The 57,671-nt window shown below is 57.5% G+C and carries 43 protein-coding genes (2 of these 43 cut by a window edge); 26 read left to right on the forward strand and 17 right to left on the reverse strand.

The window, feature by feature from the left end; all coding sequences use genetic code 11:
• Together P4G45_RS07580 and P4G45_RS07585 are read right to left on the reverse strand one after the other, a co-directional pair.
• Positions 1 to 1,088 carry the 5' portion of a pitrilysin family protein gene (locus tag P4G45_RS07580; protein WP_348269066.1) on the reverse strand. Its footprint begins 409 nt before the window's first position, so only the first 1,088 of its 1,497 coding nucleotides appear in the window; it begins with the start codon at positions 1,086 to 1,088; its stop codon lies off the left edge, out of view.
• The gene (locus tag P4G45_RS07585; RefSeq protein ID WP_348269067.1) at positions 1,085 to 2,656 is read right to left on the reverse strand and encodes a pitrilysin family protein; all 1,572 of its coding nucleotides are present in this window, start codon (positions 2,654 to 2,656) and stop codon (positions 1,085 to 1,087) included. Before P4G45_RS07585 ends, P4G45_RS07580 begins: the two co-directional genes overlap by 4 nt.
• A gap of 150 nt (positions 2,657 to 2,806) precedes the next feature.
• On the opposite strand from P4G45_RS07585, the gene P4G45_RS07590 reads away from it, so the two are divergent.
• The 5 genes from P4G45_RS07590 (at position 2,807) to P4G45_RS07610 (ending at position 12,727) form a co-directional block, all read left to right on the forward strand.
• Positions 2,807 to 3,988, forward strand: a complete 1,182-nt coding sequence (locus P4G45_RS07590; protein WP_348269068.1) for a glycoside hydrolase family 88 protein — start codon at positions 2,807 to 2,809, stop codon at positions 3,986 to 3,988.
• Positions 3,989 to 4,082: 94 nt separating this feature from the next.
• The gene (locus P4G45_RS07595; RefSeq protein WP_348269069.1) at positions 4,083 to 6,560 is read left to right on the forward strand and encodes a 3-hydroxyacyl-CoA dehydrogenase NAD-binding domain-containing protein; all 2,478 of its coding nucleotides are present in this window, start codon (positions 4,083 to 4,085) and stop codon (positions 6,558 to 6,560) included.
• 24 nt (positions 6,561 to 6,584) lie between these two features.
• Positions 6,585 to 7,751, forward strand: coding sequence for an acetyl-CoA C-acyltransferase (locus P4G45_RS07600; RefSeq protein ID WP_348269070.1), 1,167 nt, complete (start codon positions 6,585 to 6,587; stop codon positions 7,749 to 7,751).
• A gap of 26 nt (positions 7,752 to 7,777) precedes the next feature.
• Positions 7,778 to 9,601 (forward strand): acyl-CoA dehydrogenase family protein, encoded by a 1,824-nt coding sequence (locus tag P4G45_RS07605; RefSeq protein WP_348269071.1) that lies wholly within the window; start codon positions 7,778 to 7,780, stop codon positions 9,599 to 9,601.
• A 228-nt stretch (positions 9,602 to 9,829) separates the two neighbouring features.
• Entirely contained in the window at positions 9,830 to 12,727 is a 2,898-nt protein-coding gene (locus P4G45_RS07610; protein ID WP_348269072.1) for a protease pro-enzyme activation domain-containing protein, read from the forward strand.
• Between the two features lie 44 nt (positions 12,728 to 12,771).
• Here the strand turns inward: P4G45_RS07610 and ppk1 are convergent, their stop codons facing one another.
• A complete protein-coding gene (ppk1, locus tag P4G45_RS07615; protein ID WP_348269073.1) occupies positions 12,772 to 14,949 on the reverse strand; it encodes a polyphosphate kinase 1 in 2,178 nt (725 codons plus the stop codon).
• Positions 14,950 to 15,137: 188 nt separating this feature from the next.
• On the opposite strand from ppk1, the gene P4G45_RS07620 reads away from it, so the two are divergent.
• The 5 genes from P4G45_RS07620 (at position 15,138) to P4G45_RS07640 (ending at position 18,518) form a co-directional block, all read left to right on the forward strand.
• The gene (locus P4G45_RS07620; protein ID WP_348269074.1) at positions 15,138 to 15,914 is read left to right on the forward strand and encodes a methyltransferase domain-containing protein; all 777 of its coding nucleotides are present in this window, start codon (positions 15,138 to 15,140) and stop codon (positions 15,912 to 15,914) included.
• A 182-nt stretch (positions 15,915 to 16,096) separates the two neighbouring features.
• Positions 16,097 to 17,356, forward strand: coding sequence for an acetylxylan esterase (locus P4G45_RS07625; RefSeq protein ID WP_348269075.1), 1,260 nt, complete (start codon positions 16,097 to 16,099; stop codon positions 17,354 to 17,356).
• 35 nt (positions 17,357 to 17,391) lie between these two features.
• On the forward strand, positions 17,392 to 17,958 hold the full coding sequence (locus P4G45_RS07630; RefSeq protein WP_348269076.1) for an RNA polymerase sigma factor: 567 nt from the start codon (positions 17,392 to 17,394) through the stop codon (positions 17,956 to 17,958).
• A gap of 9 nt (positions 17,959 to 17,967) precedes the next feature.
• Positions 17,968 to 18,321: a hypothetical protein gene (locus P4G45_RS07635; RefSeq protein WP_348269077.1), complete on the forward strand. Its 354-nt coding sequence runs from the start codon at positions 17,968 to 17,970 to the stop codon at positions 18,319 to 18,321.
• Entirely contained in the window at positions 18,318 to 18,518 is a 201-nt protein-coding gene (locus tag P4G45_RS07640; protein WP_348269078.1) for a hypothetical protein, read from the forward strand. The genes P4G45_RS07635 and P4G45_RS07640 overlap by 4 nt, the downstream gene beginning before the upstream one ends.
• 24 nt (positions 18,519 to 18,542) lie before the next feature.
• On the opposite strand, the gene P4G45_RS07645 is transcribed toward P4G45_RS07640, so the two are convergent.
• Both P4G45_RS07645 and P4G45_RS07650 read right to left on the reverse strand, forming a co-directional pair.
• Positions 18,543 to 19,970: a sigma-54-dependent transcriptional regulator gene (locus tag P4G45_RS07645; protein ID WP_373694191.1), complete on the reverse strand. Its 1,428-nt coding sequence runs from the start codon at positions 19,968 to 19,970 to the stop codon at positions 18,543 to 18,545.
• A 10-nt stretch (positions 19,971 to 19,980) separates the two neighbouring features.
• A complete protein-coding gene (locus P4G45_RS07650; protein WP_348269080.1) occupies positions 19,981 to 22,962 on the reverse strand; it encodes an ATP-binding protein in 2,982 nt (993 codons plus the stop codon).
• Between the two features lie 234 nt (positions 22,963 to 23,196).
• Here P4G45_RS07650 and P4G45_RS07655 point away from each other — a divergent pair, with 234 nt between their 5' ends.
• Positions 23,197 to 24,060, forward strand: a complete 864-nt coding sequence (locus tag P4G45_RS07655; RefSeq protein ID WP_348269081.1) for an alpha/beta fold hydrolase — start codon at positions 23,197 to 23,199, stop codon at positions 24,058 to 24,060.
• Here P4G45_RS07655 and P4G45_RS07660 read toward each other — a convergent pair whose 3' ends face one another.
• Entirely contained in the window at positions 24,061 to 24,747 is a 687-nt protein-coding gene (locus P4G45_RS07660) for an alpha/beta family hydrolase (protein ID WP_348269082.1), read from the reverse strand.
• Positions 24,748 to 24,846: 99 nt separating this feature from the next.
• Here P4G45_RS07660 and P4G45_RS07665 point away from each other — a divergent pair, with 99 nt between their 5' ends.
• Positions 24,847 to 25,881: a M20/M25/M40 family metallo-hydrolase gene (locus P4G45_RS07665; RefSeq protein WP_348269083.1), complete on the forward strand. Its 1,035-nt coding sequence runs from the start codon at positions 24,847 to 24,849 to the stop codon at positions 25,879 to 25,881.
• A 16-nt stretch (positions 25,882 to 25,897) separates the two neighbouring features.
• Here the strand turns inward: P4G45_RS07665 and P4G45_RS07670 are convergent, their stop codons facing one another.
• The gene (locus tag P4G45_RS07670; protein ID WP_348269084.1) at positions 25,898 to 26,272 is read right to left on the reverse strand and encodes a DUF3592 domain-containing protein; all 375 of its coding nucleotides are present in this window, start codon (positions 26,270 to 26,272) and stop codon (positions 25,898 to 25,900) included.
• 76 nt (positions 26,273 to 26,348) lie between these two features.
• Here P4G45_RS07670 and dnaE point away from each other — a divergent pair, with 76 nt between their 5' ends.
• From dnaE to P4G45_RS07700, 6 genes are all read left to right on the forward strand, one after another.
• On the forward strand, positions 26,349 to 29,876 hold the full coding sequence (dnaE, locus tag P4G45_RS07675; protein WP_348269085.1) for a DNA polymerase III subunit alpha: 3,528 nt from the start codon (positions 26,349 to 26,351) through the stop codon (positions 29,874 to 29,876).
• An 80-nt stretch (positions 29,877 to 29,956) separates the two neighbouring features.
• Positions 29,957 to 30,814 carry an acetyl-CoA carboxylase carboxyltransferase subunit alpha gene (locus P4G45_RS07680; protein WP_348269086.1) on the forward strand — a complete coding sequence of 286 codons (858 nt, stop codon included), beginning with the start codon at positions 29,957 to 29,959 and terminating at the stop codon, positions 30,812 to 30,814.
• Between the two features lie 30 nt (positions 30,815 to 30,844).
• Positions 30,845 to 31,867, forward strand: coding sequence for a CPBP family intramembrane glutamic endopeptidase (locus P4G45_RS07685; protein WP_348269087.1), 1,023 nt, complete (start codon positions 30,845 to 30,847; stop codon positions 31,865 to 31,867).
• Positions 31,868 to 31,965: 98 nt separating this feature from the next.
• Positions 31,966 to 33,066 carry a hypothetical protein gene (locus P4G45_RS07690; protein WP_348269088.1) on the forward strand — a complete coding sequence of 367 codons (1,101 nt, stop codon included), beginning with the start codon at positions 31,966 to 31,968 and terminating at the stop codon, positions 33,064 to 33,066.
• Positions 33,067 to 33,221: 155 nt separating this feature from the next.
• Positions 33,222 to 33,401: a hypothetical protein gene (locus tag P4G45_RS07695; protein WP_121469254.1), complete on the forward strand. Its 180-nt coding sequence runs from the start codon at positions 33,222 to 33,224 to the stop codon at positions 33,399 to 33,401.
• Between the two features lie 232 nt (positions 33,402 to 33,633).
• The gene (locus P4G45_RS07700) at positions 33,634 to 34,536 is read left to right on the forward strand and encodes an arginine deiminase-related protein (protein WP_348269089.1); all 903 of its coding nucleotides are present in this window, start codon (positions 33,634 to 33,636) and stop codon (positions 34,534 to 34,536) included.
• Between the two features lie 114 nt (positions 34,537 to 34,650).
• Here P4G45_RS07700 and pyrF read toward each other — a convergent pair whose 3' ends face one another.
• Both pyrF and P4G45_RS07710 read right to left on the reverse strand, forming a co-directional pair.
• On the reverse strand, positions 34,651 to 35,370 hold the full coding sequence (gene pyrF, locus P4G45_RS07705; protein WP_348269090.1) for an orotidine-5'-phosphate decarboxylase: 720 nt from the start codon (positions 35,368 to 35,370) through the stop codon (positions 34,651 to 34,653).
• Between the two features lie 107 nt (positions 35,371 to 35,477).
• Positions 35,478 to 36,011 (reverse strand): septal ring lytic transglycosylase RlpA family protein, encoded by a 534-nt coding sequence (locus P4G45_RS07710; RefSeq protein WP_348269091.1) that lies wholly within the window; start codon positions 36,009 to 36,011, stop codon positions 35,478 to 35,480.
• A 247-nt stretch (positions 36,012 to 36,258) separates the two neighbouring features.
• Between P4G45_RS07710 and thiD the strand changes: the two genes are divergently transcribed.
• The 3 genes from thiD (at position 36,259) to P4G45_RS07725 (ending at position 38,695) form a co-directional block, all read left to right on the forward strand.
• The gene (gene thiD, locus P4G45_RS07715) at positions 36,259 to 37,068 is read left to right on the forward strand and encodes a bifunctional hydroxymethylpyrimidine kinase/phosphomethylpyrimidine kinase (protein ID WP_348269092.1); all 810 of its coding nucleotides are present in this window, start codon (positions 36,259 to 36,261) and stop codon (positions 37,066 to 37,068) included.
• 144 nt (positions 37,069 to 37,212) lie between these two features.
• Positions 37,213 to 37,917: a hypothetical protein gene (locus P4G45_RS07720; protein WP_348269093.1), complete on the forward strand. Its 705-nt coding sequence runs from the start codon at positions 37,213 to 37,215 to the stop codon at positions 37,915 to 37,917.
• Between the two features lie 184 nt (positions 37,918 to 38,101).
• Positions 38,102 to 38,695: a type 1 glutamine amidotransferase domain-containing protein gene (locus tag P4G45_RS07725; RefSeq protein ID WP_348269094.1), complete on the forward strand. Its 594-nt coding sequence runs from the start codon at positions 38,102 to 38,104 to the stop codon at positions 38,693 to 38,695.
• 61 nt (positions 38,696 to 38,756) lie between these two features.
• Here P4G45_RS07725 and P4G45_RS07730 read toward each other — a convergent pair whose 3' ends face one another.
• On the reverse strand, positions 38,757 to 40,313 hold the full coding sequence (locus tag P4G45_RS07730) for a leucyl aminopeptidase (RefSeq protein WP_348269095.1): 1,557 nt from the start codon (positions 40,311 to 40,313) through the stop codon (positions 38,757 to 38,759).
• Between the two features lie 95 nt (positions 40,314 to 40,408).
• A complete protein-coding gene (smpB, locus tag P4G45_RS07735) occupies positions 40,409 to 40,948 on the reverse strand; it encodes an SsrA-binding protein SmpB (RefSeq protein WP_348269096.1) in 540 nt (179 codons plus the stop codon).
• 104 nt (positions 40,949 to 41,052) lie between these two features.
• On the opposite strand from smpB, the gene P4G45_RS07740 reads away from it, so the two are divergent.
• From P4G45_RS07740 to P4G45_RS07750, 3 genes are read left to right on the forward strand one after another with little or no spacing between them, the layout of a single operon-like run.
• Positions 41,053 to 43,602: a cohesin domain-containing protein gene (locus tag P4G45_RS07740; protein WP_348269097.1), complete on the forward strand. Its 2,550-nt coding sequence runs from the start codon at positions 41,053 to 41,055 to the stop codon at positions 43,600 to 43,602.
• A 32-nt stretch (positions 43,603 to 43,634) separates the two neighbouring features.
• The gene (locus P4G45_RS07745; protein ID WP_348269234.1) at positions 43,635 to 44,129 is read left to right on the forward strand and encodes a type II secretion system protein; all 495 of its coding nucleotides are present in this window, start codon (positions 43,635 to 43,637) and stop codon (positions 44,127 to 44,129) included.
• A 2-nt stretch (positions 44,130 to 44,131) separates the two neighbouring features.
• On the forward strand, positions 44,132 to 44,542 hold the full coding sequence (locus P4G45_RS07750; RefSeq protein WP_348269098.1) for a prepilin-type N-terminal cleavage/methylation domain-containing protein: 411 nt from the start codon (positions 44,132 to 44,134) through the stop codon (positions 44,540 to 44,542).
• A gap of 100 nt (positions 44,543 to 44,642) precedes the next feature.
• Here the strand turns inward: P4G45_RS07750 and P4G45_RS07755 are convergent, their stop codons facing one another.
• From P4G45_RS07755 to P4G45_RS07770, 4 genes are all read right to left on the reverse strand, one after another.
• Positions 44,643 to 46,877, reverse strand: coding sequence for a glycoside hydrolase family 3 C-terminal domain-containing protein (locus P4G45_RS07755; protein ID WP_348269099.1), 2,235 nt, complete (start codon positions 46,875 to 46,877; stop codon positions 44,643 to 44,645).
• A 210-nt stretch (positions 46,878 to 47,087) separates the two neighbouring features.
• Entirely contained in the window at positions 47,088 to 47,510 is a 423-nt protein-coding gene (locus P4G45_RS07760; protein WP_348269100.1) for a VOC family protein, read from the reverse strand.
• 88 nt (positions 47,511 to 47,598) lie between these two features.
• The gene (locus P4G45_RS07765; RefSeq protein ID WP_348269101.1) at positions 47,599 to 49,077 is read right to left on the reverse strand and encodes an ATP-binding protein; all 1,479 of its coding nucleotides are present in this window, start codon (positions 49,075 to 49,077) and stop codon (positions 47,599 to 47,601) included.
• Between the two features lie 22 nt (positions 49,078 to 49,099).
• Positions 49,100 to 50,746 (reverse strand): FAD-dependent oxidoreductase, encoded by a 1,647-nt coding sequence (locus P4G45_RS07770; protein WP_348269102.1) that lies wholly within the window; start codon positions 50,744 to 50,746, stop codon positions 49,100 to 49,102.
• Between the two features lie 334 nt (positions 50,747 to 51,080).
• On the opposite strand from P4G45_RS07770, the gene P4G45_RS07775 reads away from it, so the two are divergent.
• The gene (locus P4G45_RS07775) at positions 51,081 to 51,737 is read left to right on the forward strand and encodes a response regulator transcription factor (RefSeq protein ID WP_348269103.1); all 657 of its coding nucleotides are present in this window, start codon (positions 51,081 to 51,083) and stop codon (positions 51,735 to 51,737) included.
• 11 nt (positions 51,738 to 51,748) lie between these two features.
• Here the strand turns inward: P4G45_RS07775 and pruA are convergent, their stop codons facing one another.
• Together pruA and P4G45_RS07785 are read right to left on the reverse strand one after the other, a co-directional pair.
• The gene (gene pruA / locus P4G45_RS07780; protein WP_348269104.1) at positions 51,749 to 53,389 is read right to left on the reverse strand and encodes an L-glutamate gamma-semialdehyde dehydrogenase; all 1,641 of its coding nucleotides are present in this window, start codon (positions 53,387 to 53,389) and stop codon (positions 51,749 to 51,751) included.
• 59 nt (positions 53,390 to 53,448) lie between these two features.
• The gene (locus P4G45_RS07785) at positions 53,449 to 57,000 is read right to left on the reverse strand and encodes a polysaccharide deacetylase family protein (protein WP_348269105.1); all 3,552 of its coding nucleotides are present in this window, start codon (positions 56,998 to 57,000) and stop codon (positions 53,449 to 53,451) included.
• A gap of 103 nt (positions 57,001 to 57,103) precedes the next feature.
• Here P4G45_RS07785 and P4G45_RS07790 point away from each other — a divergent pair, with 103 nt between their 5' ends.
• Positions 57,104 to 57,671 carry the start of a glycosyltransferase family 39 protein gene (locus P4G45_RS07790; protein WP_348269106.1) on the forward strand. It continues 833 nt past the right edge of the window, so the window shows 568 of its 1,401 coding nt (coding positions 1–568); the start codon lies at positions 57,104 to 57,106; its stop codon lies beyond the right edge, outside the window.

Raw genomic sequence — 57,671 nt, forward strand, 5'->3', positions numbered from 1 at the left:
ATGACGTAGAAGATTCCAGGATGATCGTAGGACGCTCCGAAGCTGCCGCCCACGTCGTAGGCGAGACCGAGCTTGGTGCGCACATCCTGCACGACGCGGGAGCCGAAGCCACCGGAGAAGACTTCGTTCATGACGCTGAGGGCGTAGTAGTCAGGGTTACGCCGTTCGGTGCCGAGACCGACGATGAGCACATTGGACTGGTCTACGTCGCCCTTTTCGGCGAAGTAAATGGCGCGGTGGGGATCGGTGAAGTGAATAGGCGGCGTGCTGATGAGCGTGCCACGCGGCATCGATTCAAAGGCCTTGCGAAGCTTGGCTTCCATCACCGTGCTGTCGAAGTCTCCGGAGACGGCGACGATCATGCCGTTGGGTACGACCGTTTTGTCGTGCCAGGCCTTAAGGTCTGCCAACTTAACCGCTTCGACGGTGGCGTACTCTTCCTGGCGAGCGTAGGGATTTGTTGGGCCGTAGACCTGCTTGATCGCTTCGCGGTTGGCGATGCTGCTGGCGTCGTCGTTGCGGCGCGAGATGCCGGTCTCCAACTGCCGCTTGGCTAAAAGGAGCTTGTCAGCCTTGAAGTTGGGGTGCTGCAGCAGGTCCATTGTTGCGGCGAAGACGGTGTCGAAGTCGCCCTTGAGGCTCGACCAGTTCACTGAAGTGGTGGCGGTGCTACCGTTGGTCTCAAGGCTGGCTGCCTTGTTTTCCAGCTCGTCGTCGAGTTTGTCGCCATCGACCGTTGTGGTGCCGCTGGTGCGCCAGGTCTGGCCATAGAGCGATACGAGGCCAATTTTGTCTGCCGGTTCGTCGCGGCTTCCGCCTCGGATGAGAATCGTTCCATTGATGAAGGGAAGCTCGTGATCTTCCTGCAGGAAGATTACGAGGCCATTCGCCAGTTCGATTCGCTTTGGCTGCTTCGGTTTGAAGGCATGGAGGGGTGGAATCGGAATCTGCTTCCACGGCTGTGCGGCTGGCCTGGTGCTGGTTGCCGGCTTGGCTGCCGTCTGAGCAGTGCCGCTCATCGGTGTCATCGTGGTAAGCAAAACCGTCAGTGCTATGCCGGCAAAACGCATCGTCGAGAGTCCCTTCATTTTGCACCTCCGGTTTGCGCCGGAGCAGGTGTTCGAGGAGTGGGCAGTTGGGAAGGCTCGGGATTCTGTTGGGGTGGGACGAAGTCGATCTGCGCGCTGGTGCGATTGCTGGCAACAAAGATCTTATTAGCTACGCGGCGTACGTCCGCCTTGTTGACAGCGTCGATCTTGTCCAACTGGCGAAATAATTCTCGCCAGTCTCCGTAGCGCGTCTGATATTCGGCGAGCTGGTGGGCGAGACCTTCGTTGTCGGCGAGGCCGCGTAATAGATCGGCACGCGCACGGGTCTTGAAGCGGGCAAGCTCTTCATCGGTTACATCTTCATTCTTGAGGCGATCAATTTCTTTGTGGATTGCCGTCCGCATCTCCTCAGGCGAATGGCCGGGGAGGGGAACGGCATACACGGCGAACAGGCCGGGATACTTTTCGCCGGGGAAGCCGCTGAAGCCTTCGGCCTCCGCGGCAATGCGCTGATCGCGTACAAGGCTGCGATAAAGCCGCGCGGTGCGACCATTGGAGAAGATGTCGGTGATGGCGTCATAGACGGCATCGTCAGGATCGCGGTAGTCGGGGCGGTGGTAGCCCTCGATATAGAAAGGCTGGGTTGCCTCTTTGATGACGACGGATTTTTCCGCGAACTGCGGCGGCTCGATGGTCGTCATCGGTTCGGGCTTCGGGCCTGCGGGGATGGGGGCAAAGTAACGTTCAAGAATGGGCATCGCGGTGGATGCCTTCACGTCGCCGACTACCGCAATCACGATATTCGAGGGCACGTAATACTTCTTGTGAAAGGCTTCGGCTTCGGTCGCGGTGACCTGGCTGATCTCGCTCTCCCAGCCGACTCCGCTACGCCCATAGGGATGAGCCACATAGGCTGTGGCCAGAAGCTGCTCGACCATGCGGCCTATCGGGGACGAGTCGATGCGCATCCGGCGTTCTTCCTGTACTACATCTCGCTCTTTATAAAATTCTCGTTCGACGGGATGCCCGATTCGCTGACTCTCTAGATAAGCCCAAAGCTGCAGGCGGTTGGATGGCATACTCCAGAAGTATTCGGTGGAATCCTCGCTGGTGGATGCGTTGACTCCTACGGCACCATTCTGCTCCGCGATCTGCGAGAACTGATTGGGAATGACATATTTCTCAGCGGCAGCCTGGGCGTCCTGGAACACCTTCTTGAGCTGCGCCAGTTTGGCCGGATTCTGACCGACTCGCTTGCGAAACTCGGCATCGTAAGCGGCGTAGGCCACTTCAACCTTTGCCAGAGCGATTTTTTCGGCAGGATAGTTGGTGGTGCCGATCTCAGTGGACCCCTTGAAGGCCATGTGTTCGAACATGTGAGCCAGGCCGCTGTCGCCCTGCGGGTCGTCCGCCGATCCTGCATCGACCAGAGTGTAGAAACTGAAGACGGGCGCTTCGGGCCGCTCGCAGACGATGAGCGTGAGACCGTTTGGAAGCACCTTTACGGTTGTGCGCTTTTCGAAGCTGGCGAGGTCCTGCGCTTTTGCCGTGCAACATAGAGCCATCCCAAGCAGCAGTGTTGCAGCAATCGCACTTCGAACTCGCACAGAACTACCTCCAAAAATGATTATTGCAAGAAGTCTAACTATACCGAAATGGCAGCGTTCGAGGTTGCGGAGCGTAATCGGCAAACGTCTGTTCTAATGGTGTCCATTATGTCTTCTGTCGAAAGATTCTTTCTTCCGTTCACGCGCAAAATGAGTGGTTCAAACTTTCTGGGCGCATTGCTGCTCAGTGCATTTCTGGCGGGCTCTTGCTTCAGCGCGGGGGCACAGACACCTGCTCCGAAGTCGGCGGTCGTCCCTATCAATCGGGATGCGGCAGGCGACGCTCCTGACGATCCCGGTCCGCTCGCGACCGATCTTTCTTCTGCGATCAAACCCAAAGCCATCTCTGCGGTGATGAAGAAGGTCGCCGATTGGGAACTGACGGTTGCCGAGCCCAGCTTCAACCAGCAATGGACGTTTGCCGCGCTCTATGACGGGCTGCTTGCCGCTTCGTCTACGACGCACGATGCGAAGTACCGCAATGCGGTGGTCCATATGGCGGAGGGCTTCAACTGGCAGTTGCTGGATAATCGGTTTCCTCATGCCGACGATCAGGCGCTGGGGCAGGCTTATCTCGATCTCTATCGCGCCGACCGCCAGCCTGTGCGACTGGCCGATACCAAGGCCGTGATGGATCGTCTCGTCGTACGCCCCGATGATCCCAATAAGCTGCTGTGGTGGTGGTGCGATGCTTTGTTCATGTCGCCGCCTGTGCTTGCCCGCACCTATGCGATTACTCACGACAAGAAGTATCTCGACTATATGGACCATGAGTGGTGGCTTACCTCCGCCAGTCTCTATGACCCGCAGGAACATCTATACTTCCGCGATAGCCGCTACCTGACCCAGAAGCAGGCGAATGGCAAGAAGTTGTTCTGGTCGCGCGGCAATGGGTGGGTGATGGGCGGCCTGGTGAACGTGCTTGAGTTCATGCCTGCCGATTATCCGAGCCGTGCGAAATATGTAGAGCAGTTCCGGCAGATGGCGGCAAAGCTCGCAGAGATTCAGAGTCCCGATGGACTCTGGCGTTCCGGCTTGCTCGATCCCGGCGCCTATGAGCTTCCCGAGGTTTCGGGATCTGCGTTTGTAACCTACGGCATCGCTTATGGAATCAACCATCACATTCTCGATCGCGCCAAGTATGAGCCTGTTGTCGAGAAGGCGTGGAAGGGGATGCTGAGCCACGTCTATGCCGATGGCCGACTTGGCTCCATCCAGCCGATCGATGGACAACCTGGAAAGTTCAAGCCGTCGGCCAGCTATGTCTACGGCGTTGGAGGCTTCCTTCTCGCGGGATCGGAGATGCACCGCCTGGCGGAGTCAAAGCACTGAGTTGCAACGAGGTCTTACTGTCATAGCTGCTTGACGTACTGAATGGTCATTCAGTACGCTTCAAGCGTCCGAGGTTTTCTCCGGAGTTCGCCTGATGCCCGAGAGCAGCGTCGCAGCAAGACAGATACGCAAAGCCGCCGTTCTCGGAGCCGGAACCATGGGCTCTCGTATTGCTGCGCACATCGCCAACACAGGCGTTCCCGTGGTCCTCCTCGACATTGTGCCTCCCGGAACGGCTTCGGACGCTCCGAAGCAGGAGCGGAATAAGCTGGTTCTTGCGGCGATCGATGCTCTGAAGAAGTCCAAGCCGGCTGCTTTCTACGTGCCCGACAACGCTCGCTTCATCACGATCGGCAACTTTGAGGACGACCTTCGCCTTATCGCCGACTGCGACTGGATTCTTGAGGCGGTCGCCGAAAACCTCGACATCAAGCGTTCGCTGCTGTTCAAAGTTCAGCAGCATCTCCGCGCGGATGCAATCCTTACGACCAACACCAGCGGTCTGCCCATCGCGGACATTGCAGCCAGTCTTCCCGGCGATCTGAAGCCGCATTTCTTTGGCACGCACTTCTTCAATCCGCCGCGTTATATGCGTCTGCTCGAGATCGTTCCAGGCGCAGAGACGGATCCCGCTGACGTGGCTACGATTACGCGCTTCTGTGATCAACGGCTGGGCAAGACCGTCGTCCGCTCGCACGATACGCCCAACTTCATCGCCAACCGTATTGGAACCTTCAGCATGGGCAACGCTATTCGCCTGATGCAGGCGCAGGGATTGTCCATCGAAGAGGTGGATGCTCTTACCGGCTCCGCGCTGGGCTGGCCAAGGACAGGGACCTTTCGGCTCGGCGATATGGTTGGCATCGACGTGTTTGCCCACGTCGCAAAAAACTTCGAAGCGCAGGCAGCACGAATTAAAGATGAGCGAGCCGATGTTGGGCTGGCACCTTTTATCGACAAGATGATTGAGAAGAGATGGCTCGGCGACAAGACGGGGCAAGGATTTTATAAAAAAGCGAGCGGAGACTCCGGTAAAAGTGGCGGAAAGGACTCGGAAGGTCGCGATCTACGCCTCGTCCTCGACTGGCAGACGCTGGACTACAGGCCCAGCGTGCGGCCTAAGTTCCCCGCGCTCGACATGGCAAAGAACGTCGAATCGACCGCCGCACGTATTCCACAACTTCTTCACGCTGATGCATCGAAATCTAAAGCCGCGGCATTTTACTGGCCGCTGCTCACTGAACTATTCACCTATTCCTCGAACCGGGTTCCTGAGATAACCGACAGCATTGTCGAGGTAGATGAGGCCATGAAGGCGGGTTTCAACTGGGAGCTTGGGCCTTTTGAGATGTTCGATGCCGCCGGAGTCCGCACCACGACGGAAAAGATGCGTGCCGCGGGAGCGCCCATTGCCGCCAGCGTCGAGAAGCTTCTAGCCATAGGCGAAAGCTGGTACAAGGATGACCCGGCTGTTCCCAGCGGACGAGTCTTCTTCGATCCCGTCACTGGCAGCTACAAGCCCGTGCCCATGGTGGAGGGCGTCACGTCGCTTGCCACCATTAAGAAGGCCCGCGGGGTGGTCAGAAAGAATCCCGGAGCTTCCATCATTGATCTGGGTCAGGGCGTTGCCGCCATCGAGCTGCACTCGAAGATGAACGCGCTTGGCGACGATATCGTCTCGCTGATTACACAGACGCTGAAGCCTTCCAGCCAGCAGGTGACGGACTTCGATGCCTTCGTCATTACTGGCGAATCGGCGAATTTCTCTGTGGGCGCTAACCTCATGCAACTTCTTCTCACGATCCAGGACGAGGAGTGGGATGAGGTCGATCTTGCGGTCCGCAACTTCCAGAACATGACCCAGACGATTAAATTTTGTCCGCGTCCTGTCGTTGTGGCGCCGTACGGCATGTGCCTCGGCGGAGGCACGGAGATCTCTCTTCATGCTGCCGCTCGACAGCCCCATGCGGAACTCTATATGGGTCTCGTCGAGGCGGGTGTAGGGCTCATCCCCGGCGGCGGAGGTTGCAAGGAGATGGTTTTGCGCAGTATCGAGGCAGGATCGAGCATTCGGCCGGATGCGCGCGGCGAAGGCGTCGAAATATTTGAGGCACTCAAGAAGAACTTTGAGACGATTGCCAAGGCGACTGTTTCAACCTCTGCGGCAGAGGCTCGCAACCTCGGTTTTCTCCGGCCTTCGGACAACATCACGATCAACCGCGATCGACTCCTTACTGACGCTAGACTTCGTGCCCGTGCTATAGCGGATGCTGGATACGCCACACCCATTCCGCGTACCGATATTCCCGCGCCCGGCGAGAGCGTTCTGGCGACGTTGAAGCTGGCTGTCTGGACGATGCGCGAGGGACAGTACATCTCCGATCATGACACTAAGGTGGCCAATTGGATCGCCTATGCGCTTTGCGGAGGCAATGTCACTCCCGGCACGCTGGTCAGCGAACAGCATCTGCTAGATCTCGAGCGCGAGGCATTTCTTAGCTTGTGCGGAGAGAAGAAGACGCAGGAGCGCATCGCTTTCACCTTGAAGACGGGAAAGCCGTTGAGGAACTAGGAGCAGACCTGGAGTGGTCTTTCTATGAACGAAGTCGTCATCGTGTCCGCAGTACGAACCGCAGTAGGCAAAGCTCCTCGCGGTACGCTTCGCACGACGAGGCCCGACGATCTCGCTGCGTTCGCCATTCAGGGGGCATTGGAGCGGGTGCCTCAGTTGGATAAGAAAGAGATTGAGGACGTGATTCTGGGTTGCGCGATGCCCGAGGCGGAGCAGGGAATGAACATTGCCCGGGTCGCAAGCTTTCGCGCCGGATTGCCCATTGAGACCGCTGCAATGACGATCAACCGTTACTGCGCCTCTGGCCTGCAAAGTATCGCTCTTGCTGCGGACCGCATTCGCGGTGGAAGCGCGGAGGTGATCCTCGCCGGAGGTGTCGAGAGCATGTCTTATGTTCCCTTTGGTGGCAATAAGATCTCCGTCAATCCATGGCTGGTGGAGAATTATCCCGGCTCGTATATGTCGATGGGACTCACCGCCGAACGAGTGGCGGCCCATTATGGCATCACACGCGAGGCGATGGATCAGTTCTCCTATAACTCGCACCAGAAGGCCCTCGCTGCAATTGCTGCTGGAAGGTTCGACGATGAGATTGTTTCGGTTACGGTTACGAATACATCTGCCAACGGCAAGTCCGTCGAAACCGTCTTCAAGACCGATGAAGGTCCTCGCTCGGATACTTCTCTTGAAGCGCTTGCCAAGCTGAAGCCTGTCTTTCATGCCAAGGGGACAGTTACGGCAGGAAACTCTTCGCAGACCTCCGACGGAGCTGCCGCTGCCGTAGTCATGTCCGCTAGCCGCGCTGCCGCACTCGGCATCAAGCCGCTGGCGAAGTTCATCGCGTTTGCGTATGCCGGATGTGATCCCGAAGAGATGGGCATCGGGCCGATCTACGCTATTCCCAAGGTCCTCAAGATGGCAGGGTTATCGTTGGACGACATTGCCGTCATTGAACTCAATGAAGCCTTCGCGGCGCAGTCGCTCGCAGTCCTCAAGGTGCTCGGCATTGATCCTGCGAAGGTCAATGTTAATGGAGGAGCCATCGCCCTCGGCCATCCCCTGGGCTGCACCGGAGCTAAACTCACTGCCACTCTTCTCCGCGAGATGCCGCGCCGCAATGCAAGGTACGGCATGGTAACAATGTGTGTAGGCGGAGGCATGGGCGCCGCCGGAATTTTCGAGGCTGCATAACTGCTGTTAGATGTAAGGAGCTTGATATGGCCACGATGATCGTCCCCTCCGCGACTGCCGACACGAAGATCGTTCCAGGCGGTTCATTCCTTATCTCCGATCCCTCCCCGCAAGACTGTTTCTTCCCCGAAGACTTTTCCGAAGAGCAGCGCCAGATCGCTCAGACGACAACCGAGTTTGCCACTAACGAGATCGTTCCCGTCTCTGATCAGATCGAAGCCAAAGATTTCTCCATCATCCGCCGCCTCCTCAAAGAAGCCTCCGAGCTTGGCCTGACCTCCGTGGATATCCCAGAAGAATACGGCGGTCTGGAGATGGACAAAGCCACCGCCGCTATCATCGCCGACAACATCGCCCGGCAGGGAAGCTTCTCGGTCATCTTCTCCGCGCACGTCGGTATTGGGACGCTGCCCATCGTCTGGTACGGCACCGCCGAGCAAAAAAAGAAGTATCTGCCTAAACTTGCCAGCGGCGAGTTCATCGGAGCCTACGCTCTCTCGGAGTCCACCAGCGGCTCCGACGCCGTCAGTGCCCGCAGCCGGGCCGTTCTATCCCAAGATAAGCAGACCTATACGCTGAATGGCGAAAAGATGTGGATCACCAACGCGGGATTCGCCGACCTTTTCACCGTCTTCGCGCAGTGCGCCATGCCCGATGGCCCCAAGGCAGGCGAAGAAAAGCTCACCGCGTTTCTCGTAGAACGCGGAACGCCTGGACTTACCATCGGCAAAGAAGAACACAAGCTGGGCATACGCGGCAGTTCGACCTGCCCGCTCATCCTGGCAGACTGCAAGATCCCCGCAGCTAATCTGTTGGGCGAGGTGGGCAAAGGTACTCACATTGCCTTCAATATCCTCAACGTTGGCCGGTACAAGCTCGGTAATGCCGCTGTCGGGGCTGCGCGTATGGCGCTCGGCAACGGCATTCGCTACGCCAAGGAGCGCAAAGCCTTCGGCAAATCTATCTCTGAATTCGGCCTCATTCAGGAAAAGCTTGCAGACTGCGCGGTCGGCGTCTTCGTCGGCGAAGCGCTCTCCTACCGTACGGTAGGGATGATCGACGCGGCCCTCTCCAATGTCGATAAACACGACACGTCCGCCATCCAAAAGGCAATTGAGGACTACGCCGTCGAGTGCAGCATCGTCAAGATCTGGGACTCGGAGATGCTCGACCACGTCGTCGATGAAGTGTTGCAGATTTATGGGGGCTACGGCTATGTCGAGGAATATCCGGCCGAACGTGCTTACCGTGATTCGCGCATCAATCGGATTTTTGAAGGCACCAACGAGATCAATCGTCTCATCATCACGGGATGGCTGATGAAGTCGGCGATGTCCGGAAGGCTGGCGTTGATGCCCGCAATCAAGCGGCTTATGGACGAGGTGATGGCTGGTCCGGTCTCAAAGGAAGAGGTGGAAGGCCCGCTCAGCGAGGAATTCAATCTTCTGGCAAGCGCAAAGAAGCTGACCCTCTTTGCGACCGGAGCCGCCGCCCAGAGATACATGGCCAAAATCTCCGACGAGCAGGAGGTCATGGGGGCTATCGCCGAGATGGTTATCGAGGTCTACGCGATGGAGTCGGCCATCCTGCGTGCGGAGAAAATTACTGCCTCGAAGAGAAGCGCCGGTGCCGAAATTCCTGTAGCCATGGCACGTATCTACGCGGTGGGGGCCATGGAGAAGATTGAACTCTGTGCTCGCAAGGTTGTTGCCGCCGTAGCCGAAGGCGACATGGTCCGAACCCAGTTCACGATCCTCCGCCGCCTCGCTAAATATGATCCGGCAGACACTGTTGCTCTGCGTCGCCAGGTAGCCCAGCACATCATCAAGGCAGGGAAGTATGCGATCTGAATCCCACGCATGTGGGATGTACTCGACGCGCAACATTTTTCTAGAATGGATGTTTAAGTGGGTGTGACGGTCAGGCACCGGGTTATAGTCCGCAAATCAATCAGTTGGCTGTCTACGATGCTGGAGTCTGCTCTCTTGACGCTGAAGTCCATCACCGTCGCAAGACGAAACTTGCGGTCGGCACGGGGCAATTGCAGTTGCTAAACCATTACGCAGGAAAGACCATTTATGCAGAGCCCTTCGCTTTTTAGGAATATCCTCCCAGTCCTCGGCCTCGTTTTCGCTCTTTCGCCCCTGGGACAAGCAGCGTCTCCCAATCGGATCGCAGCCGTCGCCGCGGAAAGCCGCGCCGCTGTACCGCATACTGTCTCGCCGCGGGTAAAAAATGCGGCTGATCTCGGCTCGGCGCCTTCAGATCGTGTTCTGGATAGCCTCACCCTCCGCTTCAATATGACTGCCGCGCAGCAGGCGACGCTCACCCAGCTTCTTAACGACCAGCAGAACCCCAGCTCGCCGCGCTACCACCAATGGCTCACGCCGGAACAGTTCGGCGCGCAATTCGGTCTCAGCAGCGCCGACTTGGCCAAGGTCTCTTCGTGGCTGACCAGCCAAGGGTTCACCATCACCGGAGTGGCGCGCAGCTCTACATTCATCACCTTCACGGGAACTGTTGACCAGGCGCAGAAGGCCTTCCATACCACCATTCACAATTTGAACCTCAACGGCGAACAGCACTTCGCCAATACCACTGATGCAGTGTTACCTGCATCGATTGCTGGCGTTGTCTCGACTATCACCGGCCTGAATAACTTCAGGCTTAAATCGCGCGCCGTGCCTCGCGTCGTCAAGACCGATGTATTGGACCCGAAGTACACATCGTCTGTCTCCGGCGGTCACTTTATTGCTCCGGGCGACTTCTACACGATCTATGACAGCAAGGCTCTTATCAGCAGCGGCATCGATGGCACCGGGGTCGGAGCAGGGACAGGTGGCGGATACAGTATCGCCGTGATGGGCCAGGTTGATCTCAGCCTGGCCGATGTTGCCGCGTTTCGGGCCGCATCCGGGCTTCCCGCCAATGTGCCTACGGTTAAGACCTATGGTCCCGATCCTGGAGCTGCCACAACGAGCACCAGCACCCCAAACACGGGCGACTTGGCCGAGGCCCAACTTGATGTCGAATGGTCAGGGGCCAGTGCACCTTCCGCAAAAATTGTTTACGTCAACTCGAAAGACGTGATTAATACCTCGATGCCGGCCGCGATCGACAATAATCTTGCGCCCATTATCTCGATCAGCTATGGCAATTGCGAGGCCGCAGCGGGAATCAGCGACATGGATTCCTTCAATCAGCTCTTTCAACAGGCCAATGCGGAAGGCATCACAATCGTCGGTCCGGCCGGCGACTCCGGCGCCACTGATTGCGACTCCAATACAGCTATAGCCACGCAGGGCCTCGGCGTCGATTTTCCCGGCAGTTCACCCTTTGTAACCTCCGCCGGTGGCACCATGTTCAACGACGGGAGTAGCACCGGCGCAACCACATACTGGAGCGCCACCAACGGAGCTAACTCGAGCTCGGCTGTCTCCTATATTCCCGAGACGGCTTGGAACGAGACCAGCGCAAGCGGCCTCAGCGCGGGAGGGGGAGGGGCCAGTGCTTTCTTCTCCAAACCCTCGTGGCAATCCGGAACCGGAGTTCCGAACGACTACGCTCGGGATGTTCCTGACATCTCCCTCGATTCGGCCTCCAATCACGATGGCTATCTGTTCTGCGCACAGGGATCATGCGTCAATGGCTATCGCGACGCATCCGGCAATCTGAACGTGGTAGGTGGAACATCGGTAGTGGCGCCGTCCTTTGCGGGCATTCTTGCGCTGGTCGAACAGGAACAGCAGAAATTATCTCCTAATATCAGTCCGCGCATCGGCAACGCCAATCCGACTCTCTACGGCCTGGGGTTGGGAAATAGCTCGTACTATAACGACGTCTTCCATGACATCACCGGCGGCAACAACTCCAGCCCATGCGAGACCGGTACGCCCAATTGTCCCAGCACCGGCAGCATCGGCTACACTGCCGGTACCGGCTACGACCAGGCCACCGGCCTGGGAACCATCGACGCATATAATCTCGCGACCAAATGGAGCCTTTCCACTCCGACCGGCGTTAACAGCGCAGCTACCATCTCCGCTACGTCACTCACGACTACGGCTTCCATCTGTGGGATCTCCAGCGGCAGTCTTCCCCTTTCTGTCAACGTCATTAATGGCACCTTTGATAGCAGTGGGAATCCCATCACCGGTAGTTTCCCAACAGGCACCGTACAGTTCTTCGTCGATAGCGCGGCCGTTGGTTCGCCTGTGGCCCTGGTCAGCGGCCATGCAGCGTATACCCTCAACACATCGGCGATTTCGTCGGGTGCACACACAATTAGCGCCGTATATTCCGGCGACAATACCTATGCTGGATCGAGAGGAACACTGCTCGCGTCCGACGGTTCACCGTCGCCCATTGACGTCGTCTCTACGACGAGCCCGGATTTTTCGATCACGCCTTGTAATGCCAATGTAACTGTGAAAGCTGGCGGTGTCGGTCCCGGTATTGTTTTTACGCTTACCCCGTTCCAAGGATTTACCGGACCCATCACCCTGACGACCAATACCAATCAGACTGTGGCAGCCAGCTACAGTTTTTCTCCTGCTCTTTCTTCGACAAATACCATCACGATCAACTCGACGGCCAGCGTGCCGGTGACGCTTACGCTGTCGGCTTTTCAAAGCAATGCAAAGACGGCAACAGCCCAACTTAAACTGGCCTCAAATCATCCTCCTGCGATGAAGCTGCCCTGGTATGTCGCCGGGTCCGGCGCAACTCTGGCATGCATGTTTCTTCTCGTTCTTCCGCGCCGTCGTCGCTGGGGCGCGCTCCTTGCCGTAATCATCTCCGTTGGTATTATTGGCGCTGGCGGTTGCGGAGGAAGCAGCAGCAGCACGCCCACATCTACGACAACACCTACCCCCACTCCCGTTACCAACGCAACACCGGGAACGTATACCATCACGATCACGGCGGTAGCAGGGAATGTCTCTCATTCCGCAACTATCCTGTTTACCGTTCAATAGCGCCGATGAATTGATAGAGGCCGCGCTTTCGAGTGCGGCCTCTATCATTGATTGGAGTGTCCCGGCGGCGGCGATGACATCCCTTCGGCTGTCCCTTCCGCTATGCGCATCAAGTAATCCTGAGCGTTGAAGGCTACACCCGTGCGCGGCGCCCGAATATACTCGCCATCCGGCTGTAGCAACCGGGCCTTCGTGTTGTCCCTCAAGTAGGCTGCAAGAATCTCTTCGCGCAGACGCCTCACCAGGTCCAGCTGTATCACTGGAAAGAGGACCTCGCAACGCTCGAACAGATTTCGCGGCATCCAGTCCGCACTGCCGCAGTAGATCTCTTCCTTGCCACCGTTTGCAAAGCTGAAGATCCGACTGTGTTCGAGAAATCGCCCGACAATGCTTCGCACGCGGATTCGCTCACTCAAGCCCTTCACTCCGGGTCGTAGCGAGCACATCCCCCGCACAATCAAGTCAATTTCGACGCCGGCCTTCGATGCGGCATACAGTGCTTCGACGGTTGCGCGGTCGAGCAGGGCATTCATCTTCGCAACAATCGCTGCTGGACGCCCCGCCTTTGCATGGATTGCTTCCCGGCTAATCAGCGTAATCAGGCTATCTGCCAGGGTCAGCGGGGCGACCATTAATGGTGCATAGGTGATGGCCTCCGTCTCTGCGGTCAGATAGTTGAACACCTTCTGCACTGCCTCGGTCATCTCCGGCCGCGAGGTCAGCAGGCTGATGTCGGTATAAAACCGCGCGGTCACCGGATTGTAATTTCCCGTTCCCAAGTGGGCATACCGACGTACCACGCCATCGGGATCGCGCCGCACCAGAAGGGCCAGCTTGCAATGAGTCTTCCGACCGAAGATTCCGTGAAAAACTCCTACACCGGCATCTTCGAGCTCTCTCGCCCAGCGAATGTTCGAGTCCTCGTCGAACCTCGCCATCAGTTCCACGACGACAGTGACGTCCTTATTCTGTGCTGCTTCAATCAGCGCACGGAAGATCGGCGAATCCTTGCTCGTCCGGTAAAGCGTCTGCTTCATCGAGATGACGCCGGAATCTTCCGCCGCTGCCTCGATAAAATGCTCCACGGTCTTGTAGGAGTCGAAAGGATGGTGCAACATGATGTCCCGTCCGCGTAACTCCTCGAACAAGTCGACAGCTTTTTGTCCGAGCCTGAACTCTTGACCTGTAAAGGGAGGATATTTAAGCTCAGGCCGCTTGGTCTCCGAATAAAGATTCATGAGACGCGAAAGGTTGACTGGCCCTTCCGTCCGGAAGACCTGCCATGGATCGAGCTCAAAAGTAATTCGTAGACGCTCGACGATCTCTTCCGCGGCGAAGCCGTCAATTTCCAACCGGACTGCATCGCCCTTGCGTCGGTTGTGCAGTTCGGCGCGCACACTCTCGAGCACCGACCTTGACTCTTCCTCCTGCAGGTAGAGGTTACTGTTCCGTGTCACCCGGAACGCCGAGCGCGACAGTACCTCATATCCGCGAAACATACGTTCCGCTTGTGACCCGATTAACTCGTGCAGCAGAATAAAATCGCAGTTGCCTTCCGTCCCTGGCAGCGACACCAGCCGAGGCAGGGAACGGGGCACCGTCACTACGCCCAGGGTGGCGGGCCGAGCTTCGCCATTTCCTTTACGCTTGTTCCTGAGCAATAGCGCAAGGCAAAGCGCCTTATTCAGCACTCTCGGGAAGGGATGCGAGGGATCGATCGTTACCGGTGTCAGCAGAGGATCGACCTCTTTCTCATAGAACTCCAGCGCATAGCTTCGCGCCTCATCGCTCAACTGCTCCCATCGCAGAACATGAATTCTTTCTTCCTGCATTGCTGGCAGCAATCGCTCATTCCAGCACTGGTATTGCGCCTCGACGAAATTCTTCAGTCTTTCGCGCAGTCGTTCAAGGCGTTCCTGTGGCCGCAGTCCGCCTTCGTCGAGCGGCTGGGCCAGGTCATATCCATCCTCAATCCGCTGCAAGATACCAGCCACGCGTATCTCCACAAACTCATCCAGGTTGCTGGCCGTAATGGCGAGAAACTTCACCCGCTCCAGCAGCGGATTCGTAGCGTCCTCCGCCTCTTCCAGTACTCGCTGGTTGAACCGCAGCCACGACTCATCGCGGCTGAAGAAAAGATTCTCAACAGCCTTTGCGGGAGCGGCTTTTGTAACTCTTGTACTCCGTTGTTTGGCAGTAGCTACTCGCTTTTTAACAGTCATAGAGGTATACGAGCTTACCGTACTTCTGTCAGCTATTTGCAACTCTGAGGCAATATCCACATTGGCGACGTTATAGTCATGGCCACAAAAGCGGTAAATATTGTTCAAAGTTGCTGATAATATAGCTCAACTAAACGGGCCCCAGTTAAGCCGCACCACAATTTGAAGCGACAGGAGACCTGTGAGCCATGCTGAATGCGTTGCAGTATCGAATCCTGAGGAGCCTCTATCCGCGAAGTCCAGACCTGCTTGTCGAAGCCGGAGATAGATCAAAACTCGATCTCCTGGGAAGCAATTTTTTGAGCAAGATTCCAGGTAAGTCCGTCATCGACTTCGGATGCGGAATCGGCACCGAGGCAATCGAGATGGCACAACGGGGCGCCGTCAGGGTCATAGGAATCGATATTCGGGAAGAATGTCTTCAGATCGCCAGGGAGGCAGCAGCCAGAGCAGGTGTTCAGGATCGTTGCACCTTTACGACTTCGACCTCGGAAACGAGTGACATTATCGTGTCCATCGATGCCTTTGAGCACTTCAAGGACCCTGCTGAAATATTGCGAATCATGAATACTCTGCTCAAGCCGGACGGAGAGATTCTCTTAAGCTTCGGTCCGACCTGGTACCACCCACTTGGCGGTCATCTATTTTCAGTTTGTCCATGGGCACATCTTATGTTCAGCGAAGACGCTCTCATACGATGGAGATCGACGTTCAAGACGGACGGAGCGACCCGGTTCAGCGAGGTTGCCGGTGGGTTGAACCAAATAACGATAAAGAAGTTCGAGAAGCTTGTTGCCGAGAGCGACTTCTGGCTTCTCAATATGGAACGCGTCCCTATCGGCAGACTGAAGCGGGTTCATAACCGCCTTACGTCGGAGTTCACGACGGCGCTCGTGCGCGGAGAACTAGTCAAACGTGAAAGTTCACTGGCGTCTTCGGGTATCTATTCGAAGGCGCTACCGTAAACGACGTCATTTAGTAGGTTGACATTAGTTTCAGTGGCACCAAGGAGAAAATCCTGCATACTCTAAAGTCTCTTCCAAAAGCCACCTTTCTGGCCGCCGCTCTCCTACTTCTGCCTGCCGCACTTGTTGCACAGATATCGCCTCCCGTTCACCTGACTGCGGAGCAGGACCATCAACGACTGATGGATCTCCTCCACATCACCTCTCTGCGTCAGGGAGTCGATAGCCATGCGGGCGCTCCCAACGCCGTCAACTACGAGGAGTCCAAGGCCAACCCGTATCCCAACCTTCCCGACCCCCTCATTTTGAACAACGGCAAGAAGGTTACGTCGGCGGACATGTGGTGGACGCAGCGACGGCCCCAGATTGTCGAATACTTCGACCGCGAAATCTACGGACGCGTGCCTGCTCATACGCCCAGGGTGAACTGGGAGGTCGTCACTACAACCAAGGGAAACGTAGGGGATTTCCCGGTTGTTACCAAGCAGCTCGTCGGTCACGTCGACAACTCTTCCTACCCGCTCATCGCCGTTAATATCGAGCTCAGCCTCACCACCCCGGCGAATGCCGGTGGCCCCGTCCCAATCATCATGGAGTTCAGCTTCGAGGGTTACCCCGGTTTCAAGATGCCGCCTCCACCCGCTCCTGTCCCCGGCACGACGCTCATGCCCGACTGGAAGCAGCAGCTTCTCGCCAAGGGCTGGGGCTATGCCATCCTTCACCCCACCACCATTCAGGCGGACAACGGCGCAGGTCTCACAGAAGGCATCATCGGTCTGGTTAACAAGGGCCAGCCACGCAAGCTCGACGACTGGGGCGCCATCCGCGCGTGGGCCTGGGGTGGCAGCCGCGCTATGGACTACTTCGAAACCGACAAGTCCGTCGACGCCAGGCAGGTAGGCATTGAGGGCCACTCCCGCTTTGGCAAGACCGCGCTGGTCGCGATGGCCTACGATCCTCGGTTCGCTATCGCCTACGTCAGTTCCTCAGGCGCGGGGGGTGCCCAGCTCTACCGCCGCAATTGGGGCGAGCGGCTCGAAAACGTGGCGGCTCCCCGCGAATACCATTGGATGGCCGGCAACTTCCTGAAATATGCTGGTCCGCTCACCGCCAACGATCTGCCCATCGATTCGCACGAGCTGATTGCCCTCTGCGCTCCCTGCCCGGTCTTCATCGGCGGTGGCGCAACCGAAGGCGACGGCTGGGCCGATGCCAAGGGGATGTTCATGGCCGCTGCTGCGGCCAGCCCGGTCTACCAATTACTCGGGAAAAAGGGCTTGGGTACCACCACCTTCCCGCCCATCGAAACGCCGTTGGTCGAAGGAGATATCGCCTTCCGCCAGCACACCGGAGGCCACACCCCGGCGCCAAACTGGCCTACCTTTATTACTTTTGCCAGCCGTTATATCCAAATTAAATCGCCTTCGCCGCCTACGCCCTAAAATATCCGTACCCTCTCATCCGTCTACACCAGTAGATGAACGAACTCACGATCATCGAGCAGGACCAGCTCATCTCCGAGGCCATGGAGCGGGATGAGCCGCGACTGCGCAGTTTTATCCGCAAGCGAGTTGCGGACAGCGCTGAAGCCGAAGATATTCTGCAGGATGTCTTCTACGAGTTGATCGAGGCATATCGCCTCATGAAACCCATCGAGCAGGTCACCGCCTGGCTCTTCCGTGTCGCTCGAAATCGGATGATCGACGTCTTTCGCAAGAGCAAGCCCGGCTCACTCAACGAGCCAATATCTTCGGAAGAAGACACTGGAGACACGCTCGAAGATCTGCTGCCCTCGCCTGACCAAGGGCCGGAGGCGGCTTATGCCCGGGGTCTTCTCCTCGACGCGCTCGACGAGGCACTGGAAGAGCTTCCCGCCGAGCAGCGCGAGGTCTTCGTCGCCCATGAGCTGCTGGGCCGCAGCTTCAAAGAGATCTCAGCCGAGACCGGCATCGCCGTCAACACGCTGCTCTCGCGCAAACGCTACGCCGTGCTGCATCTGCGGCGCACGCTCCAATCCATCTACGACACCATCGCAAAGCCATAAGGAGAAACCATGCAACATCGACTTGTTAAAGGACTTAAAATCATTCTCTTCGTCATTGTCGCCGGAGCTGTCTTCGGCTTCATCACGATGGAGCTTTGGAACGCCCTGTTGCCGCAGATATTCGGATGGACGCGCATCACGTTCTGGCAGGCACTCGGCCTCATCATCCTTAGCAGAATCCTCTTTGGCGGTTTCCACCGTCACTCCGGCCATCGTGACCAGTGGAACCGGCGCATGAAACATCGCATGAAAGAGCGCTGGGAGCAGATGTCTCCGGACGAACGCGAGAAGTTTCGCAAAGGCATGCGATGCAATCCCTTCGCTAAAGCAGGAGAAGAACAACCTGCGGAGCCGCGCATATGAACGAACTCGGAGAGATCATAACCGCCGGATCGGAGCGAGAGCTGGGCCAATCCAATCCGTCACCGCCCAACGGTCACGCTTCGCCCAGTTCTTCCGATTTCCGCATTATCGAGCTGGAGATAGAAAACTTGCGCCTGCAAAGACTCATCGCCGAACTGCTTTTCAAAAATCAGCAGCTAAGAAGGGCCGCCGAGTAACCCACTCGAGCCGTTCCCTCGAAGCTAGTCGCGCGTGCGCTTCTTGATTTCAACGTTAAGCCGTTTGATCTTCTGATTGAGTGTGGAGAGAGGAATTTTGAAGTATTCCGCCGCTTCTGTCTGATTCCAATGACAGCGCTCCAGCCGGTCCGAGATGATACGGCGTTCGATCTCTTCCATCAGGTCGAAGAGCGATGCGTCAGGCTTATGGTCGAGCAGACTGGCGGAGTAGGTGCTCCCGGTCAACTGCGCGGGCAACAGGTCGGGAGTGATCACGCTTGAGGTGGCAAGCACAACACCGCGCTCCATCGCGTTTTCCAGCTCACGAACATTTCCAGGCCACTCGTGGTCCATCATGATGCGCAGTGTCTCCTGCGCAAGCGACGGCACCTGTGTCCCATTTTCCTCTGCGTAGAACTTGAGAAAGTGTCCGGCGAGCAGGGGGATGTCCTCGCGGCGCAGACGCAGCGGAGGTAGTTCCAGCGTAATGACGTTGAGCCGATAGAAGAGGTCTTCGCGGAAGCGACCTTCGCGCACAGCCTGCTGCAGGTTGACATTGGTGGCGGCGATGATGCGGACATCGACCTGGATCTCTTGCACGCCGCCGAGATGCATGAAGCGGCGGTCCTGCAGAACGCGCAGGATCTTCGCCTGCATGTCCATGTTCATGGTGCCGATTTCGTCCAGGAAGAGCGTGCCCCCGTTCGCAATTTCGAAGAGACCCTTTTTGGCACTGATGGCAGAGGTAAACGCGCCTTTGACATGGCCGAACAGCGTCGACTCCAGCAGATCGGAGGGGACAGCGCCGGTATTGACAGGAACAAAGGGATGGTCGCGCCGCGGCGAGTTGGCATGGAGCGCCTTCGCTATCAACTCCTTGCCGGTTCCGCTTTCGCCCTGCAATAACACGGTCGAGCGGCTCGGCGCGACCTGGGCGATGAGGTCGAAGAGGCGCAGCATGGGCTCGCTCTTGCCGACGATGTTCTCGAAGTTGTAGCGCTGCTTGAGCGTTCGCTTGAGTTGAACGACCTCTTCTTCGGCCCGGTGTTTGGCGATGGCCGTGCGGATATCGGCGAGCAGCTTTTCGTTGTCCCACGGCTTCTGGACGAAGTTCTCCGCGCCCGCGCGGATGGCATCGACGACGTTGCCCACGGTTCCGTAGGCTGTAATCATGATGACCGGAAGGTTCGGTTGCATCTCGACGATGCGCGGCAACAGGTCGATGCCGCTTTCGCCCGGGAGGGCAAGGTCAAGCAGCAGCAGGTCGTATTCATTACGCGACAACAGTTCGAGCCCGGAGACGCCATCGGCGGCGAGAGTCACGGTGAATCCTTCGAGCGTCAGCAACGTCTCGAGCGACTCTCGAATCGCATTTTCATCATCAATGATAAGAATGCGGGGTGTTCCAACAATTCGGGCAGTGCGTTGCAGATGGAGAGACTCGGCTGCCATCTCGGTTGCCTCAGACATGGATCGTCTTCCTCTCGGCGTCGCGGCGGCCATTCGTGTAGGTTTCGGCAGAGATCGCAGACCGGCTGCCGGAAGCAGGGAATTCAAGCTGGAAGGCAGTTCCTACACCTCGTTCGCTCTCGACGTGGATCTTGCCGGCATGCTCCTGGATGATTCCATAGCTGACGGCAAGCCCCAGGCCGGTGCCCTTATGCTCGCCTTCCTGCGGCCTGGTCTTGGTAGTAAAGAAGGGATCGTAGATGCGATGAAGATGTTCGCGTTCGATTCCGCCACCGGAGTCCTGAATGCGCACGAAGACGCTTCCTGAGCTATTGAAGGTTGCAATTTTCAGGGTCGCATTCGACATTCCGAACATTGCATCTTTTGCGTTCAACATGAGATTGAGGATTACCTGTTGCAGCTTGCCCTGATTTCCGTGAATACGTGCGAGTTGCGGATCGAGATTGGTTTCTGTGCGAATCTGCGCGGTCTTGAACTGATGGTCCAGCAAGGTCAGCGTATCGCGGAGGAGTTCGTTGAGATCGATGCTGGTGAACTCAGCACCACTGGTGCGGGAGAAGTTGAGCAGGCCGTTGACGATCTCCGATGCGCGGAAGGTTTGCTGCGTGATCTTTTCGAGCACTGGCGCCAGGCGCTCGTCGCCACGCATATGCTTTGTAAGCATCTGCGTATAGCTGGAGATGACGGCAAGCGGTGTATTGACCTCGTGCGCGACGCCCGCGGCAAGCAGGCCGATGGAGGAGAGCTTTTCGGACTGGGTCAACTGGGCTTCGAGCTGGATGCGGTCGGTGATGTCGTCCACAAGAATGATGCGGCCAACGGCGATGAAATCGCGCGTAACCAGAGGCGCAATGGCGATGTTGGCAGTTCGCACATTGCCGTCGGGCAGGGCGAGGCGAAACTTGTAGAGCGTGTGGGTGCCCTGCTCCTCGCGGACACTGTTGAATCTCGCGACGAAGTCCGCCGGAAAGACAGCGGATACGGGTTGACGAAGCACTTCTTTGCGAGACTTCGAGTACATGCTCTCCATCTGGGTGTTCCAGCTCTCGATACGATCTTCAAGGTCGACGGCAAAGACGCCGACATTGATGGATTCGACGATGTTCTCGTGGAACTCCTTGAGCCGCTCGAATTCGCCGATCTTCTGTTCGAGCCGCTGATAGAGCTGTGCATTCTGGATGGCGATGCCGATATAGCCTGCGAGCGATTCGAGCAACTCCATGTCTTCACTGGAGAGAAAGTCGCCGTCGTCGGTGCGGCCAAGGCCGATAATGGCGACGGTACGCGTCCCAGATCCTTCCCGATTTGCGACACGGCAAGGGAGATAGTAGTTCAAATCGAGGTTGCGTGCGCTGCTGCGTTGCGCTTCGGGCAGACGAAGAACCTGCTGCGGCGTTTCAAGAAATATATGGCTGTTGGCGCCCGGGCGGTCGAAGTCGAGGAAGCGGACATCGAGGGTTTGTAGATCATCGGCCTGAAGATTGGTGAGACCGTGCGAAGCTGCGAGTTCGAAGTTTGGATTGCCGGGAGAACGATTAGGTTCCGTCGCCAGAAAAACAGCCACCCGGGTTACAAGCAAGGTCTGAGGCAGGCGCTCAACAATCGAGTCGAGAAGAGCGCGGAGATCGGTCTGCGAGTTCAGACCTCGACCAAATTCAACCAGGGTCTCTCGGTAGTCGAAGCGCTTTTGGTCGAAGAGGCGATCTACGCGCCCCTGAATCGCTTTCTTTAGCGGTTCAAAGAGAATACCGGTGAAGATGATCGCAGCCAGCAAGCCCCAAACATGCAGGCTCGGCAGGCGGGCGCGAACCATCTCTGCCGTGACGGCGACGACAACAAAATAGAGTCCGACCAGCGAGGCGGTCGCAAGCGTATAGGTGACGCCGCGCTTGAAGATCAGATCGACGTCCATCAGCCGGTAACGCACAATCGCCCAACTGAAGGTAAGGGGAAGAAAGATCAACGAGAGTCCGGCGATCTTTGTCAGTAGGGAAGGAACGGATGTGCCCGAGAAATAAAGGTACGGGATGACGTAGAGAAGCGTGAAGGGCGTGATGGTGAGCAGGGTGCCACGAGTGAGCCACTTCAACTGTTGCCGCTCAAGGCCGGACTCGGCTCGCTGATACCGGAAGCGGAAGACGATTGCAGCAATGACGTAATAAATAGCGAGATAGGCAACCGCAATCTGATCGAGGCGATGCCGCAACATCTCGGTGGCCGACCAGAATTGAATGGCGGAGTATTGCAGCGCTATCAGGCAGACTGCAGGCGTGTAGATGATCGTGCTGAGGAGACGGCGCTTGAGCTTGTTTGGGCGATTTGAGGCAAAGACATCGGAGAAGCTGACTGCGAAATGGACGAAGAGCGCGGGTTGCAGCGCTTCCGCGATGATGTTGCACCAGTAGATGACCTGGTCGAAGGTGTCGAATTCTGTCGTGTATTTGAAGGAGTACAACACGAAAGAGACAAGGCAGAAAACATAAAAGTGCGTCGACTTCGGCGCCGTCCATCGCCGGAACAAGACATAAATTCCTATGGCCAGGTAGACGAGCGCTATAAACCGCAGCCACTGGTTGCTGGAACGGTCCTGCGGGACCAGGATGACCTGAATGTCGAGCCGGGCCGATCCTTTGAGATCGATGGAATTTGGAACCGGCCGCTGGATGGAATAGGTTGCGTGAGACCAGATGCCGCTGCGAAACATCTCTCGTACAAGCGGAGCCAGGCGGTTCGTTGGACGATCATTAATTGCGACAAGGATGTCGCCGGTACGAATTCCGGCCCGATAGCCGGGAGATTCCGCAGGAACTCGCTGAGCTCGCAATCCACCCGGCGCTTCAATCCATGAGATGCCGTCAGTAGGCACATCGAAATGGTTCTCGTGCTGGAGATTTACTCCTGCGAGCACGCACGCAGCCAGCGTCGCAAGAGCGAGCGCGATCGCCAGGATCCGCGTTTGGAAGCCATTTTTCATAAGGCTACGACAACTTCATTAAGCACATTGTGTACCAAATGAGTATATGACTAGAAAGCTGAACTTACTGAGTCCATGGGCAGTTAGAGCTACGGAAAATCATATCCCATTCCGTAATCCTGATAGTAGGGTTTACTTGTCTCCTCAGCCATCTCAAGGGAATTCGCTGGCTTCTCCTAATGTCTCGCCTCGCAAATTCATCTTCCTGTAACATTTGAAAAGAGAGTAGATGCGATGCAACGAGACGAAGAGATTAACGAGGCAGTTGTATCGATATCGGGCGTGAAGGTCCACTATCAATACGCCGGCTCGGGCCATCCCCTTCTATTGCTGCATGGTTTGGTCGGATCGGCCAGAAACTGGAATAGAAATATTAGCTTTCTGGCCCGAGATGCCAGCGTTTTTGCGATCGATCTAGCCAATATGGGAGAGTCGGAGCGCATTCCCGGGCTGGATGCCGGATTGGAAGCGACCGCGGACCGTATTGCAGCGTTTATGCAGAAGTTGGGTTTGGATGAAGCAGATATTGGCGCCCATTCTCATGGAGGAGCTGTGGCGATGATGCTGGCTGCGCGCCACCCGGGTCGCGTGCGCAGTCTCATCCTGTTTGCGCCCGCAAACCCGTTTTGCGATCTTGGGAAGCAGTTGATCTACTTCTATCAGACGAAGTTTGGGTGCTGGTTTGCGCGACAGATTCCTCATCTGCCAAGAATGCTGAAGGCCACCGCGCTGAGCCGCATGTACGGAGACCCTTCAAGGGTTGCCGATGGTGTCCTGGAGGGCTATATTGCCGGATTGCATGTTCCCGGCACAATGGATCATGTCTTGCAGATTATTCGGCGTTGGTCGGCTGATATGAGCGTTTTGCGTTCGGCCCTCGCAAAGTTAAGTAAGCCGACGCTGCTGATCTGGGGTGACCGTGATCGCGCTGTGGGGCTTTCGTCGGGTCGTCAATTGGAGAGGGTGTTGCCGCAGTCGAGCCTGGTTGTGATTCATGGCGCGGGACATATCGCGTTCGAGGAGATGCCGGAGGTTTGCAACCAGGCGATGCGCGACTGGCTCTTGCGCAGGCTTCCCGAGGCGACGAGCGCCGCTTAATTATCCCAGACTGAATTCTTCGCGTAGCCAGAGTGCGATCTCGTGTTGCATCACGCCGAGTTTTGGCGTGGGAGAGTCTGCTGTTCCCTGAAAAAAATGCTCTGCTCCTTCGATCCAGACCAGGCGCTTTGGTTCTGAAGCCGAGGCGAACGCTTCTTCTACCAGCGGTCGCGGGCCGTATTCGTCGTGGTCTCCGCTGAGGAAGAGTTTGGGCTGGCCGCATTGCGCCAGGAAATCATAGGTATAGTCGCGGCCTTCGGCATGGACCGGCAGTCCCAGCGCCAGCAAGCCTTTCACCCGAGCTTCGCCACAGCAGGCGCGAAGGCCCACATAGGAGCCGAAAGAGAAACCGGCGAAGATGATGGGTCGTTTGAGGTTAGCTTCGAGCCAGTCAAGCGCGGCGCGGACATCTTCCTGCTCTCCGCGGCCTTCGTCGAAGGTCCCTTCGCTTAGTCCAACACTGCGAAAGTTGAAGCGGAGGACCGGTAAACCAAAGGAATTAAAGGCCTTCATGGCGTGATAGACGACTTTATTGTGCATGGTGCCGCCGCCTAGGGGGTGGGGATGACAGAGGAGCACGGAGTAAGGCGCGTCGGGACGGCCGGTGTTCAGTACGGCTTCGAGGCGACCGGCGGGACTGTGAAGGTCCTCGATAGAGATAATTTGCGACGGATGTTTTTGCGTCATTTTTTATGATTTTATGCTTGTTCTCCAGGATGGTTCGTCCACGATTCTGCTTCCATGGGAACTATTTTTGACGCAAAAAACATATCGTATGCTGGAAGGATGGCGATTGATCCTATTCAACTTACGAAGAAGCTCGTCGATATTGATTCGACCACCTACCATGAGGGTCTTGCAGGAGCCTTTTTGTATGAATTTCTGGCTTCAGAGCGCTATGCCGTTGAAAAGATGACGGTGGAACAGCCGGAACTGAAGCTGACTCCGGGAGCCGGGACTGGGGAGCGGTTCAATGTCTATGCCGCGCTCCCGGGGGTTACGCCGGATATCGTTCTTTCGACCCATATGGATACCGTACCTCCGTTCTTTGGCTGCACGGAGGATGACGAGTTCCTCTATGGTCGTGGAACCTGCGACGCGAAGGGGATTATCGCTGCTCAGATTGCGGCGGCGGACAGGCTGCGGGATGCGGGCGTGAAGGTTGGGCTGCTATTTGTTGTGGGGGAGGAGCGCGACTCGGCGGGGGCCAAGGTGGCCAATCAGTTCCCCAAGGGATCGAAGTTTCTGATCAATGGAGAGCCGACGGACAACCGCATGGCGCTCGCGACAAAAGGCGCGCTGCGCGTCGAGCTACGCAGCCATGGACGCATGGCGCACTCGGCGTACCCCGAGCTGGGAGAGTCGGCTATCGACAAGTTGGTGGAGGCGCTCCACGATGTGAACGCGTTGTCACTTCCGGTTGAGCCGGAGATTGGGCCTTCCACGCTGAACATCGGGCTGATCGAGGGTGGGCGCGCGCCGAATGTCATTGCGGACAAGGCAGAGGCTCATCTGCTGATCCGCACGGTAGGACCTTCGCAAGAGGTGAAAGACCTCATTTTGAAGACAGTGGGCGACCGAGCCAAGGTTACTTTCTCGCTCGATCTGAGCTATGTGCGGATGCGTAAAGTGGGGAACCGGCCTACGATGGTCGCCAAGTTCGCTACCGATATCCCGACGCTGACCAACTGGGGCGAGCCGTTTCTGCTGGGTCCGGGAAGCATTCATGTGGCGCATACGTCGAATGAGAAGATCTCAAAAAAAGAGCTGTTGGAGTGCGTAGATCTCTATGTCGAGCTGGCGACGAGTTTAGTGAGTTAGGCTCCGCCTTCCCTGATTAGCTGGAAAAGATTTGGAAGGGGAGATTCTTCTTATTGTCCTCAGCGAGGACAGCGACGGAATCTGGATTGCTCGGGTCGTAGCGGATGTTGACGGAAAGATCCCCCTTTGCAAGTCTTTCCGCTTCACCTCCGGCCAAAGCTACGCTGCGAAAGTAGCCGCCGTAGTATTCGCCGTTGAGCTTGAAGTGGAAGCCTGCTTCGATCTGAAAAGGAACTCCAAAGGCATTGGCTTCTTCGTCCGCCGGGACTACCGCCCAATGATTGACCTCGGCCACGGTCGTCGGCCAGGTGGCGGCAAGGCGCAGTTTTTTCTCGCGGCTTCTGCGGCGCAGCCATAAGCGAATTGAATCGATCAGGAAGATGCCGCCCATTTGCCCACGATTCTAATACGAACCCTCGAATTAGGTCGACGTTTTCCTCTGCGGCTGCGGGTTCTAAACTAGAGGTATGGCCGCAGAGTTCACCCACCTCCATCTTCACTCCGATTATTCGCTCCTCGATGGAGCCTGCGACGTCGATAAGCTGGCCGCGCATGTCAGCAAGATTGGGCAGAAGGCTGCCGCCATCACTGACCACGGCAATATCTATGGAGCGGTGCACTTCTTCGACGCCATGCAGAAGAAGGGGGTCAAGCCGATCCTTGGTTGCGAGCTTTATCTCTCAAAGACGGCTGACCACCGCGAGAGGGCGGATGGCTACAACCACTTCCTGGTACTGGCGGAGAATGAGACGGGTTACCGCAACCTTGTCCGCCTGACCAGCGAAGCTGCTCTGCATGGCTTCTATCGCAAGCCGCGGGTGTCCAAGGAATTTCTGTCGAAGCACACGGAGGGCTTGATTGGATTCTCGGGCTGTCTGGCCGGCGAAATCAATCAACACCTGATGGCGGGTAAGTACGAAGAGGCGAAGCAGAGCGCGGGATACTTTCAGGACATATTCGGCAAAAACAACTTCTTCCTTGAGATTCAGGACCATGGGCTGGAGCCGGACAAGGGTGTCTGCGATGCGCTCTTCAAGATGGAGCGCGAGCTTGGCATTCCCCTGATCGCGACCAACGACAGTCATTATGTCGCCAGCGACGACAGCCGCGCTCACGAGATTCTGCTGTGCGTGCAGACGGCCGGGAGCATGAATGACCCGAACCGCTTCAAGTTCGACACGCAGGAGTTCTACATCAAGACTGCGGAGGAGATGCACCGGACCTTCGCTCAGAATCCCGAGGTCTGCAATCGCACAATGCAGTTTGTGGACCGCTGCAACCTGAAAATGTCGAAGGTAAAAGATCCGTTTCCGAAGTTCGATGTTCCTGAAGGCCATACGCTGGACAGCTACTTTGAGAGCGTGTGCCGCGAAGGATTGAAGAAGCGGCTGGAGACTTCGGTGGCTCATCTCCGCGAGCGTGGGTTGCTGCGCAAATCGATTGCGGACTACGAGGCCAGGTTGAACCGCGAGCTTGATTGCATCAAGCAGATGCAGTTTCCCGGCTACTTCATGATTGTGTGGGACTTCATTCGCTACGCGAAGGAGCAGGATATTCCGGTGGGGCCGGGGCGTGGTTCGGCGGCGGGGTCGCTGGTCGCGTATGTGATGGAGATTACCGACGTCGATCCGCTGCAGAATGAGCTGCTGTTCGAGCGGTTTCTCAACCCCGAGCGCGTCTCCATGCCCGATATCGATATCGACTTCTGCATGAATCGCCGTGGCGAGGTCATCGAGTACGTCAAGCGCAAGTATGGCAACGACCAGGTGGCGCAGATCATCACGTTCAACACGATGGCCGCGAAGGCTGCCATCAAGGACGTTGGACGCGCTCTCGACATGCCTTATGGCGAAGTGGACCGCATCGCAAAGATGATTCCGCCGACGATCGGCATCACCATCGAGCAGGCGATGAAGGACTCGCCGACGCTGGCCACCGCCTATGAGGGCGATGCGCGCATCAAGGAAGTGATCGACGCTGCGATTCGTCTCGAGGGCCTGATTCGCGGGGCTGGCGTCCACGCCGCCGGTGTCGTGATCGCGCCGCAGCCGCTGACCGAGCTGGTGCCGGTGACGCTGACCAAGGACGAGTCGCTGGTCACGGCGTATGACATGAAGGCGGTCGAGAAGATGGGGCTGCTCAAGATGGACTTTCTTGGGCTGACTACGCTGACTGTTATTGACGACTGCCTTAAGCTCATCAAGCTGAACCGCGGCGAGACGGTGGAGATGGCGACGATACCGCTCGATGATGCGAAGACCTATGAGCAGGTATTTCATCGTGCGCTGACTTCAGGTGTGTTTCAGTTTGAATCGGGCGGAATGCGCGATGTGCTGCGACGCTACAAGCCGACCACCGTCGAAGACCTTACCGCTTTGAATGCGCTCTATCGCCCCGGCCCGATTCAGGGTGGCATGATCGACGACTTCATCGAGCGCAAGTGGGGACGCAGGCCGGTTGAGTATCTGCTGCCTGAGCTTGAAACGCTGCTGCACGAGACGCTGGGCGTCATTGTGTATCAGGAGCAGGTGATGCAGATTTCGAACGTCGTTGCTGGCTATTCGCTGGGCGACGCCGACCTGCTGCGCCGCGCGATGGGTAAGAAAGACGCTGCCGAGATGGACAAGCAGCGCGAGCGTTTTATGGCAGGCGCTGCTGCGAACAAACATCCAAAGGACACCGCTGGAAAGCTGTTTGACTTGATGGCGCAGTTCGCAGGGTATGGTTTCAATAAGTCGCACTCGGCTGCTTATGCACTGCTGGCGTATCACACTGCGTGGCTCAAGACGCATTATCCAGTGGAGTTTATGGCTGCGCTGCTGACGAGTGAAACCTCGAAGCCGGAGAACGTCGTGAAGTACATCTCGGAGTGCCGCGAGATCAATATCTCCGTTGTGCCGCCGAATGTGCAGGCTTCCTATGCCAACTTCACCCCTGTGGGGGATGAGATTGGCTTTGGCCTGGCCGCGATTAAGAATGTTGGGCACAACGCGATTGATTCCATCATTAAAGCGCGCGAGGAATTGAAGGAAGCGGGAAAGACCGGCTTCAGCAGCCTTTGGGAGTTCTGCGAGAAGGTCGATCTTCGGTTGCTGAATAAGCGTGTCCTGGAATCGCTGATTAAAGCTGGCGCGATGGACGCGTTTGGTGGGCGCGCTCAGGTGATGGCCGCACTAGATAAAGCGATGGAGCAGGCACAGAAGTCGCAGCGCGATGAGGCAGCGGGGCAGCATGGACTGTTTGGGATATTCGATTCGGATATCCCCGCAGAGGGCGGCGGTCGCGAAGATGCTTTGCCCAATGTGCCTGAGTGGGATGAACATACCCGATTGCAGTATGAGAAGGAGGTTCTGGGATTTTTTGTCTCGGGGCATCCGATGGACAAGTATCGCGAGAAGCTGCGCAACATGAAGGTGGTAGATACGGCGACTGCGATTGAGATGAAGCCGGAGCCGCAAACCTTTCGGCGCGGGCGCAGTGAAGAGCCACAGAATGAAATTGCCATCGCTGGCGTGATTACCGGGCTGAAGGTGGCGAAGTCGAAGCGTTCGGGCGAGATGTACGCGCAGGCTTCGCTCGAAGATACGGTGGGAAAGATTGAGCTGATCGCGTTTCCGCAGTCTTATGAGAAGCTGGCGGAGAAGTTGAAGATCGACGTCCCGGTGCTGGTGCGCGGCGTGCTCCGTGGGGAGGAAGACTCTGCGCCCAAGCTGGCGATTTCGAGTATTCAGGCGCTCGAGGATGTGAAGCTGAAGTTGCCGGAGTCGCTGCGGATCAGGGTTCCGCTGCATAATCCCGACGCGGCGTTGCTGGAAAAGCTTCATGCGGTATTTCTTGGTGCGCCGGGGAAGGGCAAGCTACTGCTGGATCTCGAAGAACCGGGGGAGTTCTGCGCCGTGCTGGAGCCGCATAACGTGATGGTGGCGGCGGATCGTCTCTTCATCGACCAGGTGGAAGAGCTGGTCGGGCGGGGCGGTGTTCGGGTGATTGATTGATCTTCTGACGTTCCATCCGAGATCGCTACGCTCTGATTCTCGGCTATCGCATACAATCAAAAGGGAAGCACAGACGACTTATGGCTGAACACGAAGCAAGCAGAGCAGCGCACGCTCATCCTGTAGCCGCACCGGTTCCGGAAGCGTGGATCAAAACGGAGCTGGCCCGGCACGCCCAGCGCCCTTATCCGATGGACTTCATCGAAGCACTCTTTACCGACTTCAGCGAGATCCACGGCGACCGAGCCTTCGGCGACGACGCAGCGATGAGTTGCGGAATGGCGTACTTTCATGGCGAACCGGTGCTGGTTGTCGGTAACCTGAAGGGCAGGACGCTCAAGGAACGGGTGGCGCGGAAGTTCGGCAGCCCTGATCCTGAAGGCTATCGCAAGGCGCTTCGTGCGATGAAGATTGCGGAGAAATTCGGTCATCCTGTCTTTACCTTTATCGACTTGGCAGGGGCGAATCCTGGCATCGGCGCGGAAGAGCGTGGTCAGGGCGAGGCTATTGCACGCAACCTGCTTGAGATGTCGCGGCTGAGGGTGCCGACCATTGCCACGATTACGGGCGAAGGAGGTTCGGGCGGCGCCTTGGCGCTGGCAGTCGCTGACCGGGTCTTGATGCTCGAAAATGCGATTTATTCGGTCATCTCCCCCGAGGGTTGTGCCTCGATCATGTGGAAGGACGCCGGCAAGAAACAGCAGGCAGCCGATGCTCTCAAATACACGGCCATTGACGTCCAACGCTTAGGCTGTGTCGATGACGTACTGTCGGAGCCTGAGGGCGGTACGCAGAACGATCCGGCTGCGGCCATGGCGATGGTCGATGAAAAGCTTCAGTATCATCTTGCGGCGCTCCGAGGGTTGCCTATCGAGGAACTGCTCGAGCAGCGCTACCGCAAGTTCCGCAATATCGCGCAGTTCTACACCACCGTTTAGCAGCCGATGCAGCACATGGAGTAACTATCGTTGAAGGCGTTTGATTCGACACCGTCAACCCGTTCGGACCGTGCGCTGCAAATCGCGCTCTTCATCACTTCTGCTGCGTGGTTTTTTGCTTCGCAGACGCTGGCGGGTCGCGCAGCCATGGGTCTTTCGGTGCGCTTTAACCTGAGCGACGAGCGGCCTCTGCTTGGCGTGGTGTTTCTGCTGTTTTTGCTGGCCATCGGCTTCTGCTTTCTGCAGATGGTTGCTCATCAGAGTGCGTCCATGCGCGAGGCGCTTGGCCTGCCCCGACGAGCAACCGCTGGGCGTGAGTGGGGTATCGGTGCGGCGATTGGATGGGGATTGGTTGTTCTCGCCGTGCTGCCGATGGCGCTTGGCCGCACGCTGCACATCGAGTTCTGGACGGCGCCGAGAGCCTTCTGGCTCGTCGTCCTTAATCTGGTGATGCTTGCGATCAGTGCGCTGGTTGAGGAAGTAGCCTTTCGCGGGTATCCATTCCGCCGCCTGATCGAGGCTGTCGGACCGACTGCGGCGACTGTTCTGATATCGCTGTTCTTCGGCTTACTTCACGCCTTCAATCCTGACGCGACTTGGATCAGCGTCCTTATCACCATGTTCGCTGGAATCCTGCTTTCGATTGCATGGCTGCGCACTCATGGATTGTGGCTGGGGTGGGGACTACACTTCGCCTGGAACGCGAGCATGGGCGTACTGTTTGGCCTGCCCGTGAGTGGAATCATCAATTTTTCCAGCGTGGTTCAGACCCGCGCTATCGGCCCCACCTGGCTTACTGGCGGAGACTATGGACCGGAAGGGGCCTTGTTTACGTTGGTAGTCCTAACGATTGGCGTTGTCGTGGTCGTCTTCGCGACCCGCGACTACGCATGGGACTACACGCGCAAGCCCATCATCGCGGCGGGGTACCCCATGGATGTACCACCGCCCGAAGCACATACGGCCATGGAGCAGGGAGCCAAGCCGGTATCGCTGGTTCAGATATTGCCTACAACGCCTCAAGAGCGCTCTGCGAATGAACCTCCCCGGTAGCTCTCCGGGGTTTGTTTTGATGAGATACAAAAAGCAGAGTCGACCCCTTGCAAAAGGGGAAGAGAAGGCGCAGACTGCTATCCATCTGAGGTGCTGCCATGACAATGCGCAAGCACGGATGGGCTCTCGTGGTAAGTTGCGTGGTTCTGTTGACCGGGACGGTGCGCAGCCAGGTCTTTGTAGTCGGTCAGAAGACTGCCACGGACGAAATCTCCACTCATTTCACCCCTACAAATCTTTCTCTTCCAGCAACTCGCATGGGCGAGCGCGGCCAGCGCGAACTGGTACGGATGCTGGTAGCCGAGCAAGGCTTTGCGCACTGCGCGCTGCCAATGGGTGCGGGGCTGACGCTTCATGCCAATGGGTCGTTGGAAACCAGCCCTGCGGCCTATAAAGAAATGATTTACAAAAAAGGGCAAGCGGCAGGCGTGGGCGACCGGGTCGTGGTCACTGCGCTGACCGTCAAAGGCAATCGTATTGCTCTGGATCTCAACGGCGGTCCCTATGTTAAGCACCGTTTCCTGCGGCATGTCCAGTTCAATGACAATCCCGTCGTAGCGGATCAGGGGGAAGAAGCGACCGGCTCCCGCATCAATTTGGTTTTCGATGGACCTGTACCAGACCTCTCGGCCCCGGAGGTGAAAGCACTGCTTGCGCCCGTCATCGATTTTGGAGTCAAGACGACGGAACAGGCCTATGCGAACACCCTTCCTCCATTGGTGAAACAGGCAGTCGATGTGCATCAGGTATTGGTGGGCATGAACCATCGCATGGTGCTTGCAGCGATGGGAGAGCCGGAGAGCAAGATTCGCGAGAAGCAGAGCGGCGACGCCAGCGGTGGGGCCTACGAAGAATGGATCTATGGTCATGAGCCGCAGACGATCCACTTTATAAAATTCGTTGGCGATCGGGTTACCGTCGTCGAGATCGCCGAATTGGGTAAGCCCCTTGAGATCCACGACAAGGATGAGATGGGCGGATATAACCCGCCTGCGCCTACGCGGGAGGTCGCGATGGGCGATCAGGCGCCCGGAACGAGCGCCAGCGGGCAAGCGCAGCCGCCTACGTTGCGCAAGCCGGGTGAGCCAGTGCCGTCGGGAGGGTCAGGTAAAGTGCAGTTTCCAACTGCTAAACAGCCCGTTGCTCCAATCCCCCCGGTTCCCACGATGGGTTCTCCCACCGATCCGCATCTCCGTTAGAGCTTCAGTCGTGTAAACTCTTGAGAGAGCCTCAATCGCAGTCCTTCTCCTCCGATTCCTGCCGTGGCCTGTCCCGGACAATCTTTACGAGAAGTTCCGGATGAATGTCATCCAGCGCGCGAGCCGAAACATTCGCACCAGGGAGAGCAAGAATTATGGCGAAGATTGCCAAGACCGGCGACCGTAAAAAGGTCATGGACACCAACAAGAGCACGGATTGTCCGAAGTGCTCCAAACCAACCCGTATCGTTAAGCGCGTGAAGGATCGGGAGCGTGGAATCCCCGGCGGAGTCTATATCTCCTGTTCGGCGTGTGAGTTCTTCGAGAAGCTGTAGTTCTTAGCGGATCTGATTGTAAACAAAGGGCCCCAATTCGGGCTCTTTGTTGCGTCTGGAGGAGTTTATTTTCCCGCGGATTATTTATTTTTATGGAACCGCGATAGATACCTCCTTTTCAAGGGTGAGATACGTCGAACCAAAGTCGTACAAAAAAATGCTGTTGCAGCCCTTGACGATCGTCTGCCGCAACGGGCAGACTCTACAACTGGAAAGTAGGAAAACCAGGATTATGACACCCTCCTCCGTAGCATCTTCCCCAGCCTCGACGTTTGCTTCTTTGCCCCATTTCGATCGCCCCACCTTCCTGATGTGTGCGCCCGAATGGTATGACGTGAATTACGTCATCAATCCATGGATGGCAGGCAATCTCCATCAATCTTCGCGGGATACAGCGTTCACCCAATGGAAGGCGCTGCATCAGCAGCTGCAGCGGCTTGCCGATGTGCGGCTCCTTCATCCCCGGCAAGGTTCGCCGGATATGGTTTTTGTGGGTCACTCCGCGCTGGTCCAGCACGGCGTAGCTGCCGTCTCCAGCTTTGCGCATCCGCAACGCCAGACCGAAGAAGCGCATCTACGGCGCTGGTTTCAGGACGCCGGATTCCTGGTATGGGAGACGCCCCGTGAGACGGCGTTTGAGGGAGAAGGTGACGTTGTTTTTAGCGCAGCGGGCGATAAGCTCTGGGCTGCGCATGGATCGAGAACCTGCAAGCAAAGTCATAAACATCTTGCGGACGCCTGGCATACAACTGTCACCTCGCTCCACCTCGTCGATCCACGCTTTTACCACCTGGATCTTTGCTTCGCTCCACTGAGCGGCGGGGAACTGATTTATTTTCCAGAGGCGTTCGATGCGGTCTCGCTGGCGAAGATCGAAGCCGCCTACAGTGCCGATAAGCGCATTGTGGTCAGCGAGATGGAAGCTACTCAGTTTGCTTGCAACGTCATCAATATTGGCAAGCATATCCTGATGGGCAAGGTTGAGACTGATTTGGCGCAACGGCTTCGGGCCCGAGGCTATGAGGTCGAAGAGCTAAATTTGAGCGAGTTCATTCGCGGCGGCGGATCGGCAAAATCGCTGGTTCTGCGTTTGAGCGATATGGATGTCACTCATGGTTCTGCTGTGAAGGCTTGATTCGAAAGGAACTACCGGTCCCTGATCTTCGTTCTCCGGCGAAGGTCAGGGGCCTTTTTGTTTCCTGGGTCGGAATGTCGGAAAGTAGTTGAGGCGATAGATAGTTGCCTTGAACTATCTGTCAGTCCCGGAGGCCCGTTCGATCTCTTTGAGGATAGATTCTGCAGTCTCGGCTGGATTGGCGGCGCGGGTTATGGGTCTCCCGACGACCAGCATAGAGGCTCCGCGCTCGATGGCGATGGTCGGGGTGGCGATACGCTTCTGATCGCCGACGTCGCTGCCGGCGGGACGGATCCCGGGAATGACCAGGAGAGGACCGCTGCCCAACTCTGAGCGGAGGATGCCTGCTTCTTCAGGGGAGCAGACCATTCCGTTGATACCGGACTTCTGAGCGAGCTTTGCGAGGCGCAGCACCTGGTCGGCGGGAGAAGAGGTTACGCCTATGGCGGCGAGTTGGGCGGCGTCCATGCTGGTGAGCACAGTGACGGCGAGAAGCCGGGGGGAATCGGGCGCCTGAGCTGCTTCTGTTGCTGCAGCCATCATCGCTGGGCCGCCGGAGGCATGGATCGTCAGCAGTGAGGCTCCAGCCTGGGTGGCGGAACGAATGGCTCCCGCAACGGTGTTGGGGATGTCGTGGAGCTTGAGGTCGAGGAAGACGTTGAAGCCGCGGTTGCGGAGAGTCTCGACGAAGGCGTTACCGGTGGCGTAATAGAGCTCCATGCCGACCTTGAACCATTGGCAGGTGCCGGAGAGCTGGTCGACAAGGTCAAGAGCGGATTTGGCGGAAGGGAAGTCGAGGGCTACGGCGAGGCGGTCTTTTGGGGTGAGTTCCACATTAGCAGTGTAATTGGTCGTCGTTTGTATAACTACGACCCAATGGCTCGGCTAAGTGTTTCCAAACCCACACTTCGCCGGCACCGGGTATTTCGGATTACGAGAGGCTATTCGCCGGTGTGGGCGTTGGGGAGAACAGGGATCTGAAGCTGGGCCAGTAGTTCTTGTGCCAGCTTGGGATCGCCTCCGCGTACAGGTTCCAACTTGACCTTGGCCAAGCCGTGAATACCTACGGCGCGAGCCGCTGCGTAGGAGAGGTCGACGACACGATCCTCAGGTACTGGGCCACGGTCGTTGACACGAACGAAGATGGACTTGTGGTTGCGAAGGTTGGTGACTCTGATCCAACTGCCTAGAGGGAGGCTGCGGTGCGCGCAGGTGAGGGCATTCATGTCGAAGGCCTCGCCCGTGGCGGTCTTGTGCCCCTGAAAGCGAATGCCGTACCAGGAGGCTTCGCCAATCTGGTACCAGTGATGGGCCTTTGCTTTTTGTGCCGTGTGGTTTGCAGAATCTTTTGCGGCTGGTGCGGGATCGCTTGCCGATGCCGCAGCGCCGAACGCCAACATCAGCGTTACGACGACCACTCCGCCTTTCATCATAGTGACCTTGCGGTCGCGTATTGTGGAAGGAATCAGTTTCATGCAATCTCCACTACTTATTGTCTTGAGTTGAACCAACTAAGTCAAACGCCGAGAATGATTTAAGTGGCTAACGGCATTGCCTGATCCAAGCGTCTGTGCTATAGGAATCTGAAAGAAGGATGGCCGTTATTCGGACGGATTAGCGGCTTTTAATGCTGAATTCATCCCTTTTCGGGATGAATCGGCGATATGCTGTTTTTTTCGCAGAATTGCAAATAAAGACGATTTTTCGGGTTTTGCCTCCAAAATGCAGACTGTGTTGACGATTGCCGGGTTCGATCCCTCTTCGGGCGCTGGAGTGACGGCGGATCTGATGGTGTTTGCGGCGCACGACTTATTTGGAACTTCCTGCATTACCAGCTTGACGGTGCAGTCCACGATGGGGGTCAAAGCGGCATATCCGATACGGCCGGAGACGGTGCGGGCGACGCTCGATTGCCTTGAGGAAGATCTTCCGAGTTCGGGCATCAAGATTGGGATGCTTGCCATGGAAGAGACTGTTGCCACTGTGGCTGATTTTCTGAGCGTTTTACGGAGCCGTGGGAGCCGGATCCCGGTGGTGCTGGACCCGGTCTTGCGATCGAGTTCGGGCAGGGAACTGCTGGAAGAGGATGGAGTGGAGGTCCTGCGCAAGCGGCTGCTGCCGCTGGTGGACTGGGTGACTCCCAATATTGATGAGCTGGGAATTTTGACTGGAAGGCGAGTGTCGGGGCGCGGAGATGTCCCGGATGCGGCGCGAGCGCTTCAGGCTGCAGGCCAAGGGTTGAATGTCTTTGCTACTGGAGGTCATCTGACGCCCCCCGACGATTTTCTGCTGACAGCGGCGGGCGGGACGTGGTGGCTCCCGGGAGCGCGGATCGATTCGACTTCGACGCATGGAACGGGGTGTGCGCTTTCGAGCGCGCTTTTATGCGGGCTGGTGACGGGGAAGGGTTCACATGAGGCTGCGGTAGGGGCGAAGCTATATGTGGCCGAGGCAATACGGACGGCGGCAGGGTTGGGAAAAGGGAAAGGGCCGCTGAATCATCTTTGGACGCTGGGGCGGTTTTCAGAATGAGACCCGAGGGAGAAACCCTATTCCGGAAATTAGGAGATAGGAAGCTCGGAGCGGTGGACGTGAAAAGATTCTTGCGGCGGCGAAGGGGGAAGCTCCTATAATTTCGAACTGCCAGTGACTTCTTCTTTGAGAGGGATTTTCTTTATGCGACTTGTTCATGGATCTACGCTTGCCATTGCTCTTGCTCTTCTTGTTCCTGCGTTTGTGGGTGCACAGGGGCAGGGGGATTCTTCCCGCGCTGTGGCCGGTGGCGGCATCTCGGCTGCCGGGTGGACGGGGAAGATTGATGCCAACGCGGCAAAGGCTGGCCAGACGATCAAGGATGCGAAGCTGTCCGAAGAGGGCAACGTGCTGCATGTGACGACCGGGCCGGCAGTGACGTATTGGAATCCTGCGAACAAGGCAGCGGGCGACTATACCGTGAGCGCGACGTTCACTGAGCCGAAGTACATGAACCTGAACGACCATCCGCATCCTTACGGCGTTTTTATTGCTGGCAACGATATGGGGACTGATCAGCAGAGCGACCTTTACTGCGCGGCGTATGGGAATGGCACCTTCATTGTGCGCGGATTTGGGCCAGAGCCGTTTCGCATGAATGGACGGAGCGGAGAATCGGACGCTGTGCACAAGGCCGCAGGGCCGGGACAGCCTGTGACGCAGACGATCGCGCTTTCGGTGAAGGGCGACAAGGTGGAGTGCGCGATCAATGGCACGGTCGTGGCGAGCTACAACAAATCGGAGCTGGTGACGGCGGGAAAGCTGAAGTCGACCGACGGGGTTTATGGGATTCGTTTTTCGCACAACACCGAGGGAACGGTGGCGGATTTGAAACTGACGAAGCCATAAAAACCCGTCTAAAAACGATGGACAACAAGGAACGGCGATGTTGGGCGGCTGGGCAGCCAAGTGGCTTAACGGTGGTAAGTCGCCTGTCCGCGAAGTGTTATTTGTGCCTCCAACGGACATCCTGCCCGCGGACAACGGTCGTGTGCCCAATCGAATCTGACCTATTTAAGAGGAAAGGTGGAATATGAGCATTCTCGGCAAAGAAGAGAGCGGAAAGCTAAAAGGCAAACGCGTGGCGATTGTGGCCACAGAGGGTTTCGAGCAGGTTGAGCTAACCAAACCGAAAAAGGCTTTGGAGGACGCTGGAGCACAGGTCGACGTCATTGCTCCAAAGGCCGGAATCAAATCGGGCAAGATCAAAGGGTGGGACATGACCGACTGGGGTGAGTCCGTCAAAGTTGACGTAGAGCTTTCCGAGGCGAAGGAAGGGAGCTACGACGCGCTTCTGCTCCCTGGAGGAGTGATGAGCCCGGATAAGCTTCGGATGGATCCACAGGCCGTCGCTTTCATCAAGAGCTTCTTCACGGCGAATAAACCGGTTGCGGCGATCTGTCACGGCTCGTGGACACTGATCGAGGCGGACGTGGTGCGCGGAAAGACGCTTACTTCGTGGCCGTCGTTGCAGACCGACCTTCGCAATGCAGGCGCCAAATGGGTTGATCAGGAGGTCGTCGAAGACAACGGTCTAGTGACGAGCCGCAAGCCGGACGATCTTCCTGCCTTCAATAAGACGGTAATAGAACTTTTCAGCCGGGCAACTCAACACGCTGCCGCATGATCCCATTTGTTCGCTTTGACCAGCAGATAAATAGTGCCTCGTTTATCTGCTGGTCAGAATCCTATGCTGAATAGCTGCGCACCCACTCCAAAATTGAACGCACCGCAATTCCGGTCGGGCCCTTAGCAATTGCGGGCTTGACCTCTTCGTTCCATGCGCATCCGGCGATGTCGAGATGCACCCAAGGTGTGTCTCCTACGAACTCCTTCAGAAACAGCGCCGCCGTAATCGCTCCACCCCAGCGCGTTCCGCCGGTGTTCCGGATGTCTGCAATCTGGCTGTTGATCTGTTCGCGATAATCATCGGTGCAGGGAAGCCGCCAGAATTTTTCGCCCGAGGTCTTCAGCGAGTTTTGGAATCTTTCGCAGGCCTCCTCGTTGTTCGAGAACAATCCGGCATTCAACATTCCCAGCGCAACCACGCATGCGCCGGTCAAGGTCGCTGCGTCGATAAGGTGGGTGCACCCCAGGGTCTTTGCGTAGTGCAGACCGTCGGCAAGCACCAGGCGGCCCTCGGCGTCGGTGTTTACAATTTCGATGGTCTTGCCGGACATGGCGGTTACCACGTCGCCGGGCTTGAATGACTTGCCGTCGGGCATGTTCTCCGCCGAGCAGATGACGCTGATGACCTTCACCTTCGGTTTCAACTGGGCGATGGCGCGCATGGCGCCGATCATGGCAGCGGCCCCGGCCATGTCGTACTTCATCTTCTCCATGCCGTCGGCAGGTTTGATGGAGATTCCGCCTGTATCGAACGTGATGCCCTTGCCCACCAGCCCCATTACTGGAGCGTCTTTGACGGGAGACTTGCCCTTTTCGAGCTTAGGTTCATACGTCATGACGATGAGCGCCGGAGGCTCGGCCGATCCTTGCGCTACCGCCCAGAAGGCACCCATCTTCAACTCATGCAGCTTCTCTGTCGAGAAGACCTCGCACTTCAATCCCATCTCGGCGCACATCGCCGCCGCACGCTGGCCGAGCACGGTCGGCGTCAGCACATTGCCCGGTTCATTGACCAGCGACCGGGTAAAATTCTGCGCCGCAGCCACGATCAGGCCTTCATCGAAGCCCTGCTGAATCTCCGCACGGGTTGATTTCTCTGTCTCCTTGGCAAGAATCGAGAGCGTCTGCAAGGCGGTATCTTTACGGTCGCTCTTATAGGTGTCGTAGTCAGGGTCGGCCAGCGATGCGCCCTCAATCAAGGCCCGCGACATCAACATGCACGGCAGCTCGTCGAGATGCTCGTCAGACAAGGCGTGGTCCTCGGGGAAGACGATCGCAATCTGGCGCAGGCCGCGTGGCTTGGCTGCGCGCACTGCGGCACCGCCCGCTTTGCGGACCTCATCGACAGAGAGCGATTTGGCCTTGCCCATGCCTACGAGCAGCAGTCGCTCGGCTTTCAGTCCATTTGGAGCGTGGAGCAGCAGAGTCTCGCCCAAACCGGCCTTGAACTCGCCCGATGCCATGACCTTCTCGGCGGCATCCGTCACCGCGTCCGACGTGGATAGCAGAGCCGGCAGTGGTTCTGCATCATTCGCCGTGGCAATATCTACAGCAAATACCGCAAGCATGGGTGTAGCAAACCCGGCCGCATCCTGAAAGAGAAGCTTCGCATCCATAGCAACTATCGTAACCCGATTTTCAGGCATTGGGTCGAGACAAAGCTGCACGACATTTTTGCGCTCATTATGGAAAATCAGGCCTGATGGAAGAGCTAGCGCCGCTGACTCCGCGCGACGGCGGCTTTGGCTTCGTTGTCGGCCTCGCGCTTGCGCTCGGTCGCACGCTTGTCCCATTCCTGCTTACCCTTGGCGAGGGCGAGTTCGCACTTGACCCGGCCATTGCGAAAGTAGAGTCGTGTCGGAATCAAGGTAAAGCCCTTCTGCCTGGTCATGGCTTCGAGCTTCCGCACCTCGGCTTTGTGCAGCAATAACTTTCGGGTGCGGAGTGAATCATGGTTCATCGCATTGCCGTGAGAGAAGGGGCCGATGTGGGCATTGAGCAGGAAGCATTCCCCGTCCTTCAGTAGCCCGTAGGCATCTTTCAGATTCGCCTTGCCCTCGCGGATGGATTTGACCTCGGTCCCGCGCAGAGCGACGCCGGCCTCGACTTTGTCCGAGAGGAAATAGTTGAAGCTTGCCGAGCGATTGAACGCGGCGTCCCTCATGCCGGCTGCCACCGGATCGCGGTCCTTCGCCTTCACTACGGGCTTGGGCTGATGGGCGACGGTAGGGTTGGAAAGTGAGCGAGGCATGGAATCTCTTACTTTAACACGCCGCCAACTCAAATCTCACCAGCGGACGCCTGCCGCGTCTAACCTTCAAAGCCTTTACAAGCATGAGGTCGACCGCACCGCGAATGGTATACTCACCCGAGCGCAATAGCCTGGCTGGCACGGCCTTCACAGGCAGCGCCCTTCACTCGGCCCTCATGGAGACAGGCGTGTACTCCGGCAGACGCCGCACTCTTCACGGTGTAAAGGACGCAAACGGAAGCAGCATGGGTCGCGGCAAAAGTTCAACTATCAAAGTACCGGCATTCGCGTTCCAGGCATACCTTTTTCTCTTTTTGGTGTCTGGATTCGTTTTTTTCAGCCCGGCCTCGGCGCAGGCGCAGTCCGCCAAGAAGTGGGAGAAGCGCGGACAGGACGCGGAGGTGCGCCAGGACTACGACACCGCCTACGAAGACTACCGTCAAGCCACCCTCAAAGATCCCAAGGACCTTACCTATAAGGCGCACTTTGAGCGGATGAGGTTTCAGGCTGGAGTAAGCCATATCGATCGTGGGCGTGTGCTGCATCAGAGCGGCGATCTCGCCGGAGCCCTGAATGAGTTTCTTCGTGCCCGCGAGATCGATCCCTCCAACGAGACGGCCCAGCAGGAGATCGATCTATTGCAGCATCCCGAGGCCGCCAGTCACACTCCACCAGTGCCTTCTCCTTCAGGCGCTGTTTCCGGCACGCCTGATACGAGGCAATCGGAGATCGTCAATGAACTGAACTCGGTAGCCGGTCCTATCCAACTGAAACCCGTCTCCGACGATCCGATTACTCTTCATGCGGTGGAAGACGTCAAGGTCATCTACCAGGCCATTGGGAAATTGGCTGGCCTGAATGTCATTTTCGACCCTGACTACACATCCAAGCGTATTCCCATTGACCTCACCAACGTCACGCTGTCCGATGCACTGCGCATCGTTGGAACCGAAGCCGGGACGTTCTATAAGCCGGTTACCACCAATACGATCTTCGTTGCCGCGAACACCCGCACCAAGCGTGCCGAGTTGGACGAGGAAGCTGTCCAGACTTTCTATCTCACCAACGCCAGCCAGCAGAGCGATGCCAACGAAGTTCTTACGGCGATTCGCAATCTGCTGGATCCGACCACCAAGGTTAATCTGGTGCCCAGCCAGAATGCCATCGTCATTCGTTCCACTCCGGACCAGCTTCTGCTGGCCCAAAAGCTCATCAACGACCTCGATCGCGCTCGTCCTGAAGTGGTGGTTGACGTTGCCATCCTTGAAGTCAACCGCGACAAGGTCCGCCAGTTGGGACTCGCCCTGCCTCAGCAGGTGACCATCACTCCACAGGCTTCGCCGACCACTACTAGCAGTAGTACAAGTACCGGCACTGGCACTGGGACCGGTACAACATCTTCGAACTTCACACTCAACTCGCTCGCCCATCTGAACGCCACGAACTTTGCGGTGGGCATCAGCGGCGCCACGCTCGATGCTCTCCTAAATGATGCCGACACTCGTGTCCTGCAGAATCCAAGTATTCGAGCGACCGATGGTCAGCGGGCCCAACTCAAAATAGGCCAACGAATCCCTATCGCAACCGGTTCCTATAACGCCGGAGTCTCCACCGGAATTGCGAGCATCGGCGTGCAGACGCAGTTCACCTTCATTGATGTCGGCGTCAACATCGACATGACGCCAACGGTCCACTACGACAACGAGATAAGCCTCAAGATGAAGGTCGAGGTCTCGTCGCAGCAAAGTTCGGTCACTATCTCGGGCGTCACCGAACCGATCATTGGGCAGCGTGTCATTGATCAGGTGATTCAGCTTAAGGAGGGTGAGCCCAGCATTCTCGCCGGGATTCTCACCACACAGAACAATCTCACGGTCAATGGCACCCCGGGTATCGGCGAGCTACCCATCTTCAAGTACTTCTTCTCCTCTCGCAGAACAGAGAAGCAGCAGGACGAGGTCGTCTTTCTGCTCATTCCTCACATCGTCCGTGAGTCCGTTCTTAGCCGCCTGAACACCCGTGCCATCGATACCGGCACAGGTCAGTCCATCGAACTGCGGCACACCGATGCGGCGGAGCAGGCTGCCATGGACATAGGCAATCCGGGATTCGTGAACCCGAAGTCTCCCTCCACTGGTCCGGCGACCAGCGCCGCCAATGCGGCGGCGGCCATGGTGCAGCAGATGCAGAAGCAGGCGCAGCCTCTGACGCCGCCAGCTTCAGCCATTGCTCCAGGCGGTCCTCCTGTCAGCCTCAGCGTGGTTGCGCCGGTTTCGGCACAGACGGTTGGAAGCACCTTCCAGGTAGCGGTGATGCTCGGCAACGGGCGCGATGTTTATTCCGTTCCTTTGCAGATGCAGTTCAACCCGAAGGTTCTTCAACTGGTCAACGTCGATACGGGCAACTTCCTCGGACGTGACGGTCAGGCCGTGGCGCTGGTGCATCGGGACGACGGCAACGGACTCGTCACCATCTCCAGCTCTCGTCCCCCGAATGTCTCCGGTGTAAGCGGGCAGGGAAGCCTGTGCACGCTGACCTTCAAGGCCGTTGCGGCAGGAGACTCCAACCTCGCGCTGGTAAAGGTTGGGGCACGCAATAGCGCGCAGGCCAATCTTCCGGCCGTCGGTTCGCAGGCCGTGGTGCATGTGAAGTGATTGTGCGTAACAACCCGGCCCTGATAAAAGATCTGGGTGTCCCGCGTCCGGTCGGTGAGGATGTGTGTCCTCGCCGGTGGAGCAACTCACAATCCGGGCTTACGCTCGTCGAACTGATCATCACCGTGGCGATCGTTGCCATCCTCGCGTCCGCCGCCATTCCCATTGCACGGTTTCAGGTCAAACGTGAAAAGGAGCGCGAACTGCGCCGCGATCTTTGGGAGATGCGTGACGCCATCGACCACTATTACGATGCAGCCGTCAAAGGGGGCATCCAGACCAAGGTCGATAGCATGAACTACCCGCCCGATCTCCAAACCCTTGTCGATGGCGTCGATATTCAGGACAAGAAGGTCAAGTTCCTCCGCCGCATTCCCATCGATCCTATGACGAACTCGACCGACTGGGGCTTGCGCTCGAACCAGGACGATCCTGATTCGACTTCCTTCGGAGGCCAGAATGTCTTCGATGTCTATACGAAGAGTGACGGCACCGCACTGGACGGTACAAAATACAACACATGGTAGCGATGCATCCAATCCGCGCAACACGTCGCTCCGAGCAAGGCTTCACGCTGCTCGAACTCATGATCGTTATGGTGGTGATTGGACTACTGGCGGCCATCGCTATTCCTTCGTATACGAACAATATCCGCAATGCGAGGGAGGCGGTGCTGAAGGAAGACCTGCACACGATGCGCACGGCGATTGATTCCTATACCGTCGACAAGCAAAAAGCTCCGCAGTCGCTGGACGACCTGGTTCAGGCGGGTTATCTCAAGACCATGCCGGTCGATCCCTTCACTCACCGGAGCGATACCTGGGTTCCCGTCGAAGGCAGCGATATGTCGACTACTGACCAGACCGACTCGGGCATAGACGACGTGCACAGTGGGGCTCCGGGGGCGGGTTCAGACGGCACCTCCTACTCCACCTGGTAGGTCGTTTCTCTTCGACTAGAGATGACGGGCGTTACGCAAAAAGAAGCACAGCGGTAAACCATATCCGGTTGCGCTGTGCTTCTCTCATTTGCGAGTTGCTCTACGGCTGAACGTGGAGTGTGGCGTTCAGCGGTGTGTCGCTGGATGACGCTCCGGCCATCACCTTGTAGTCGCCCGGCAGTAGCTGCCATGCATCTTTGGCGGTGTCGAAGATGGAGAGGTAGAGCGGGTTCAGGGTGAGGCTCACGGTCTTCGATTCGCCCGGCGCAAGCTCGACACGCTGCCATCCTGCGAGCCGCTTGAAGTGCTCCTTCGCAGCGGGAGGAAGAGCGACGTAAAGCTGCGCGATCTCCGTGCCCTCACGCTGGCCGGTGTTTTTGACGGTGAAGTGTGCGGTGCGCGTGGCGTCATCGACCGTCAGGCTGGAGTAGGCAAAGGTGGTGTACGAGAGCCCGAAGCCGAACGGGAAGAGCGGCTGCTTGTGGGTCTCCTCGAACCACTTGTAGCCCACCGCCGCTCCTGCGGTGTACTTGAGATCGAATGGAGCGACCTCGTGGTGCTGATCGTCACCGGTCGTTTTTACCTTTGCTTCGAGACCCGGAACGGTGGGGTGCGGTAGCTGAGCGTCGCTTTTTGCGAAGGTAACGGCGAGTTTGCCCGAAGGGTTTACATCGCCGAAGAGAATGTTGGAGAGAGCTTGTGCCCCTCCGATGCCGGGATACCACATCTCGACGATTCCTTTGACCTGCTGCGCCCACGGCATGGTGACCGGGCCGCCAGTCTCAAGCACGACGATGGTGTTGGGGTTGGCTGCAGCCACCGCCTCGACCAGAGCGTCCTGGTTGTCGGGCAGGGACAGGGTTGGCGCGTCCACACCTTCGCGCATGGGTTGCGTAACGAAGACGATAGCGAGGCTGGAGGATTTGGCTAGGCGGGCTGCTGCGGTGTTGTCCTTGCCGTCGATGTACTGGACGTTACTCTGCGGAGATTTCGCGCGGATGTAGCGGAGAGGAGACGAAGGGAAGTAGATAGTCTGACCCCAAGGCGATGGGCCGGGTTTCGGATCGATCACGTTGCCGCCGGGTGCGTCGACCTGCGCGGAGCCGCCGCCGGAGACGACGCCTACGTCGGCGTGTGAGCCGATGATTGCAATTGAAGTAGAAGGATCAGCCTTCAGAGGTAGAATGTCGCCGGAGTTCTTGAGCAGGACGATGCTCTCTTCGGCGATGTGCTGAGCGTCGTCGCGGCCACGGAAGGGATCGACTACGCTGCGCACCGGCGGGTTATCGATGACGCCGGCATCGAACATGCTGCGCAGGATGCGGTGCACCATGTTATCGAGACGGGCAGCGGGAACCTGGCCGTCTTCAACGGCCTTCTTGAGCGGGTCGCTGAAGTAGTTGTCGTCGCCGGGCATGTCCTGATCGAGCCCGTTCAGCGCTGCTTTGACCGTGCTGTGGGTCGCGCTCCAGTCGGAGACGACAAAGCCCTTGAAGCCCCAATCCTTCTTCAAAACCTGATTGAGCAGATAGTCGTTTTCGCAGGCGTGGTCGCCATCGACGAGGTTGTACGAGCACATCACGGCTGACGGCTTCGCTATTCCGATGGCAATCTCGAAGGCGAGCAGATCGGACTCGCGCATGGAACGCTTGTCGAGCAGAACGTTCACGACGGTTCGTCCTGTCTCCTGATCATTGAGCGCGTAGTGCTTGATGTCGCTCATCACATGCTCGGATTTGACGCCGCGCGCGAGTTCTCCGGTCATGACGCCGGCGAGAACCGGATCTTCGCCGGCATACTCGAAGTTGCGTCCGTTGCGTGGTTCACGGGTGATGTCGAGACCACCGCCAATGGACATATTGAATCCCTGGGCGCGGGCCTCACGGCCAATGACCGATCCATAGAGGAAGCCTGCATCGGGATCCCAGCTTGCGGCAGCTCCGAGGGTGGAGGGCAGTAGCGTGGCGTAGCGGCTCTGAATAGCGGCCATGCGGATGCCGACGGCGGAGTCGGCCATGTTGATGCCGGGAATTCCGAGGCGCTCGATGCCTAGCATATAGCCTGCGCCGAAGTTCGAGCCTGGAGCGATGGGATCGCCCGCCCGCAGAACTCCCCAGCCGGTGCCGTGCACCATCTGAATCTTTTCGTCCAGCGTCATCTGACTAAGCACCATATCGGCCCGCTGGTCGGGGGACAGCGCTTTATTCATCCATGGCATCTTTGCAGTGTCTGGCTGTTTTTGACCTTGCGCCTGCTGAGGCCCAAAGGACGCGAGAGCCAGTACAGCGGAGAGGGAAGAGATCGTTAGACCCTTGAAAAAGGCGGAAAATTCCATCGGTGCTCCTTCATATCTGGACGCAGCCGTCTGTCTGGTTTGATTGCGATCGCCAAAACGTCTCTTGCTGGTCGATAAAAAGTCTAAATGAACTAAATCGAATTAGCTATGGGTTTTTCGCGGCGTTTATGGGGATGGCCGCAAACGCAAAGGTCTGACCTCAATCAGTGGTCAGCCTATTTGCGGTGCTTGCTTCGTGCGCAAAGAGGACTATTTTGCAAAAAGCTGTTTGAGGTCGGCAAAGGCCTTGAACTCCAGCGCATTGCCGGCGGGGTCAAGGAAGAACATGGTGGCCTGTTCGCCGACCTCGCCCTTGAACCGAATATATGGTTCGATGATGAAGCGGATGCCTGCATTGCGGAGTCGGTCGGCCAGCGCCTGCCACTGGTCCATCGAGAGGACAACGCCGAAGTGAGGAATGGGCACCTCGTGTCCGTCCACAGGGTTGGAATGTCGATTGCGATTGCTAGATTCAGGCTTCAGGTGAGCGACGATCTGATGGCCGAAGAGATCGAAGTCGATCCACTGAGTTAAACTACGGCCCTCGGCACAGCCCAGCGTCGTTCCGTAGAACAGACGGGCGGCATCGAGGTCGTCTACGGGGAAGGCGATATGAAATGGAGTCAAAGGCACTTTGTTCTCCTCGCCTTCATCTTACGATGCGGCGCAAGGAGCCATCGCGACTGCCGACGGCAGAAGCTCTGGCCGTATACGCGTAGCTTTAGCTAGCCTGCTCTGGTGGCTGAATGTTGTCAATGGGAAGCCGAACAACGAACTCAGTGTTGCCGGGTTCGGATGCGAAGCGAATCGTCCCGCCATTCTGCTCCACGATGCGATGAACGATGCCGAGGCCGATGCCTGTACCGACGCCCATGGGTTTGGTTGTATAGAAGGGATCGAAGATGTGCGCCTGGCATTCAGCAGGGATTCCGCTGCCGTTGTCGCTGATGCTGATGCAGATTTCGGGGCGTCCATCATTAAGCGTTTTCTCAATCCACGTACGCACCTTGATCCGGCCATGCGGAGATGCCGCATCAATTGCGTTGTCGAGCAGGTTGGTCCAGATTTGATTGAGACCGGAGCAAATCGCTTGAAACACCGGGAGATCGGCGGCCAGGTTTTTCTCGACCGTAATCTCCTTCTCACGAAACTTGTGGCCAAGGATTACGAGAGTCGCATGGATACTGTTGTTGATGTCGATGGTCTGACGCGGCCCTTTCCCTTCGTAGGCGTAGGACTTCACGGCAAGGACAAGATCGGTGACGCGACCAATGCTCTCTTCGATCGTATTGACGAGTTGCATGCTGGAGACAAGCGCGGCCAGCCAACTTAGAGCGTCGGTGAAAGTGGCGCCGGGAAACTCCTGGCGCGCGCATTTCAACTCCTCAGCATCGATGCCGATCGACACGAGGGTCGGTGCCATCTTCCAGGCGTTCTCGATATTGGCTTGCTCCATCCATTCGGCCAGTGCCTCTTCCGCATCGCTCTGTTCGAGCGAATTCATATGCAGGGGCTGCTTGGATCGAAGCGCGTGTTCCTGCAGATCGAACATACACTGTTTCTGCTGGTGGCTTAGTTCGATACGGCTGAACTTTGCGGTGAGTTCGTGTATGCGCATCAGGTTTTCCCGGAGTTGGGAGGCGGCCCGGCGAGCAGCAGCTCCAGGGTTGTTCAACTCGTGCATCAGGCCCGCGGCGAGGGTGCCGAGCGACGCCATCTTCTCCTGCTGAACAGCAATGCTCTGCAACTTCTGAATCCGCAACGCCATGTTTCCCAGGATGGACTTGCGTACACCCGGGCAGGTCGTCATCAACTTCCAGAAGGCCTCCTCATCGAATTGCAGCAGACGGGATGGCTCCAATGCGCGAACGCTTACGAGATTAGGCGTATTTGAAAGCAACGGCACTTCACCAAATGCTGTTCCGGCCGGAATGGGCGCAAGGCTCATTTCCTTTCCGTCGGCGACTGTTTGCAGCACGCGCAGTTCACCTTCCAGCAAGATCCAGAAGTAATGGGCAACTTCGCCCTGTTTTGCGAGCAGATCGTCTTTTTGTAGAGTGATCTCTTCCGCGCCTTCAAGGCAGCGCAACTCTTCGTCGTTCAAGGTCGAGAGAATGGAGACCGTGCGCAATTTGGCGAAGAGGGCATCGCTTATTGTGGCGGCTGGTGTTGCCTGAACGGATTGGATTAGGTCGCTCATTGTTTGACTGGGAAGTTGCCTTTCAAAGTGTCGCAAGATACTGATGCACAAACTGGATTGCTATCGAACCTTCGCCAACGGCCGAGGCGCATCGCTTGACGGAGTTGTATCGAACATCGCCGGCGACAAAGATACCGGGAATGCTTGTCTCCAGCAAATAAGGTTCGCGGTCGAGCCTCCACGCTCCCGCCGATTTTGCTTTCAGTTCAGGTCCGGCCAGGATGAAGCCCTTACTGTCGCAGGCAAGCTCCTTCGGCAGCCAGTCCGTCTTGGGCGCGGCGCCGATAAAGATGAACAGCGAACTGGCGGCCCGGGCCTCTTCGCCTTGAGGCGTCCTGAGCATGAGGCACTCCAGATGCTCTTCTCCCGACATCGCGATGACCTCGGTCTGAGTCTCGACGATGATGTTGGGCGTGGCCTTGATCTGGTCGATGAGGTACTTCGACATGCTCTTTTCAAGAGAGCCGGCGCGTATCAGCATGTGTACCTTCGAGGCATAGCGGGAAAAGTGCATCGCCGCCTGTCCTGCGGAGTTTGCGCCTCCGATGATGTAGACCTCTTCATCTGCGCAGGACATCGCTTCGGTAAGTGCCGCGCCGTAGTAGACGCCTGCTCCGCTGAGTCTGTCTGAACCCGGGATCTCGAGCTTGCGATAAGACACACCGGTGGCGATGAGACACACATGACAGGTGACCTCGTGGCCATCCTTCATCTGGACGATGTGGTACTGGTTCTCCGAGCGGATGCAGGTGACCTGCTGCAGAAGGAACTCGGCTCCAAGACGGCCTGCCTGCAGAAATGCCCGCTTGGCCAGTTCATCGCCGCTGATGCCGGAAGGGAAGCCGAGATAGTTTTCAATCTTGGAGCTGGAGCCAGCCTGTCCGCCAACCGCATTGGGCTCGACGATCAGGGTGCGCAGACCTTCGGAAGCTCCGTAGACGCCCGCCGCAAGCCCGGCCGGCCCCGCGCCTACGACAACAACATCGTAGAACTCCTGCTGCGCCTGGGTGGGAATGCCGAGCTTCTGTGCCAGGTCGCTCGATGAGGGCTGCACCAACGCAGTTCCATCTCCGAACAGGACGACTGGCAGCTTACCGTCGTCAATCCCTTTTTCCTTGAGCAGAGTAAGGGCATCGGGATGCTGTTCCGGATTGATCCACTGGTAGGGAATACGGTTGCGTGAAAGAAAATCGCGGACAGCGTGGTCCGTCGGTGACCAACGTACACCGATTACACGGATACCTTCAAACGGTGGCTTGTACCCCTGCTTCCAGGCTTCGAGCAAGTCGTCCAATATAGGATAAAGCTTCTCTTCAGGCGGATCCCACGGCTTATTGAGGTAATAATGGATCTTTGCGGCGTTGATCGCGCGGATCGCCGCTTCGGTATCGGCGTAGGCGGTCAGCAGTACCCGCTTGGCGTCGGGGTAGAGCTTGAGGGCCTGTTGCAGGAAGTCGACTCCGGTCATTCCCGGCATCCGTTGGTCGGAGAGGAAGAGGGCGACGGTGTCCTTGCGTTCCAGAAGCTGGCGGCAGATATCGAGCGCGGCGCCGCCCGAGGCAGCACGCACGATACGGTAGCTTTGACCGTAGTGGCGGCGCAGATCCTGAACGACAGCTTCCAGAACGCTGGTGTCGTCATCGATAGCGAGCAGAATTGGCTTAGGCATACCCTAGTTATACTTCGCGGGAATGTTTTCCACATTCCGTATGTATTATTCGATTGTGCCTAATGCCTTGAGGGTTCAGAAACATATCGTATTGATTAGAAAGGCTCATAAATGAATCGATTTGCGCTTGGGACTGTCCGATTAATGGACATTGCCATGCAGGGCGCTCAAGATTGCCGATGAGGACCATACCGGGCGGTAGCATGTGCTGTTGGCGTTTACGACGCTTCGAAGTCGGAAGGCCGTTTTATCAGAAAAATGGAACGCGCAGACCTTATCCACCTCGCAACAGTGGTGAAAATGCTCTGAGTCCCGGGAGGAGACTGAAATACTCATGAATCGACTAATCCTCGCTGACAACCAAGCGATTTTCCGGGCCGGGGCAGCACGTGTGCTTGCATTGGAGGACGATATGCGCATCGTCGCTCAATGCGAAAATGCGGAGAAATTCAGTACTGCGATGGAGATGTTTCGAGGAAGTATTTTGCTCGTAGCTTCAAGTCTGCGGCCGGATTATCCTGCTTTATTCAGTCGTAGCAAGGAACTTGGCAGCCGGATTATCCTGGTGGCGGAAAATGCAGAACAGGTTGCTGACGAACTGTTGGCCCTTTTCGACGGCATTGTCGGACGCAGTGTCGCCGGACCCGAACTTGTCGATTGTGTTCGCCGGGTAGCCAGAGGGCAGCGCTTTGTTCAGCTTGCCAACGTTACTACCATGCAGGTTGCTGACAGTGTTGGCGCGCGTGTCCGTGACCGGTTGACGCCGAAGGAGATGCAGATCGTCGCGCTGATTGTTCAGGGTTGCAAAAACAAGGAGATTGCTGCGCAGCTTGGCACCAAGGAGCAGGTCATCAAGAACTATTTGCGCGGGATCTACGACAAGACCGGTGTCTCGGACCGTTTGGAACTGGCCCTTTTTACGATTCATCACCGTGTTCTGGCGGAGGCCGCTGCCAAGGCGGGAAATCTAATTGAGATGAAGACTGCTTGAGCCAGACCGGGCTACATCCCCATTTGGTCCGATTGCTCTTCCGCTGTGGAACTTGTCTTCGTTATTTTTTCCGCGATGCTCTGGGCCTGAGTGAATAGCAGGAGATAGTCGGGGCCGCCGGCCTTCGAGTCGGTGCCGCTCATGTTGAAGCCGCCGAAGGGATGCGCGCCGACCATCGCTCCCGTGCACTTCCGATTGAGGTAGAGATTGCCGACGTGGAACTCGTTCTGCCCTCTCTCCAGGTTCTCCCGCGAGTTGGAGTAGATTGCTCCGGTGAGGCCGTACTCCGTGTTGTTGGCGATGGCCAGTGCGTCGTCGAAGTTCTTCGACCTAATGACACTCAGCACCGGTCCGAAGATCTCTTCCTGCGCGATGCGGGCGGTGGGCGCCACATCCTTAACTACGGTCGGTGCGATGTAGTAGCCCCCCTCTGGAGTTTCGATGGCCTGGCCGCCATTGATCACGACACCCTCGGTTTTCGCGATGTCGAGGTAGCCGAGGACCTTGCGGTAGGCCTTCTCGCTGATGACGGGACCGGTATAGACGTTCTCCACGGGGTCCCCGGTCTTGATCTCCGCCACCTTTGTCTGTAGCCGGTCGCAGAATGTGTTGTAGACCTCTGCGTCGACGATGGCCCGCGAACAGGCAGAGCACTTCTGGCCATTGAAGCCGAAGGCGCTGGCGAGGACTCCCTGCACGGCTGCGTCGAGGTCGCAGTTATTGTCGACGATGATCGAGTCCTTGCCGCCCATCTCTAGAATCGTTCGCTTGATGAAGTGCTGGCCGGGCTGGGTGCGGGCGGCGCGCTCGTGAATCTGCAAACCGACGGTCTTCGATCCGGTGAAGGCGATGAAGCGGGTCTGCGGGTGCTCAACCAGAGCGCTGCCGAATTCCGCTCCGGAGCCGGGGCAAAGGTTGACGACACCGTCGGGCAGACCCGCCTCTTCGAGCAGGCTGACGAATCTTGCGGCGATAGTGGGCGCGTCCTCCGATGGCTTGAGAATCACCGTGTTGCCGCAGACGATCGCGGCGGCGGTCATTCCCGCCATGATGGCGAAGGGAAAGTTCCACGGCGAGATGACTGCACCTACGCCGAGCGGCAGGTAGCGAAGCTGATTGCGCTCGCCGGGAAACTGGATGGGCGTGGTTGCGCCAGCCAAACGGAGCGCCTCGCGTCCGTAGAACTCCAGAAAGTCGATGGTCTCGCCTACGTCTGCGTCAGCCTCGCCCCAGTTCTTGCCTACTTCGTAGACCAGCCATGCGCAGAACTCAAATTTGCGCTCGCGGATGAGCCCTGCGGCGCGGAAGAGGAGACCGGCCCGGTCGGTTGCCGAGGTCCGACTCCAGCTTACGAAGGCGGTCTGGGCAGCATCGATCGCCTGTTGAACGTGTTCCGTTCCTGCCTTCGAGTGGATGCCGACAACTTGTTTAGGGCGGGCCGGATTGGTCGAAACAATCTTGCTTTCCGTCCGCAGACGCCGGCCTCCGATCACAAGGTCGTACTCGCGTCCAAGCTGATTCTCCACCTCGTCGAGCGCAGATTGCATGAGGCGCTTGTTCAACGCCAGGGTAAAGTCAACAAATGCTTCGTTGACAAACGGGGCCTGAGTCGAACGGGCAGCGGGGGAGAGAACCGGATTCGCGATAGCCATAATGCCGTGATTCTAGCGCGAATGGAGGTCCGATTGGGTAAAGCGATCTTTGAAACGCGTTATGAGCCTGCCTCGGTCAGCTGATCGGTGGATTTGGACATCTTGGCAGTCCGGTCCAGTTTGTCCCAGTTGAAGGGTTTGCCGTCGATGGCGCGCTTGATGGTTTTGAAGAGTACGACCGAGAAGACCTGCCGATAGGTGAAGCGCTGGATCCAGATATGGAAGAGAAGCCAGCCGTCGCCCTTGCTGGCCGGATGCTTGCGTTCGAGCGCAAAGGCGAGCGCGGAGGTGACGAAATCGATCATCAGGAAGGCGAGGAAGAAGACGATCAACTTCTCCAGGCTGGCCGCCGAGGTGGTCTCCGGATGGAAGTGTTTGTCGATGTAGTAGGTCACCACGCCGACGACAAACATCAAGTCAATCAGCGGCGAGACGAGCGGCAGCAGAATCTGGAAGACGAGAGTATTGGGCAGCGCAAAGAAGCCAAGCGCTTTGTGTTTGGTGAATGCGCCGCGGTGCTTCCAGATGGCCTGAAGGATACCGAAGGACCAGCGGAAGCGCTGGCGCATGAGGCCGTCCGCCGTCACCGGCGCCTCGGTGAATGCCAACGCCGCATCCTCGTATATGGAAGAGTAGCCCTGTTCGAGGATGTTCATGGTCAGGTCAGCGTCTTCGGCGACGGTATTGGAGTGATAGCCGCCGCCGGCTTTGACGATTGAGGTGCGCCATGCGCCGATGGCTCCCGGAACCACGGTGACCACATCGAAGAGGTCGAGGGCGCGGCGCTCGAAGTTCTGGCTGGTGATGTACTCGAGCGCCTGCCAGCGGGTCCACAGGTTGACCTTGTTGCCTACCTTGGCATTGCCGGCGACAGCTCCAATCTTCGGGTTAGCAAAGTTCGGGACAAGCCTGGCGATGGCATCATGAGCGATGACCGTATCGGCGTCGATGCCGACGTAGATCTCCTCGTCGATGTACGGAAGCGCAAAGTTGAGCGCCTCGGCTTTGCCCGCGTTCGGCTTGGTCATGATAGTCAGGCGTCCGGAGGCGATGTCAGCCGGGTAGGCGGCTCGGGCGACATCGTAGGTTTTGTCGGTGGAGCCGTCGTCCACGACGATGATGCGCAGATTCTTATAGGTGGACATCATGACGGACCGAATGGTCCGCACGATGACCGTCTCTTCGTTGTAGGCGGGTATGACGACCGCGACCTTGGGCAGATACTCCGGCGTGGCGTAGTTCTTTCGCTTGCGCAGGCGGTCGATGACCGCGCAGATGCCCATAATGATGAGCCGCGCGCTCATCAGGATGTCGCCAACGAAGAAGACGCCGACGATGAAGTTGTTAAAGAAGCCGACGACGAAGAAGGTGATGGAGTCGGCACGGGCCAGCCAGCGCTGACGTGGCGTGAGCGGGGGCATGACCTCGGCTCGGGTCTTGCCTATTAGATCTGATACGTTGACGATCTTGTACCCGTGCGCACGCAGGGCCTCGATCAGCTTGGGAAGAGCGGCTACGGTTGCCGACCGGTCTCCGCCGCCATCATGCAGAAGGATGACAGAGCCCTTGGTCCAGGGGCGGGCCTGCATGTCGTTAATCTGCTGGAAGACGCTGTCGATGATCTCCTGGGGAGATTTGCGCGGGTGCTCGTCCCAGTCGTTGGTATCGATCTTGTTGCCGAGAATGACGTAGCCCAAGCTCTGAATACGGTCGACAGGCGCGGCCTGGTCGTTGGTGTCGGGCTCTTGATCGATGGAGTAGGGCGGTCGGAAATAGAGGGGCTGAACGCCAAGTTTGGAGGCGAAAAGCCGCTCGGTCAGGTTCAGTTGCAGGTCGACCTGCGCGTTGGAGATATCGCTGATATCTGGGTGAGTGAAGGTATGGTTGCCGATCTCGTGGCCTTCGCGATAGACCCGCTGCATGACGCCGACGTTATTTTCGGCGACCTCGCCGATCATAAGGAAGGTGGCGTGAACGCCATAGCGCTTCAGGATATCGAGGATCTTCGGCGTCCACTGCGGATCCGGGCCATCGTCGAAGCTGAGCGCCACTTCGTTGGGATGGTAGCCGTACTGCTGGATCGTGTAAGAGAGGGGCAACGAGTCCATCGTCTCGTCGGTGATGGAGCGATAGTTCAAGGGGATCGAGGCGTCATCGTCCAGGGTCATGGTGCGCTGACCGTTCTGGGGTTTGCGAGTTATGCGCAGGATGTCGCCGTCGCCCTCGGTGTCGACGTCGTAGCCGGGTTCGACGGTCGCGAGATCTTTGAGCGGATCGCCCTTGGTCGGATTGTCCCAGATCTTCCACAGGGAGTTGTCTTCTGAGCCGAGCCGCCATAGGGCGAAGGTCTCGAGGCCAAGGGCGCGGGCAGCACGCATCTCGTTCAGGACGGTGACTGCATCGAGGAACCAGACCTGATGACGAACGTGGGCGTCTTCGTCATCGTAGGCAAAGTGGGCATTGAGAGAGTTGTCATCGAGATCGATGTCGGAGCCCGAGTCGTATGCCTCCTGCCATGCCTCCTGCGTAGAGAGGTTCTGCGAGGTCAGCACCTTGGGGGGTGGCTGCTTTTTAGACTTGGCCTGTTTTCCGGATGACGCCGGCGGCATTGCGAGCGACCAGTCGTAGCCGTAGCTGCCGATGGCGCAGATGATCTTCTGCTTGGGAACGATCTTGAGGACGTTCTTCAGGTTGTCGATGAACCAGTCTTGTGGGGCGATAGGGCCGGGGCCGCTATCGGTCTGGTGGAGGTCATAGTTCATCAGCAGCAGACCGTCGGAGTGGTCGGCGATGTACTTCAGATTGAAGTCATCGTCGCCGACGGGGGTGTTCACGTAGAGGCGGAGATGACGCTGTTGGAAATCGCTGTAGATAGCGGCAATGAGAGAGTTGTAGCCGGGCTGCGCGTCAGAGGGAATCTCTTCGAAGTCGAGCGAGAGGCCGTGATAATTCGGATTGGCGGCGAAGAAGGTATCGAGCTGCTTGAGGAAGTTGGCGCGGGCAGAGTCGTCTTCGAGGAAATCCCCGATGGAGGGCAGAAAGACGCCCTTGACCGGATCGTAGTTGTTGACGAGCGGGAAGACTTCAGTATCGACGTGATTTTCCGCGATGGTGCGGGCGACCTTGAACTCCTGATCAACGGAGTGGACTCCGCCGCTATCGACGACCTGAAAGGGGCGGTTGTCGATAGTGAAGGAGGTTAGATTTCCGTCAGGCGTAACGACGTGCAACCACTCGGGAAAGAGGAGGTCGACCTGTTTGATGTGCTGCTTGAGCGAGGAGTAGCTGGCTGGATCCCACTCGACATAGTAGGCAGCACGAAGACCTTCACCGGAGTTCAGCGTGACGTCGGAGGGCTTAAGGTCGGTCTTTCGATGCGGAGAAAGGCGAAGCTTCTGGCCGGGCTTCAGTACCGGCTTACGCGGATTGGTGAGCGTGCGGTAGTTGCGTTTCTGGGTCTGGAAGGACAGCTCGGGCAACGGTTTCGTGCGCAGCAAGCCCACAAGAAACACGGTGATCAGCAGAAATCCCAGAAGGGCGAGGATGTCGAGAATTCGACGCAGCCTCTTCCAGCGTTTTCGTAGCGGATCGTAGAAAATTTGTTTGTTCATTTGGGAGGGCTGGCGGCGTAAGCGGCTATTTCAATCGTATGCAGGGATACGGTTTGAGTCAATGCCTCGGAATGAGGGCATCATCCAAGTATGATTCACATACATGACTCGTAGAAGACGACTGGTATGGCTGTGGGTGGCGCTGCCGCTGATGTTGGGGTTTGCCCTGCGGCTGTGGTTCATCGCCCATCTGGCGCGAATCGATGGCGACACGCTGCTGTATGGTGACATCGCCAAGAACTGGCTGGAGCATGGCGTCTATGGATTCACACAAGTGGGCGTGATGCCGCGGGCGACACTGATTCGGTTGCCAGGCTATCCGCTCTTTCTGGCGACGTGTTTTCGTGTCTTCGGAATGGAGCACTATACGGCTGTGATGGTGGTGCAGAGCATCATCGACCTGTTGACATGCCTTGTAGTGAGTGCGCTAGCTGGGCGTTTGTTCGGACGTCGCGCTGCGGTGGTCGCGCTGTGGCTTGCTGCGCTCTGTCCTTTTACGGCGAACTATGTTGCCGCTCCGTTGACGGAGACTCTTAGTTTGACCTGTGTTGCGCTTGCCTTCTATGGGCTGGAGCGCTGGCGGACGACCTCGCATGGGCCGAACCGATGGCTCTGGTTGATTACTTTTGCGCTTGCTTATGCGGTTCTGCTAAGGCCGGAGCAGGGGCTGC

Origin of the sequence: Edaphobacter paludis (genome assembly GCF_039993895.1) — a bacterium.
Classification (GTDB): domain Bacteria; phylum Acidobacteriota; class Terriglobia; order Terriglobales; family Acidobacteriaceae; genus Edaphobacter; species Edaphobacter paludis.

Bases quoted from the DNA above. Each gene is read 5' to 3' on its own strand.
- P4G45_RS07680 (WP_348269086.1), top strand. From the start codon at position 29,957: ATGGCTGAACACGAAGCAAGCAGAGCAGCGCACGCTCATCCTGTAGCC.
- P4G45_RS07770 (WP_348269102.1), bottom strand. From the start codon at position 50,746: ATGCCTAAGCCAATTCTGCTCGCTATCGATGACGACACCAGCGTTCTG.
- P4G45_RS07710 (WP_348269091.1), bottom strand. From the start codon at position 36,011: ATGAAACTGATTCCTTCCACAATACGCGACCGCAAGGTCACTATGATG.
- P4G45_RS07635 (WP_348269077.1), top strand. From the start codon at position 17,968: ATGCAACATCGACTTGTTAAAGGACTTAAAATCATTCTCTTCGTCATT.
- P4G45_RS07690 (WP_348269088.1), top strand. From the start codon at position 31,966: ATGACAATGCGCAAGCACGGATGGGCTCTCGTGGTAAGTTGCGTGGTT.
- pruA (WP_348269104.1), bottom strand. From the start codon at position 53,389: ATGGCTATCGCGAATCCGGTTCTCTCCCCCGCTGCCCGTTCGACTCAG.
- P4G45_RS07700 (WP_348269089.1), top strand. From the start codon at position 33,634: ATGACACCCTCCTCCGTAGCATCTTCCCCAGCCTCGACGTTTGCTTCT.
- P4G45_RS07590 (WP_348269068.1), top strand. From the start codon at position 2,807: ATGAGTGGTTCAAACTTTCTGGGCGCATTGCTGCTCAGTGCATTTCTG.
- P4G45_RS07620 (WP_348269074.1), top strand. From the start codon at position 15,138: ATGCTGAATGCGTTGCAGTATCGAATCCTGAGGAGCCTCTATCCGCGA.
- P4G45_RS07650 (WP_348269080.1), bottom strand. From the start codon at position 22,962: ATGAAAAATGGCTTCCAAACGCGGATCCTGGCGATCGCGCTCGCTCTT.
- P4G45_RS07725 (WP_348269094.1), top strand. From the start codon at position 38,102: ATGAGCATTCTCGGCAAAGAAGAGAGCGGAAAGCTAAAAGGCAAACGC.
- P4G45_RS07625 (WP_348269075.1), top strand. From the start codon at position 16,097: ATGGATCTCCTCCACATCACCTCTCTGCGTCAGGGAGTCGATAGCCAT.
- P4G45_RS07640 (WP_348269078.1), top strand. From the start codon at position 18,318: ATGAACGAACTCGGAGAGATCATAACCGCCGGATCGGAGCGAGAGCTG.
- P4G45_RS07755 (WP_348269099.1), bottom strand. From the start codon at position 46,877: ATGGAATTTTCCGCCTTTTTCAAGGGTCTAACGATCTCTTCCCTCTCC.
- P4G45_RS07750 (WP_348269098.1), top strand. From the start codon at position 44,132: ATGCATCCAATCCGCGCAACACGTCGCTCCGAGCAAGGCTTCACGCTG.
- P4G45_RS07720 (WP_348269093.1), top strand. From the start codon at position 37,213: ATGCGACTTGTTCATGGATCTACGCTTGCCATTGCTCTTGCTCTTCTT.
- dnaE (WP_348269085.1), top strand. From the start codon at position 26,349: ATGGCCGCAGAGTTCACCCACCTCCATCTTCACTCCGATTATTCGCTC.
- P4G45_RS07595 (WP_348269069.1), top strand. From the start codon at position 4,083: ATGCCCGAGAGCAGCGTCGCAGCAAGACAGATACGCAAAGCCGCCGTT.
- P4G45_RS07670 (WP_348269084.1), bottom strand. From the start codon at position 26,272: ATGGGCGGCATCTTCCTGATCGATTCAATTCGCTTATGGCTGCGCCGC.
- P4G45_RS07645 (WP_373694191.1), bottom strand. From the start codon at position 19,970: ATGGCAGCCGAGTCTCTCCATCTGCAACGCACTGCCCGAATTGTTGGA.
- P4G45_RS07775 (WP_348269103.1), top strand. From the start codon at position 51,081: ATGAATCGACTAATCCTCGCTGACAACCAAGCGATTTTCCGGGCCGGG.
- P4G45_RS07605 (WP_348269071.1), top strand. From the start codon at position 7,778: ATGGCCACGATGATCGTCCCCTCCGCGACTGCCGACACGAAGATCGTT.
- P4G45_RS07695 (WP_121469254.1), top strand. From the start codon at position 33,222: ATGGCGAAGATTGCCAAGACCGGCGACCGTAAAAAGGTCATGGACACC.
- P4G45_RS07610 (WP_348269072.1), top strand. From the start codon at position 9,830: ATGCAGAGCCCTTCGCTTTTTAGGAATATCCTCCCAGTCCTCGGCCTC.
- P4G45_RS07785 (WP_348269105.1), bottom strand. From the start codon at position 57,000: ATGAACAAACAAATTTTCTACGATCCGCTACGAAAACGCTGGAAGAGG.
- smpB (WP_348269096.1), bottom strand. From the start codon at position 40,948: ATGCCTCGCTCACTTTCCAACCCTACCGTCGCCCATCAGCCCAAGCCC.
- P4G45_RS07655 (WP_348269081.1), top strand. From the start codon at position 23,197: ATGCAACGAGACGAAGAGATTAACGAGGCAGTTGTATCGATATCGGGC.
- ppk1 (WP_348269073.1), bottom strand. From the start codon at position 14,949: ATGACTGTTAAAAAGCGAGTAGCTACTGCCAAACAACGGAGTACAAGA.
- P4G45_RS07730 (WP_348269095.1), bottom strand. From the start codon at position 40,313: ATGGATGCGAAGCTTCTCTTTCAGGATGCGGCCGGGTTTGCTACACCC.
- P4G45_RS07765 (WP_348269101.1), bottom strand. From the start codon at position 49,077: ATGAGCGACCTAATCCAATCCGTTCAGGCAACACCAGCCGCCACAATA.
- P4G45_RS07665 (WP_348269083.1), top strand. From the start codon at position 24,847: ATGGCGATTGATCCTATTCAACTTACGAAGAAGCTCGTCGATATTGAT.
- P4G45_RS07660 (WP_348269082.1), bottom strand. From the start codon at position 24,747: ATGACGCAAAAACATCCGTCGCAAATTATCTCTATCGAGGACCTTCAC.
- P4G45_RS07600 (WP_348269070.1), top strand. From the start codon at position 6,585: ATGAACGAAGTCGTCATCGTGTCCGCAGTACGAACCGCAGTAGGCAAA.
- P4G45_RS07630 (WP_348269076.1), top strand. From the start codon at position 17,392: ATGAACGAACTCACGATCATCGAGCAGGACCAGCTCATCTCCGAGGCC.
- thiD (WP_348269092.1), top strand. From the start codon at position 36,259: ATGCAGACTGTGTTGACGATTGCCGGGTTCGATCCCTCTTCGGGCGCT.
- P4G45_RS07740 (WP_348269097.1), top strand. From the start codon at position 41,053: ATGGTATACTCACCCGAGCGCAATAGCCTGGCTGGCACGGCCTTCACA.